The organism is Burkholderia sp. Bp8998 (genome assembly GCF_003854235.1).
Lineage (GTDB): Bacteria > Pseudomonadota > Gammaproteobacteria > Burkholderiales > Burkholderiaceae > Burkholderia.
Genome location: NZ_QTQF01000002.1, coordinates 1 through 57,671, shown reverse-complemented (window position 1 = coordinate 57,671; position 57,671 = coordinate 1). Strand labels below are relative to the sequence as shown.

General features: G+C 63.7%; 42 protein-coding genes and 3 pseudogenes (1 of these 45 running past the window's edge). 20 read left to right on the top strand and 25 right to left on the bottom strand.

The annotated features are described in order from the left end of the window. A protein-coding gene (locus DIE06_RS03150; protein ID WP_124660084.1) for a Crp/Fnr family transcriptional regulator crosses the window boundary here: on the bottom strand, nt 1-759 show its 5' portion. It extends 24 nt beyond the left edge of the window; the window shows 759 of its 783 coding nt (coding positions 1-759); the start codon lies at nt 757-759; its stop codon lies off the left edge, out of view. 916 nt (nt 760-1,675) lie between these two features. Between DIE06_RS03150 and DIE06_RS03145 the strand changes: the two genes are divergently transcribed. From DIE06_RS03145 to DIE06_RS03120, 6 genes are all read left to right on the top strand, one after another. Beyond that, a complete protein-coding gene (locus DIE06_RS03145; protein ID WP_185733335.1) occupies nt 1,676-2,458 on the top strand; it encodes a Crp/Fnr family transcriptional regulator in 783 nt (260 codons plus the stop codon). 168 nt (nt 2,459-2,626) lie between these two features. Further along, on the top strand, nt 2,627-2,878 hold the full coding sequence (locus DIE06_RS03140) for an acyl carrier protein (RefSeq protein WP_014899563.1): 252 nt from the start codon (nt 2,627-2,629) through the stop codon (nt 2,876-2,878). Next, entirely contained in the window at nt 2,875-4,071 is a 1,197-nt protein-coding gene (locus tag DIE06_RS03135; protein ID WP_124660082.1) for an acyl-CoA dehydrogenase family protein, read from the top strand. Before DIE06_RS03140 ends, DIE06_RS03135 begins: the two co-directional genes overlap by 4 nt. After that, nucleotides 4,068-5,039: an amino acid--[acyl-carrier-protein] ligase gene (locus DIE06_RS03130; RefSeq protein WP_124660081.1), complete on the top strand. Its 972-nt coding sequence runs from the start codon at nt 4,068-4,070 to the stop codon at nt 5,037-5,039. The genes DIE06_RS03135 and DIE06_RS03130 overlap by 4 nt, the downstream gene beginning before the upstream one ends. Next, complete coding sequence (locus DIE06_RS03125) at nt 5,036-6,085, top strand: DUF1839 family protein (RefSeq protein WP_124660080.1); 1,050 nt, start codon at nt 5,036-5,038, stop codon at nt 6,083-6,085. The genes DIE06_RS03130 and DIE06_RS03125 overlap by 4 nt, the downstream gene beginning before the upstream one ends. Next, nucleotides 6,082-8,556 (top strand): glycosyl hydrolase 2 galactose-binding domain-containing protein, encoded by a 2,475-nt coding sequence (locus DIE06_RS03120; protein WP_124660079.1) that lies wholly within the window; start codon nt 6,082-6,084, stop codon nt 8,554-8,556. The genes DIE06_RS03125 and DIE06_RS03120 overlap by 4 nt, the downstream gene beginning before the upstream one ends. A gap of 57 nt (nt 8,557-8,613) precedes the next feature. Here the strand turns inward: DIE06_RS03120 and DIE06_RS03115 are convergent, their stop codons facing one another. Together DIE06_RS03115 and DIE06_RS38140 are read right to left on the bottom strand one after the other, a co-directional pair. Continuing rightward, entirely contained in the window at nt 8,614-10,005 is a 1,392-nt protein-coding gene (locus tag DIE06_RS03115; RefSeq protein ID WP_185733334.1) for a sigma-54 dependent transcriptional regulator, read from the bottom strand. Nucleotides 10,006-10,663: 658 nt separating this feature from the next. Then, on the bottom strand, nt 10,664-10,837 hold the full coding sequence (locus tag DIE06_RS38140; RefSeq protein WP_185733333.1) for a hypothetical protein: 174 nt from the start codon (nt 10,835-10,837) through the stop codon (nt 10,664-10,666). Between the two features lie 587 nt (nt 10,838-11,424). Here DIE06_RS38140 and DIE06_RS03110 point away from each other — a divergent pair. Both DIE06_RS03110 and DIE06_RS03105 read left to right on the top strand, forming a co-directional pair. Beyond that, a complete protein-coding gene (locus DIE06_RS03110; RefSeq protein ID WP_124660399.1) occupies nt 11,425-12,009 on the top strand; it encodes a drug:proton antiporter in 585 nt (194 codons plus the stop codon). Beyond that, nucleotides 12,006-13,556: a mannose-1-phosphate guanylyltransferase/mannose-6-phosphate isomerase gene (locus tag DIE06_RS03105; RefSeq protein ID WP_124660078.1), complete on the top strand. Its 1,551-nt coding sequence runs from the start codon at nt 12,006-12,008 to the stop codon at nt 13,554-13,556. Before DIE06_RS03110 ends, DIE06_RS03105 begins: the two co-directional genes overlap by 4 nt. Nucleotides 13,557-13,708: 152 nt before the next feature. Here DIE06_RS03105 and DIE06_RS03100 read toward each other — a convergent pair whose 3' ends face one another. From DIE06_RS03100 to DIE06_RS03045, 12 genes are all read right to left on the bottom strand, one after another. Continuing rightward, nucleotides 13,709-14,989, bottom strand: a complete 1,281-nt coding sequence (locus tag DIE06_RS03100) for a hypothetical protein (protein ID WP_260433518.1) — start codon at nt 14,987-14,989, stop codon at nt 13,709-13,711. 72 nt (nt 14,990-15,061) lie between these two features. Next, nucleotides 15,062-16,894, bottom strand: coding sequence for an alpha/beta fold hydrolase (locus tag DIE06_RS03095; protein WP_124660076.1), 1,833 nt, complete (start codon nt 16,892-16,894; stop codon nt 15,062-15,064). 234 nt (nt 16,895-17,128) lie between these two features. Further along, complete coding sequence (locus DIE06_RS03090; protein WP_124660075.1) at nt 17,129-18,331, bottom strand: glycosyltransferase; 1,203 nt, start codon at nt 18,329-18,331, stop codon at nt 17,129-17,131. A 132-nt stretch (nt 18,332-18,463) separates the two neighbouring features. Further along, nucleotides 18,464-19,708, bottom strand: a complete 1,245-nt coding sequence (locus DIE06_RS03085; RefSeq protein WP_124660074.1) for a glycosyltransferase — start codon at nt 19,706-19,708, stop codon at nt 18,464-18,466. Continuing rightward, nucleotides 19,705-20,943 (bottom strand): hypothetical protein, encoded by a 1,239-nt coding sequence (locus DIE06_RS03080; protein WP_124660073.1) that lies wholly within the window; start codon nt 20,941-20,943, stop codon nt 19,705-19,707. The genes DIE06_RS03085 and DIE06_RS03080 overlap by 4 nt, the downstream gene beginning before the upstream one ends. After that, a complete protein-coding gene (locus DIE06_RS03075) occupies nt 20,940-22,307 on the bottom strand; it encodes a DUF6418 domain-containing protein (RefSeq protein ID WP_260433517.1) in 1,368 nt (455 codons plus the stop codon). Before DIE06_RS03075 ends, DIE06_RS03080 begins: the two co-directional genes overlap by 4 nt. Nucleotides 22,308-22,384: 77 nt before the next feature. Further along, on the bottom strand, nt 22,385-23,566 hold the full coding sequence (locus DIE06_RS03070) for a glycosyltransferase (protein WP_124660071.1): 1,182 nt from the start codon (nt 23,564-23,566) through the stop codon (nt 22,385-22,387). 117 nt (nt 23,567-23,683) lie between these two features. Beyond that, nucleotides 23,684-25,903: a GNVR domain-containing protein gene (locus tag DIE06_RS03065; protein WP_124660398.1), complete on the bottom strand. Its 2,220-nt coding sequence runs from the start codon at nt 25,901-25,903 to the stop codon at nt 23,684-23,686. A 143-nt stretch (nt 25,904-26,046) separates the two neighbouring features. Continuing rightward, nucleotides 26,047-26,622, bottom strand: a complete 576-nt coding sequence (gene gmhB, locus DIE06_RS03060) for a D-glycero-beta-D-manno-heptose 1,7-bisphosphate 7-phosphatase (protein ID WP_124660070.1) — start codon at nt 26,620-26,622, stop codon at nt 26,047-26,049. Continuing rightward, a complete protein-coding gene (locus tag DIE06_RS03055; RefSeq protein ID WP_260433515.1) occupies nt 26,612-27,343 on the bottom strand; it encodes a sugar phosphate nucleotidyltransferase in 732 nt (243 codons plus the stop codon). The genes gmhB and DIE06_RS03055 overlap by 11 nt, the downstream gene beginning before the upstream one ends. Further along, complete coding sequence (locus tag DIE06_RS03050; RefSeq protein WP_124660068.1) at nt 27,340-27,921, bottom strand: SIS domain-containing protein; 582 nt, start codon at nt 27,919-27,921, stop codon at nt 27,340-27,342. The genes DIE06_RS03055 and DIE06_RS03050 overlap by 4 nt, the downstream gene beginning before the upstream one ends. Then, nucleotides 27,918-28,964: a dehydrogenase gene (locus DIE06_RS03045; protein ID WP_124660067.1), complete on the bottom strand. Its 1,047-nt coding sequence runs from the start codon at nt 28,962-28,964 to the stop codon at nt 27,918-27,920. The genes DIE06_RS03050 and DIE06_RS03045 overlap by 4 nt, the downstream gene beginning before the upstream one ends. Nucleotides 28,965-29,878: 914 nt before the next feature. Here DIE06_RS03045 and DIE06_RS03040 point away from each other — a divergent pair. The 3 genes and pseudogenes from DIE06_RS03040 (at nt 29,879) to DIE06_RS03030 (ending at nt 33,590) form a co-directional block, all read left to right on the top strand. Then, nucleotides 29,879-31,066 (top strand): polysaccharide biosynthesis/export family protein, encoded by a 1,188-nt coding sequence (locus DIE06_RS03040; protein ID WP_409364484.1) that lies wholly within the window; start codon nt 29,879-29,881, stop codon nt 31,064-31,066. A 286-nt stretch (nt 31,067-31,352) separates the two neighbouring features. Further along, nucleotides 31,353-31,549, top strand: a pseudogene (locus DIE06_RS38860) (IS5/IS1182 family transposase); the annotation flags it as partial. A 661-nt stretch (nt 31,550-32,210) separates the two neighbouring features. Beyond that, nucleotides 32,211-33,590 carry a hypothetical protein gene (locus DIE06_RS03030; RefSeq protein WP_124660065.1) on the top strand — a complete coding sequence of 460 codons (1,380 nt, stop codon included), beginning with the start codon at nt 32,211-32,213 and terminating at the stop codon, nt 33,588-33,590. A gap of 438 nt (nt 33,591-34,028) precedes the next feature. Here the strand turns inward: DIE06_RS03030 and DIE06_RS03025 are convergent. The 4 genes and pseudogenes from DIE06_RS03025 to DIE06_RS38845 form a co-directional block, all read right to left on the bottom strand. Continuing rightward, nucleotides 34,029-34,542 (bottom strand): annotated as a pseudogene (locus DIE06_RS03025) (transposase); the annotation flags it as partial. A gap of 201 nt (nt 34,543-34,743) precedes the next feature. Continuing rightward, nucleotides 34,744-35,214 (bottom strand): hypothetical protein, encoded by a 471-nt coding sequence (locus DIE06_RS38855; RefSeq protein WP_260433514.1) that lies wholly within the window; start codon nt 35,212-35,214, stop codon nt 34,744-34,746. A gap of 309 nt (nt 35,215-35,523) precedes the next feature. Continuing rightward, nucleotides 35,524-36,855, bottom strand: coding sequence for a hypothetical protein (locus DIE06_RS38850; protein WP_260433513.1), 1,332 nt, complete (start codon nt 36,853-36,855; stop codon nt 35,524-35,526). An 87-nt stretch (nt 36,856-36,942) separates the two neighbouring features. Continuing rightward, entirely contained in the window at nt 36,943-37,863 is a 921-nt protein-coding gene (locus DIE06_RS38845; protein ID WP_260433512.1) for a glycoside hydrolase family 55 protein, read from the bottom strand. Nucleotides 37,864-38,724: 861 nt separating this feature from the next. Here DIE06_RS38845 and DIE06_RS03010 point away from each other — a divergent pair. From DIE06_RS03010 to DIE06_RS39515, 3 genes and pseudogenes are all read left to right on the top strand, one after another. Then, nucleotides 38,725-40,926 carry a glycoside hydrolase family 3 C-terminal domain-containing protein gene (locus DIE06_RS03010; protein ID WP_124660064.1) on the top strand — a complete coding sequence of 734 codons (2,202 nt, stop codon included), beginning with the start codon at nt 38,725-38,727 and terminating at the stop codon, nt 40,924-40,926. A gap of 352 nt (nt 40,927-41,278) precedes the next feature. Next, nucleotides 41,279-41,866, top strand: coding sequence for a YigZ family protein (locus DIE06_RS03005; protein ID WP_124660063.1), 588 nt, complete (start codon nt 41,279-41,281; stop codon nt 41,864-41,866). 146 nt (nt 41,867-42,012) lie between these two features. Beyond that, nucleotides 42,013-42,105 (top strand): annotated as a pseudogene (locus DIE06_RS39515) (H-NS family nucleoid-associated regulatory protein); the annotation flags it as partial. A 54-nt stretch (nt 42,106-42,159) separates the two neighbouring features. Here the strand turns inward: DIE06_RS39515 and ppk2 are convergent. After that, the gene (gene ppk2 / locus DIE06_RS02995; protein ID WP_124660062.1) at nt 42,160-43,110 is read right to left on the bottom strand and encodes a polyphosphate kinase 2; all 951 of its coding nucleotides are present in this window, start codon (nt 43,108-43,110) and stop codon (nt 42,160-42,162) included. A gap of 232 nt (nt 43,111-43,342) precedes the next feature. Continuing rightward, on the bottom strand, nt 43,343-45,064 hold the full coding sequence (ggt, locus tag DIE06_RS02990) for a gamma-glutamyltransferase (protein ID WP_124660061.1): 1,722 nt from the start codon (nt 45,062-45,064) through the stop codon (nt 43,343-43,345). A gap of 402 nt (nt 45,065-45,466) precedes the next feature. Between ggt and DIE06_RS02985 the strand changes: the two genes are divergently transcribed. From DIE06_RS02985 to DIE06_RS02975, 3 genes are all read left to right on the top strand, one after another. Then, nucleotides 45,467-45,991 carry a metal-dependent hydrolase gene (locus DIE06_RS02985; RefSeq protein WP_124660060.1) on the top strand — a complete coding sequence of 175 codons (525 nt, stop codon included), beginning with the start codon at nt 45,467-45,469 and terminating at the stop codon, nt 45,989-45,991. Between the two features lie 125 nt (nt 45,992-46,116). Then, on the top strand, nt 46,117-50,622 hold the full coding sequence (locus tag DIE06_RS02980; RefSeq protein WP_124660059.1) for a DEAD/DEAH box helicase: 4,506 nt from the start codon (nt 46,117-46,119) through the stop codon (nt 50,620-50,622). 130 nt (nt 50,623-50,752) lie between these two features. After that, nucleotides 50,753-52,027 (top strand): APC family permease, encoded by a 1,275-nt coding sequence (locus tag DIE06_RS02975; protein WP_124660058.1) that lies wholly within the window; start codon nt 50,753-50,755, stop codon nt 52,025-52,027. A 96-nt stretch (nt 52,028-52,123) separates the two neighbouring features. Here DIE06_RS02975 and DIE06_RS02970 read toward each other — a convergent pair whose 3' ends face one another. The 3 genes from DIE06_RS02970 to pcaQ form a co-directional block, all read right to left on the bottom strand. Continuing rightward, nucleotides 52,124-52,420, bottom strand: a complete 297-nt coding sequence (locus DIE06_RS02970; protein ID WP_124660057.1) for an XRE family transcriptional regulator — start codon at nt 52,418-52,420, stop codon at nt 52,124-52,126. A 70-nt stretch (nt 52,421-52,490) separates the two neighbouring features. After that, a complete protein-coding gene (locus DIE06_RS02965) occupies nt 52,491-52,850 on the bottom strand; it encodes a type II toxin-antitoxin system RelE/ParE family toxin (RefSeq protein ID WP_124660056.1) in 360 nt (119 codons plus the stop codon). Between the two features lie 120 nt (nt 52,851-52,970). Next, on the bottom strand, nt 52,971-53,957 hold the full coding sequence (gene pcaQ / locus DIE06_RS02960) for a pca operon transcription factor PcaQ (protein ID WP_124660055.1): 987 nt from the start codon (nt 53,955-53,957) through the stop codon (nt 52,971-52,973). A gap of 192 nt (nt 53,958-54,149) precedes the next feature. Here pcaQ and pcaH point away from each other — a divergent pair, with 192 nt between their 5' ends. Continuing rightward, nucleotides 54,150-54,857, top strand: a complete 708-nt coding sequence (gene pcaH, locus DIE06_RS02955) for a protocatechuate 3,4-dioxygenase subunit beta (protein WP_124660054.1) — start codon at nt 54,150-54,152, stop codon at nt 54,855-54,857. A gap of 3 nt (nt 54,858-54,860) precedes the next feature. Next, entirely contained in the window at nt 54,861-55,454 is a 594-nt protein-coding gene (gene pcaG / locus DIE06_RS02950) for a protocatechuate 3,4-dioxygenase subunit alpha (protein ID WP_124660053.1), read from the top strand. Nucleotides 55,455-55,934: 480 nt separating this feature from the next. Here the strand turns inward: pcaG and DIE06_RS02945 are convergent, their stop codons facing one another. After that, on the bottom strand, nt 55,935-56,714 hold the full coding sequence (locus tag DIE06_RS02945) for a helix-turn-helix domain-containing protein (protein ID WP_124660052.1): 780 nt from the start codon (nt 56,712-56,714) through the stop codon (nt 55,935-55,937). Nucleotides 56,715-56,856: 142 nt separating this feature from the next. On the opposite strand from DIE06_RS02945, the gene DIE06_RS02940 reads away from it, so the two are divergent. Then, on the top strand, nt 56,857-57,671 hold an 815-nt coding region (locus DIE06_RS02940; protein WP_148094360.1), incomplete at its 3' end, for a TnsA endonuclease N-terminal domain-containing protein.

The following is a 57,671-nucleotide window of genomic DNA, read 5'->3' as shown; positions in this document are numbered from 1 at the left end:
GCCGAGCATGTCCTGCACGCGCGGCCGCACCGGCAGCGATCGCGCGCCGGCCCGCGTGCCGAGCAGCCGGCGATAGTCCGCACGAATCAGCTCGTGGCACTCGCACGCCTGGCGTTCGAGACCGTCGCGATCGAGCACGGTGATGCGGCCGCGACGCTGACGGATCAGCCCGGCTTCCTGCAGGTTGCCGGCCGCCTCCGTCACGCCTTCACGACGCACGCCGAGCATGTTCGCGATCGTCTGCTGCGTAACGGCCAGTTCATCGCCGTCGATCCGGTCATGCGCGAGCAGCAGCCAGCGGCTCAACTGCTCGCTGACCGAGTGATGCCGGTTGCACAACGCACCGCGCGAAATCTGCGCCATCATCGCCTGGCAGTAGTTCAGCAGCAGCCGATACGTCGCCGGCGAACGTTCGAATTCGGAGCGCATCACGCAGGTCGGCACGCGGTAGGCCATCCCGCCGATACGGACTTCGACGCGGTTCGATACCGCGGTGCCGCCGACGAGCGTCGCCAGGCCGACCACGCCTTCCCGGCCGACCACCGCGACCTCGACCATCGCACCGTCCTCCATCAGGTGCTGCACCGACATCATGGCGGTCGTCGGGAAATGCAGGTGGCGCATCGGCTCCCCGACACGGTCGAGCATGCCGGCCTTGATCCTGACCAGCTCGAGGTGCGGTGCAATGGCACGGATGCTGTCCTCCGGGAGGGCATCGAGGATGGCATTCGCCGAATAGCTCGAATGAAGATGAAGCATGTCTGTATCCCTTTTATTGTCCGCGCCCGCATGCAGCCGCGTCAGCGGAACTCGTTGTCGCGATGCGCGTCCGGACGGCGACGCGGGTTGCGGCCCACAACCCTCGATCCAATCGACCTTCGGCTTCGCGCCGCCGGATCGAATCGGCAGTCCCGTTTCGACACGCCCGTTCCAATAAGCGATTTACGTGCCAATACCCATTTCATCCTTAATATATAAATGACTGGCGATTTAGAACCCCCGAATTGCCGGCCGAAAACTGCGAAAACCGTCTCATTTTCGGACACCCCTTGCCGCCGCGGACACAGCAGGCAATTCAACTGATCAATCACCATCGCGCGCGCAGCGACGCCAGCAGCAGCGCGCGAGCGCTTATCGTTCAAATACTTACGCCTCGTTTTCAATTGTTTCCGTGACATCTCACACGATGCCCGCGCAGCCCACGACACCTGAAATGATTGTTTGAAACTGTCTCAAATATGAATCGACACACTAATTTACGGATTTGTAATCAAACGCACAAATAAAACGCAACCCAATGATTTAATTGGAAAAATATGATTGCAGATCTCGATTGTCAAACAATGTTCAATGCGTTCGAGATATTTTTCTTGCACGACGCACACCGCCGTCCGATTGACTTCCGATCGACGCCGAACTCACGACTTATCCAACAATCGATTGCAGTCGATTAACTCATGAAAACAGCATCTTCAAATCCATATAACGTTTTCATTTGCCACGAATCGTCAAACTTTGTGAAGTGACACGATGCGTAATTTATCGAATTAGATTACGTGCTAGCCTTTTCCCGCCATCGGCATTCGAATTTCGACGAACACAAATCCGCACGCGCGTGCCAAATCCCCGTGGACGGCGCCGCGCGATGTGCGATCGCCCCCTACGAGGATGCGCCGTGACCCACCAGGCCAATGACGCCGTCGCCCACGCGAGCGGCATGATCGAGCTTTCCCACAGCTTCGACGCCAACCGGTTCCTCGCGGCTCTCGACCGCGACGAACGCGCCACGCTGATTGCCAACCTTCAACTCGTTCACCTGAAATCGGGCCAGGTGCTGTGCGAGCCCGGCGAATTGCTCACCGCGGTTTACCTGCCCGTCACGACGGCGATTTCGCTGCAGTACGTGTCGTCCGGCGGCATGACGCTGGAAGTTGCCGAGATCGGCAGCGAGAGCGTCGTCTGCGACGACGTGATCGGCGGCAGCGGCCGGATGCCATGCCGTGCCGTCGCATGCCGCGACGGCTTCGTCTACCGGCTCGACCGGCGCATCTTCGCCGCCGCGTTCGATGCGTCGCCGGTGATTCGCCATCTGGTGTTCGTCTGCGTGCGGCTGCTGATGGCCCAGGTATCGCAGATCACGTTCTGCAGCCGCCATCACGTGCTCAAACATCAGTTATGCAGATGGTTCCTGCTCGCGTACGACCGTTCGCGCAGCATCGAGATCCAGGTCACCCACAGCATGCTCGCGCAGATGCTCGGCGTGCGGCGCGAGACGGTCACGGACGCGGCCGGGGAGATCCAGAAACTCGGCCTGATCCGCCAGTACCGGAGCTCGATCGAGCTTGCCGACCTTGCGGGCCTCGAGAAACTGTCGTGCGGCTGCCGCGCGATCGTGCGCGACGAGATGAAGCGCATCCTGTCGGCCGACTCGAGCGTGACCGCCGCGGCACGCACGTGATGCACACGGCATTTCGGCGCACGCGTGCGATCCAAGTCAGCCGATTGTAGGGTGGCGAACAGAACGCCGTGCGTGCGAATGGTCTACTGATGCCGGACTGCCGGGGGGATGTCAGCGCGCTGTGCGCGTCCGCCCGTGCGGACGACACCACACACGCCGGAGCAGCACGTGAAAAACGCCATCAGAACCATCCTCAAGCACGTCGCCCACCTCGAAGCCGCGATCGATTCGATCGGTGACGGGGACGACCTTTACGAAGCGGGCCTCTCCTCGCTCGACACGATCCAGCTGATGCTCGCGATCGAGAAGCAGTTCAACATCGAAATTCCCGACGAGATGCTGAACCGCAATCTGTTCCGCAGCATCGACGCGCTCGCGGACACGATCGCGACCCTGCAACGCGCCGAGCATTCCGCATGAGCGCGCTGCTTCCCGAACTCGCGGCCGACGACGAATCACGCCGGCTCGACGAGGCCGCGCACGCGGTCGCGCACATCGCCGCCCAGCACGCGGATACGGTCGATCGGGATGCGCGCTGCCCCGTCGAAGCGATCGAGGCCATGCGCGCGCGCCGCCTGCTGAGCGCAATGGTCCCGACCCGGCTCGGCGGTGCCGGCGCTTCGCTGGCCGACATCGCATCGGCATGCTCGATCCTCGGCCAGGCCTGCGCATCGTCGGCGATGGTGTTCGCGATGCACCAGATCCAGGTCGCCTGCATTGTCAACCACGCGGCCGACCAGGGCTGGCACAAGCTGTTCCTGCAGCAGCTCGTCCGCCATCAGTGGCTGCTCGCGTCGGCGACGTCCGAGGACGGCGTCGGCGGCAACCTGCGCGCGAGCCAGTGCGCGCTCGAGACCAACGGCGGCGAATTCCGGCTGCACAAATCCGCGCCGACGATCTCGTACGGCGACTACGCGGACGGCATCCTCGCGACCGCGCGGCGCGACGCCGACGCGCCGGCGTCCGAGCAGGTGCTCGTCACGGTGCTGCGCGACGGCTATACGCTCACACGCCGCGGCGAATGGGACACGCTCGGCATGCGCGGCACATGCAGCAACGGCTTCGTGCTCGACGCGCAGGGCACGACCGAGCAATGCCTGCCCGTGCCGTTCGCGCGGATCGCCGAACATACGATGGTGCCGGTTTCGCACATCCTGTGGGCGGCGGTATGGATCGGCGTGGCCGGCGACGCGTTCCATCGCGCGCACCAGTTCTTCCGCTCGCAGGCGCGCCAGACCGACGGTGCGCCGTCGCCCGCGGCGCGGCGCATCGCCGAATCGCTTGCGCTGATGCAGGCGATGCAGGCCCGCGTCGACAACGTGCTGCGCCTCCATGCCAGCGCATCGCCCCGCTCGTGGTCGGCCGGCATGGCCTGGGCCGCCGAGATCAACACGCTGAAGACCTATGTGTCGTCGACCGCGCTCGAAGTCGCACAGCAGGCGATGATGATCTGCGGGATGGCCGGCTACAAGCACGGCACGCCGTTCAGCATCGGCCGCCACCTTCGCGACCTCCACGCGGCGCCGCTGATGATCAACAACGACCGCATTGCCGCCAATACCTCGAGCCTGCTGCTCGCACTGCGTCCCGCGACGCTGGAGAAACATTCGTGAACGACCGCCTCTCCGTGCCCTCCGCTGCCCCCTCGTCCGACACGCCGCTGGACCGTGCGGGCGTCAATCCGCTGCGCGATGCGCTGATCGATGCGGGCCTGCTCGTGTCGACCGGCATCCAGGGCCTGTTTGGCCGCAGCGAGCAGTTCGAGCGCGTCGTCGAAGCGCTCGACGCCTTCGTCACGCGCCTCGGCGCCGACCAGCAGGCCGAAGTGCTGCGCTTCCCGCCGGCGATGAGCCGAACCGAATTCGAGCGCAGCGAATACATGAAGAGCTTCCCGCAACTCGCGGGCAGCGTGCATGCGTTCCGCGGCGACGAACAGCGGCACCAGCGCGTGCTGCAGTGCCTCGACCGCGGCGAGGACTGGACCGAAAGCCAGAAGCCGACCTACGTCGTGATGACGCCGGCCGCCTGCTATCCGGTCTATCCGGTCGTCGCGCGCGCGGGTGCACTGCCCGGCGACGGCCGCATCGTCGACGTGTTCTCGTATTGCTTCCGTCACGAGCCGTCGCTCGACCCGACCCGCATGCAGCTGTTCCGGATGCGTGAATACATTCGGATCGGCACCCCCGAGCAGATCGTCGCGTTCCGCGCGACGTGGATGGAGCGCGGCACGCGGATGATCGACGCGCTGCGCCTGCCGAACGCGATCGATCTTGCCAACGATCCGTTCTTCGGGCGCGGCGGCAAGATCGTCGCGAACAGCCAGCGCGAGCAGAACCTGAAATTCGAGCTGCTGATTCCGATCGAGTACGACGACCGCCAGACGGCATGCCTGAGCTTCAACTACCACATGGATCACTTCGGGCTGCTGTGGGATATCCGCACCGCGACGGGTGACGTCGCGCACACCGGCTGCGTCGGCTTCGGCCTCGAGCGGCTGACGCTCGCGCTGTTCCGTCATCACGGTTTCGACATCGACGCCTGGCCGGCCGACGTTCGCGACGTGCTATGGGGTGCGCGATGAAATTCGTGTCCCGAGACGGCGAGGACGCGTCGTTCGAGGACGTGCGCCACCGCGCACGCCACTACCGGCCGCATCCGCTGCACAGTCAGGAGATGGTCTGGAAACAGACCAACTGCTACGTCGACATGTGGCTCGAGGTGCTCCGGTGGTGGGGCCTCAACCCGTACGCGGCGCTGCCGTTTACGATCGCGCTCGATTTCGAGGGCGACCAGTTCACGTTCTTCAAGTTTCCGCACGACGAACTGGAGCGGCTGTACGGAATCGTCGTGCAGGAACACTCGATCTACGAGCCGCTCGACCAGCACATCGAGACGCAGGTCGCGCGCGGTCACCTGATGATCGTCGAGGTCGACGCGTGGTTCCTGCCGGACACGCGCGGCAGCAGCTACCGCACGCAGCGTACGAAGACGACGATCGGCATCGACTCGATCGATCGTACGCGCCGCCAGATCGGCTACTTCCACAACAGCGGCTATTACGTGGCCGAGGATTTCGACTACAACGGGCTCGTCGGCGGTAGTTCGCCGCTGCCGCCGTATGTCGAGTGCGCGAAGCGGCGTTTCGCGCCGCTCGACGAGCGCACGCTGTGCGAGGTCTCGCTCGCGTCGCTGCAGCGGCATCTGCGCCGGCTGCCGGTCGTCAATCCGGTCACGGCGTTCCGGCGCCAGTTGCAGATCGATGCGAAATCGCTCGCCGATTCCCCGCTCGAACGCTTCCACGCGTACTCGTTCAATTCGGTACGGCAGCTCGGCGCGAACTTCGAGCTGTTCGGCCACTATGCGCGCTGGCTGCAGGCGAGCGGCTGCGTCGGGCCATTCGCCGAGATTCGAACCGCTTGCGACCGCATCGCGTCCGAGGCGATGGTGCTGGAATTCCGGCTGGCGCGGGCCTGCTCGCGCGGCAAGGAAGAGCGCGGCGACGCGACGCTCGAGGCGATCGAAGCGGCTTACGCCGACCTGATCGACTGTGCGCGCCAGATCACCCCGCCGCTGCAGCACGTGGTGCCCGTTCGCGTCGACGCGGCCCCCGTGCCGTCGATGCGGTGACGCGCGCGCCCGCCGCGCTTGCGTGGTCGATGCTCGCCACGGCCGCGGGTGCCGCGCGCGAGCCGTTTGACCTTCCCGCCGACGGCTGGATCGCCGCCCCCGTCCCCGGCACGGTCGCGCAAGCGCTCACGCTGGCCGGCCGACCCGACGACACGGCACTGCTCGACGAGCGCGACCACTGGTATCGCGTCGAACTGCAAGGGCACGGGCCGCGCGTGCTGCGCTTTCACGGCCTCGCGACGCTCGCCGAGGCATGGCTCGACGACACGCCGATCCTGCGCTCGGACAGCATGTTCGTCGCGCACGACGTGCCCGTGTCGCTCGCCGGCACGCACCGGCTGACCGTCTGCTTCCGCGCCCTCGCGCCGCACCTGCGCGATGCGCGCGCACCGCGCCGTGCACGCTGGCGCACGCGGCTGGCCGAACCGGCGACGTTGCGCACCGTTCGCACGTCGCTGCTCGGGCACATGCCCGGCTGGTTTCCGCGCTGCGTGCCGACCGGTCCGTGGCGGCCCATCGACGTGCTGGACCCTGCCGACGGTCCCGTTCTCGTCCATTGCGACCTGCATGCGCGCATCGACGGCGACACCGGCTGGCTCGATGCGGAACTCGCGTTCGCCGGGCCGCTGCCCGATGCGTTCACGGCCCGGCTGTCGTGCGGCGAACACCAGGCGACGCTCGAACGCAGCGGCGCCGAACGGCTGTACGCGACCGTCGCCGTGCCGAACGTGCGCCGCTGGTGGCCGCACACGCATGGCGAACCGGTGCTTTACGACGTCGCATTGCACGTCGGCGCCGAACGGCGGCCGCTCGGCGCGACGGGTTTTCGCACGATCGAACCGGACGCGGGCGACGACGGCAAGGGGTTCGGGCTGCGCGTAAACGGCGTGCGCGTGTTCGCGCGCGGCGCATGCTGGAGCAGCGCCGCACCGCTCGCGCTGCACGCGGACGACGCGACCTATGGCCGCTTGCTCGGACACGCGCGCGACGCCGGCTTCAACATGATTCGCGTCGGCGGCACGATGACCTACGAGGCCGACGCATTCCATGCGTGGTGCGACCGGCTCGGACTGCTGGTCTGGCAGGAGTTCATGTTCGCGAACTTCGACTACGCGCTCGACGATCGCGCGTTCGCGGACGCCGTTGATCGCGAGGCCGAACAGTTCATGACGCGCCACCGCGCGTCACCGTCGCTCGCGGTGCTGTGCGGCGGCAGCGAGATCGCGCAGCAGGCCGCGATGTCGGGGCTCGGGCCGAGGCAGCGCTTCCTCGAGCTGACCGCCGAGCGCCTCGCCGGCCATGCGGCGGCCCGGCGGCCCGACGCGCTGTACGTCCCCGACTCGCCCGACGGCGGCGTGCTGCCGTTCATGCCGCGCGAGCGCGTGTCGCACTATTACGGTGTCGGCGCGTACCTTCGCCCGCTCGACGACGCGCGCCGCGCCGACGTGCGCTTCGCGAGCGAATGCCTCGCGTTCGCGAACGTGCCGTGCGATGCGATGCTCGCGAGCCTCGGCTGGCCGGGCGTTCATGAGCCGCGGTGGAAAGCGGCCGTGCCGCGCGACCCCGGCACCTCGTGGGATTTCGACGATATTCGCGATCACTATCTGCAGACGCTGTACGACGTGGCGCCCGACCGCCTGCGGCGCGAGGATCCGTCGCGCTACTTCGAGCTGTCGCGCGCGGTGATCGCGGACCTGATGCGGGATACGTTCTCCGAATGGCGGCGCACCGGCTCGCGCTGCGCGGGCGCGCTCGTCTGGCAGTTCCAGGACGTGATGGCGGGCGCCGGATGGGGCTTGCTCGATGCGACGCATCGGCCGAAATCGGCGTGGTATGCGCTGCGCCAGGTACTTCAACCGGTGCAGGTCCTGCTCGTCGACGAAGGGTTGAACGGTCTCGACGTGCACGTGATCAACGAGCGGCCGTCACCATTGTCGGCGGCGGTCGACGTGGTCGCGCTGCGCGATGGCCGCACGCCGGTCGCGCGGGCCGCCGGGCCGGTCCGGATCGCCGCGCACGACACGGTGCGGCTCGATTCGGCCGAATTGCTCGGCCGTTTCTTCGACTGGACCTACGCGTATCGCTTCGGCCCATGCGAGCACGATACCGTCGTCGCGACACTGCGCGCAGATGACGGCACGCTGCTGTCGCAGGCGTTCTACTTCCCGTCCCGCACGCATCCGGCCGTGTTCGCGCGCCGCGAACCCGGCATCGAGGCCTGCGTGTCGCGCACCGGCGACACGTGGCACGTCGACATCGACACGCGCCACGTCGCGCGTCACGTGCAGATCGACGCACCGGGCTTCGTGCCACGCGACGACTGGTTCGATCTCTCGCCCGGCACCCCGGCGCGCGTCGCGCTCGTGCCGCTGGAAAACGCCAACGACCTTCCTGTCGCCGGCGCGCCGCCGACCGTTGAAATCCGCGCGGTCAACGCCGCGCGAACCGTGCGTGCGGCGTTGAGCGGCTGACACGACCGGGACCGGGACCGGGACCGCGAACGCGCTCGCGCGGCCGCGCCGCGCATGTCAGTCCGACGATCCCGTGCCGCGCGGCCGCTCGATTCCGTACGCTTCCATCCAGCGATAGAGCGTTGCCCGCGACACGCCGAGTTCGCGCGCGGAAGCGGCGACGCGTCCGCGCGTGCGCAACAGTGCGGTTTCGATCGCTTCACGCTCGATCGACTTGCGGATGTCCGCCACGGACGGCGACGCCGCGTCGAGACAGTATTCGAGCTCGAGGTCCTGCGCGGTGATCAGGCGCCCTTCCGTCATCACGACCGCGCGCCGCACGCGGTTGATCAGTTCGCGGACATTGCCCGGCCAGTCGTGCTTGTAGAGCGCGGTGATCGCATCCGTCGAGAAACCCCGCACGCGATGGCGCGCGTCGCCGCGAAAGCGTTCGAGCATGTGATGCGCGAGCAGCTCGATGTCCTTGCCGCGCGCGCGCAGCGGCGGCTGGTCGATGCGCATCACGCAAAGACGGTGGAACAGGTCCGCGCGGAAACGCCCTTCTTCCATCGCTTCGCGCAGGTCGACGTGCGTCGCGGAGACGATCCGCACGTCGACCGGCACCGGATCGCTGCCGCCGAGGCGATGAATCGCGCGTTCCTGCAGGAAGCGCAACAGGCTTGCCTGGCTCTCGTGCGGCAGGTCGCCGATTTCGTCGAGCAGCAGCGTGCCGCCGTTCGCGGCTTCGACGTAGCCGGTCTTGCGCGCGTTCGCACCGGTAAATGCACCGCGCTCGTAGCCGAACAGTTCCGATTGCAGCAGATGGGGCGGGATTGCTCCGCAGTTGACCGCGACGAACGGACCGTTGCGCCGTTCCGAATGACGATGGATCGCAACGGCCGTCAGCTCCTTGCCGGTTCCCGTCTCGCCGAACACGAACACCGGCGCGTCGGTGCGCGCGAAGCGCCGCACCGTATCGAACAGCCGCAGCATCGCGCTGCAGGTGCCGACGATGCCATGCTCCTCCGATTCGAGGCGTTCCCGATCGCGCGCGAACAGGCATTCCATCCCGTATGCATGGCCGACCGTATCGGCGATCCGCTGATGCGACGCCGGCAACGTGATGTAGTCGAAGCAATAGTCGCGCAACAGCGCGCGCACGTTCGGCGAGGCGGTCTGACCGGTCTCGACGAGCGCGACCCACACCACATCGCGCATCGACGCGCAGGTCGACGCGATGCTGCCGATCGCGTCGGCATGGCCACCGCTCAGGTCGAGGATGCCGCAGGTGATTTCGCCGGAGGTGTCGCGCAGCTCGTTTGCATGCGCGACGGTCGTCACTTTCCAGTCGCGTCGCGCGAGCTCCTTGCGAAGCATGACGGACGGCGACTGGGTCCAGTAAATCAGAGGACGCTGCCCGGTAGTCCTCCCCCCGCCGGCGCTCTTATCGCGCGCTATTGGCATATTCATAACGAACCATCACTTTCTCCACTCCGCGACCCGTTCGCGTGCGCTGCGGGCGGCGGCACATGGCCGCCTGTCCGCGCTGCGTTTCTGCAGCTTTCGCGAAGATCGAAACTGCACACGGCGAGAGCCCCCGGAGGTCGAGCCGGATGTCATCCGGCCTCGTTGTCATCGAACTCGAATGGAACGCGCGGCCGCGGGAGCCGCGGCGTTCCAGCTTTGATGCGACCCGCCGTCAGGCGTAGCGCATCGGCAAACGGGAATTCCGTCCGCATTTGCGTCGCGTCGTACACGACAGCCGCGCCCGATGCTGAACAGGATGGCCGCCAACCCGCTTTCGGCATGGTTGCCTCATTTCATCCGCTCCTGAATTTACACCCCGTATCGAGATGGCCTTGTTACCAAAAGATAAACATCGATTCAACCGATTACGTGCCGCCCCGCCGGCGCGGCGCGCGTTTAGCGCCTCAGATTTGATTATCTACAACCATTCCCGCCAATCAGTGGCAAATACCACTTTTCTGCAAGGTCGGCACCTTCCATTGCCCGCGATTCTCGCCTGAATCGCACAAAAATCCGGGCAGCGTGTTTCGTCCGTCGGTAATCGCGTGTCCCGGGCGACACCAGCATGACACATCGGACGCAGGCGAAACGGACGCGTTCGTTACAACGTCGTAACGAAGCTGACGGCCATATCGACCCGGGCAGCGCGTCGCCCCGTCATGCCGCTCCTCCCCCGCTGATCGCGGATTCCGCGAAGCGGCAGCGCATCGCCGATCGCCGCAGAACCGACCGTATCGCCCGCTTCCTCCCGCAATGCAGCATGGCCGCCATGCATGACGTGTCCGCACGGTCGCTCCCGGCTCGCCAACGCAACAGGCACTGTGCCGGTGCAGTCACGCATGCGGTTCGACCGAATCGGGCAGCGCGCCGTAGCAAGTATGCGCGTGTTGGCCGGCGCGTCGGAACGACCGCGTCCGAATGAAGGATGCGTGCGCCGCGAGGAAATCGACGAAGCGGCAGACCTTGGCCTGCGAGCGGCAATCGATCGCGTGCACCCGGTACCGCGATGCACGACCTGCCCGCCGTGAACGATCGCAATCTTCAAGTACGGCCCCGGGTCTTCAATCGCGTTCGATGCGAACGGACCCGCTGCGCGTTTCGCAGCGGGCCGTCACGACGGATCAATTATGGGAAAGCCACCACACAGCCACTGTGTGCTACCGCACATTGCCCCTGCCCGCGGCACGCGGCCCGTTTCGCGCTGCCGCCACCGGCCGCGCGAAACAGGAGTAACGGGAGTGTGAGTAGGCTTTCGAACAGACCGGCGCGCCCCGCATCCGCATCATGGGCATCGTCGATCAGCACCGAACGAACGTGTTCATGCGGTTCGGTATGCTGAAGGCTTCACGCGAGGACCGCATCATGGAATGGCATTGTTGTGAATTCGAACACCTGAGCGCCGTCGATCTCTATGCAATCCTGCGCTCGCGCAACGCGGTGCTGGTGGTCGAGGGCGCGCACACGCATCTCGACATCGACGGCAAGGATGCGCATGCGCTGCACGTATTCGCGTGCATGTATAAAGGCGACACGACGGAAGTCGTCGCCTATGCGCGCGTGCTGCCCGGCGACGACGTCGATCCGGACGTCATGATAGACAAGGTGCTGACGAGCGAGGCATGTCGCGACGACCGCACCCTCGAGCAGCTGATGCAGCGTGCGCTCACGGCCGCGCAGGCCGCATGGCCCGACGCAGCGGTGCGCACGCACGTGCCCGCACAACGTCAGGATTTCTACAAGCGTTTCGGATTCCGCAAGGCCTACGGCCCGTATCTCGAACAAGGCGCGCCGTTCGTCGGTCTCGTCCGGCCGGCGGACCGCGCCGCCGGCGCGCTGCGCCAGTTGCTGTCCCGGACCATCTCGGCACCGCGGTCGCGAAACGAGGACGCGCGCATCGACGGCCGCGCACACAACCGGCTGCCAGCCGACACCGGAGCCAATCGATGAGCGCCACCCTTCGCCCGGTTCCCGAACCCGAGCTGCCCTGCATCCTGCCCGTCATTCTCGCCGGCGGTTCCGGCACGCGGCTCTGGCCGCTGTCGCGCGAGCAGTATCCGAAGCAGCTGATCGAGCTGACCTCGAACGAATCGCCGCTGTCGGCGACCGCGCACCGCCTGAACGGCATCGCGAACGCGGCGCTCGGCGACACGCTGCTGCTGGTATGCGGCGAGCAGCATCGGATCATGAGCGCCGCGCAGGTGCTCGGGCGCGCGGCGCCCGCCCGCATCCTGCTCGAACCGGCCGCGCGCAATACGGCGCCTGCTCTGACACTCGCGGCGCTCGACGCCAGCGTGCTCGCGGACGACCCCATCCTCGCGGTCATGCCGGCCGATCACGTGATCGGCGACATCGCTGCGTTCCAGGAAGCGATCGGACGCGCGGCGCGCTACGCGCAGGAAGGCACGATCGTCACGCTCGGCGTGCTGCCGCGCCGCGCGGAAACCGGCTACGGCTATATCCAGGTCGGCGAACCGCGCATGGGCCGGCTCGGCGGCCAGGGCGGCTATGCGATCGGGCGCTTCGTCGAGAAACCGAATGCCGCGCTCGCCGAGCGCTACCTGCATTCGGGCGATTACTGGTGGAACAGCGGCATTTTCGTCACGCGCGCCTCGATCTGGCTCAAGGCGATCCGCGCGCTCGCGCCTGACATCCATGCAGCCTGCGACGCGGCGTGGCGCGCGGGCACCGCCGAGGATCCGTTCTTCCGGATCGACGCGGCAGCCTTCGACGCCTGTCCATCCGACTCGATCGACTACGCGGTCATGGAACGCCTCGCGGAGAGCCCCGAACTTGGCATCGAAGGCATCGTGGTGCCGCTGTCGGCAGGCTGGTCGGATGTCGGCACCTGGGATGCGATCTGGGAAATCATGCCGAAGGACGAACAGGGCAACGTCGCGCGCGGCCCGATCGTGTTCGAGGACACGCACGACAGTCTCGTGCGCTCGGAGGGCCGGCTGATTGCGTGCGTCGGGATGAAGGACGTCGTCGTGATCGAGACGCCCGATGCGGTGCTGGTCGCGAACAAGCACGACGTGCAGCGCGTGAAGAACATCGTCGAGCGCCTGAAGACCGAGCGCCGCCCGCAGGCGAGCGAGCACCGCAAGGTGCAGCGGCCGTGGGGACACTACGATTCGATCGATCTCGGCGAGCGGTTCCAGGTAAAGCGGATCGTCGTCGAACCCGGCAAGCGGCTGTCGCTGCAGATGCACTATCACCGCGCCGAGCACTGGATCGTCGTGCGCGGCACCGCGAAGGTCACGCGCGGGGACGAGACGTTTTTGCTCAGCGAAAACGAATCGACCTACATCGCCGTCGGCGAGGTCCACCGACTCGAGAATCCCGGCCGGATTCCGCTCGAGATCATCGAGGTGCAGTCGGGCGACTATCTCGGCGAAGACGATATTGTGCGGTTCGACGATCAGTATGGTCGATCGACAGTCGACATGTCCGCCGCGGAACCAAACGCCCGGATGCCGGTTCAGGACGTACGATAACCCTGCATTCGTTCGCGCGAACGCCGCGGGATCCGCAACCGTACGGCAGCTCGCCAAACGTGGTCGGCATCAACACCGTGAATCCCGCGGTCCAGATATGAACACCGTCGTGACCGCAGTCGACTGGGCGGTATGGCAGTCACGGTGCGTCATCAAACGACGATGGCGGCCGACACGACATTCTGAATGAACGGCTTGCCCACTGCCTTGATGAAATAGGTAGCGCCCTGGGTGTCCGGAAGCGGTACGCTCGTCGCATCAGCCGGATAGCGTCCGACCAACCTGAACGACGCCGGGCCCATTTGCCGGTATAACTCGAGGTGGTCGACGGTTTCCGGATGTGTGATCCGTACGGTCAGCCTCCCTCCGGCTTGCTGCGATTCCATCGTGGTGCAACTGGCAATGCCGGTTTCCAGCGCGGTGCCTTCCTCATAGTCATTCCAGGTGATCAGTTGAAGGAACGGAAGCTGGTGCTGCACGCTATACCGGTCGTTGATGCTTTTGAACGTGTCGAGCCAGGTCTGGCCGCACGATTGTGCAAGATAGCTTGGCGAAGCAGCGCTCCACGGCGCCTTGGAATCGTCGAATCCGCTCCAGACGCCACCCACCGCGATCATTGCGGGCCGCTTATTCGTGGCGAAATCGTAGAAGCGCTCGCGATGGATCGGGTCACGACGGCTTCCGATGCTTTGCAACCATATCCTGGATGACGGCTGAACCCATACGAACGCGCCCTTGCTATAGGGAAGATCGAACCCTTGCGCGTGCGTATGGATCCAGTAGATATCGGGGTAAGCGGCATGAATCCGGACCCAGTCCGCCTTTCCGACGGCGTCAACCCCGAACTCGGACACGACGGGGTGACCCTCGTAACGCAAGTACTGATTCGACGTAAAGTATTCCCGCGAGATGTATTCTAGGTTATACAGAATGGTTTCAGTCAGATCGCATCCGCGGCACGCATTGAACTTGAAGGTACCGCTATCGATCATGATCGAGAACGTCATGCCAGGAAATTTCGTCAGCGCAGGCATGGATGCCTGCCAAGCCTTGTCCACGAAATGCCCCTTGCCGTACCAATCGACAATCACGCCGTCGACACCCCGCGACTGCATGTCCGCGAACGTTCGCAGGGCCTGCTGCGGATCGTCGGATCGATAGCCGACGTTCACTCCACGCGCATCGGGCCCCCACCACGGTAAGTAGTGGGCCAGTACTTTGGTCGTGCTGCCGGGATACAGCAGCGTATGGACGTCGACCTTCGACACGGAAGCCGTGCCGGCGAGCAGCCCATTGGATGAACCTTTGAAATCACGGCTGCCGGAAGTGTTTGCGGGCGCGAACGCCATCACCCTGTCATCGCAGTAGCCGTGACCGACCTGCAAGGTCAGTGCGCCGAACACGACAAACAGGAATCGTCGAAGTGCCCGCATAGGTTCCTTATTCCGGTTGAAAATGGATGGAAAGCAAATCATCAATCTGGCGTAGACGACCGCACGTACGGGTCAAGTCGGCACACCCGACTGCCGACATCCTGCCGGCAATTCGATCCCGGCCATCTTGCCGACAGCCGTCTGTCGCGAGTCGAGACTCTTGGTAAACTCCGCGGACAAAGCAACGACCTTGTCGACCGCGTGCAGACCGAAAAGACTGTGATCGATCCCTTCAAGCACGACCGTGCGCGCTGATGAAAATCGCGACAACCGCTTTCCGTACCGGCCAAAATGCATCGTCATCAAATCCAGGCTGCTGTCGTATGCACCGCATAAAAACAGCGTACTCACCCCTTTTCGCTGCAAGGTGCGCAGGATGCCCCGCGGATCGGCCTGCATCGCATCCACGCCGGAAGATCCACCCATCCGGCGCAACCATGCTGCGCTCCGGGTTCCCAGAGGCGTCACCGCACGCTTCAGGACAAGACGAACGAAAGGCAATATCCTTCGCTCGCCGCGCAGGACCTGCTTCCATTTGGAGCGATCGAAAAACGAAGAACGATAACCCGCCATCGAATTGGGTTGACGTCGGCTCAGCCCTTCTATCGAAACGCCGTCGGGCATATGGAAACTCTGCAGATTGACCGATACGACGCCCGACAGCGCCCGCCCAAGCAGAGCGGCGCGTAATGCGCTGTATGCCCCGGAGCAGATTCCGAACGACACGACGTTTCGATATCCCATCTCTTTCAGCCAGCCGGCGGCGGTCGCGGTGTCCTCGACGACAGCAGTCGAATAAACCGGCTGAAGCGCCATTTTCGCCGCGGTCGCGCCAGATACGGAACTGTCGCCGATGCCACGCCCGTCGAACCTTAGCGAGGCAATGCCGCGACGCGCCATTTCCCGGGCGATGCGCACCGAAAGCCGGCTATCGCCAACATGTGCGCTGGCGGACGTATTCGTGATCAAGAGAACTGAACCGAGGTCGCTCATTGCTTGCGGCGTGCACAGGATGCCAAACAGGCCCGTGGCGCCAATCCTGACCGGTTGCTCGCACGCGTCCGCCATCCGCAGCATCAGATTCGAATCCCAACCCACAGTCGGCCCGATTCGCGGCGACGGCTCGCGCCGGACCTCGCCGGCCGCGATCCAGTCGACCACGACCGATAAAACCCGCGTCGGAACCTTCGAGAAAACCGACTCCTGCATGAATGCCGCGTAACCGTCGAAAGGCCTGAGCTCGACTTCGCCGCCCAGCGCCTCGAGTCCTTGGCGCAACGGCTCGCTATTGGCCGGGATCGCATCGAAAATAAGCGTGCGCGTCGTCTTGGCAAATGTGCCCTTCTTCAATGCATCGGCGACGTCGAATGCCTTCAACTGCTCGCTGAACGCAGGACTGTAGACCTGCCCCAGCACATTGAACAAGACGTCCTGCTGCTGAGCCGCGCGCAAAGGCGCCGGCAACTTGTCGAGCCAGATATTGCGCATGATCGACAGTTCCCGCATGTAGCCGCGGCCGCTCACTACAGGAGCCAGCAACACGAGCTCGTCGACCTGGCTCTGACCAGCCGCGAGCAGCATGAATGCCGTCCCGAGCCTCAGGCCACACAAAGTGACATGGGTAACGCCCGTTTCTTCCTTGAGCACGCCGATCGCCGCGCACACATCGGCCACGGCGGTCTCGAACTGATCGCTCGCGCCATCAGCCCCTTCCGAATCCCCAGTCCCGCGATAATCGAAGCGCAGCACCGGAATGCCGCGGGCTGACAGGTCGTCCGCCAGGCTGCGCATGCCGGCGTGGCTCCAGACGGATTCGTGACCGAATGCATTGCACAGAACGACACCCCGCACTCCGTCCCCCGAATGCAGCCAGCCAAAACGCCCACCAAATACGATTGGTCTCATTCTCTCTTGGACATCTATAAAAAAGATATTGCATCCTTCGGCCGAACGACGAAGTCGCACGGCCGAAGGATGCAAATCGCTCACGGATCAAGATCCGCCCCCATTCCTGCTTTCAGGTCTGACCGGAATCGATCGGAAGTCGAAACTTCTCCCCAGTCCTTGTCATGACCTCAACACCCTCCACTTTTCAAGTTGGCACCTTGCTTGAGTCCGGCGCGGCAGCCCTGTCGCGCATCACGACATACTGTGCGGCGCGATCAGCTCGCGCCAGCGTCGATTGAACATCGACACGCTGAAATGATGCTCGCAATAGTCGGCGAATCGTGTCGCCGCTTCCACGACATGATCCAGATCCGCAGCGGGCTCGGTCACGAATCGCTCCAGTCGCGACTCGTTCATTGCGAGCGCGTCGTCCTGGAACCCGAGGCCCTCGTAGGCCGCTTCGTTACCTACCGGAACGCAGCCATACGAGATTGCCTCCAGAACTTTCGACTTGATGCCACCCCGGAGAAAGGCAGGACATAGCGCAATGGAACATCCGGTATAGACGTCGGCCTGAGTTTCCGCGAATCCCGCGAATACGACGTTGGGAACGGGATCGTACCGCTCGACCATGCGCCCGAAAATCACCAGCGGGACGGGCGGTGCCAGGCGCGCCCACAGTTTCACCAGATATTCGATGGCCAGCCGATTTTGCAATTGCCTATCCGAGCCAATAAAGACGAATCGAAGCGGTATCGCCGGATGGCGCACCGGCATCCGTGAACTCATCGGCGGGGCGATGACGTGCGTCTTCTCCGCTTCGCCTTCGTCAAGGGACGCCCTCAACGCACCAGCGTCTTCCGTGGAAACGAGCGTGACGGCATTCGATGCCCGGATCGCGTCTCCTTCCTGCCGCCTCAGCGCAAACTCCTCATAGCGGAGAAATGCGTTTCGAAAAATCCTGGCGTTGGCAAACCTGACGAACGGGCCCGGAATCGACTTCGCCAAGTACCCTGCCGACAACGGAAAGTCCTGCTCGCGCAGAATGCTGGCCCGGCGCGACATGAGATCGTCGAAGTCCGTGACGATTCGGCATTCGGGCAGGCTTCGCCGAACCAGAATCGCATAGTCGATCAGGCGAATGCCGTCGAAATAGATCACGTCCGGCCTGAATTCAGCGATAGCGCTCATCAACGCCGCCCCTGTTCGCCGGCGTGAAAATATCGCAACCTGCAGCGCACACGGCACACCACGCAACACGCCCCATCCCAGGCGGACGCCCACGCCGAACTTCGCGAGCAGATCGCCATCCTCGAAGATCGAACGGATCTTGAATTCGGCGACCTCCATCTCCTCGCCGATCGCGTCCCGGATGAAGCGCAGCGTACGCTCGCGCCCATTGGATACTTCGCGCGGAATGTCCCGCGTCATCACCATCAATACGCGCCGTTTCACGCCACCTCCCCGACGGTCTGGCCGCTACATACGGTTTCCGGCACGCGCAGGCCGCAGGTCCCGCACTCTCGATGGCATCCGCGGCGGCCAGTATCGTCGCCGCCGGCAACCCGCATCGACAAACAAATGAATTCATGCATCCCGGGGGGGCCCCTTACGTCGTGACATGCTGTCGTGTCTGTCATGGTTGGCGATCGTCGACAGCAGAACGCGCTCGAATTGCCGAACCTGCCGGGCCTGCGTGAATTCAGCCAGCCGGCCATGACATCGGCGCGCAATATCCAGATACCACGCTTCATCGCTCGCGAGTCGAGCGATTAGGGCGCCAAGCGCCTTGCAATCGCCGCGCGGAACGATCAGTTCGGGCAACGCGTCGAACACTTCCGCCAGGCCGCCTGACGCAAAGGCAATCGACGGCTTGAAGAACGCCCACGGTTCGATCGCGACCACGCCGAAAGGCTCATCCCACATCGAGGTCACCACCACGAGGTCGATATCCTGGTAGAAAGCTGCGGCGCTGATAAAACCGTGATGCACGAAGGTCAGGCCGGGATGCTCGCGGATCAGCTCCGGCAACATCCCGTCGTGGTCCCTACCGGCAATATGGATTTCAATGGCCGGAACCACCTTCGCCGCCTCGGCGACACTCGCGAAAAACTCGCGGATACCTTTGGTCTCGTCCACTCTCCCGATGAACCCCACACGAAAAGACGTGTGCGCTTTCGTCGGTTCCACGCCTTCCGTGCTGATCGACGGGGTCGAATTGTGGATAACCGTCTGCTCGGCGGCTGAAAAGAAATCCTGTTCGCGATGGCGCGCCATCACGAATCCACTCACGGCGACGGCATGATCCACCAACCGCGACAACCGGGCCTTCGGGGCCGAGATCCGGCGACACCCGTTGCATGCGCCGTTGCACGCGTTTCCGTTCCTGAAGCGGGTCGACGCCGGACAGACGAGCCAGTAGTCGTGCATCACGTGGACCACCGGTACGCGCAGCACCCGGGCCGCGAGCCATACGGCTGGCCCCATGCCCTTAATGTTGTTGGTACAAAGGACGTCGACGCCGAGCGACTTCAGTTGACGCCAGACCAGAAGAAACATGAACGGATTAAGCGTGTCCACCACGCCAAACAAGGCCTTCTTTACCCAGCTCCGCTTCGCCGGCGCAAACTGGTTGTAGAGGTTCAGGTTCGGCATGATGTGCACATCCAGATCGTCGACGACCGTCCGCGTTCCGACGCGCGTATCCGACAACGTCAGGATGGACACCTGATGCCCTCGATCGCGCAACGTCACGGCGAGGTCGTGAACGACGACTTCGGCGCCACCCACCACATTCGGTGGAAAGCGATTTGCACAGAGACAGATCTTCACGGTCGCTCCTTGCTATAGATCAGGTGTCCAAGCAAGCCGCACCAGAAGACGACAAGCGATACGGCAATGCCCGTCGACGGCGCATACATGACGAGCGACCTGGGCACGACGAACGGTGCCGCGCCAATGGCCGCCACGATCAGTACCTGCTTGATCATGACGAGCCGGTAACGGTGTGCCGCCAGGAGCCACGTGCTCAGGCCCGCATCCACGAAGGTGGCAATCGAACATCCGGTCGCGTAGATCATGATCGGCACGCCGGATGCGAAAGCGGGCCCGTATATCATCAGAAAGACCTTGTGGCCGATGAAAAAGCTGCCGATCCAGGCGACGCAGCCCACCAGCCCCAGATACACGCCGAGCTTCACCGCCTTCGCGCGCACATGCGACTCGCTACGCGCCGAAAAAACCATGCTCGGCGCCAATGCCAATGCCAGCGTCATTCCCACCGAATTCCACTGCTCCACCAGCGCTGCAGCAGCCGCATAAATGCCGAGATCCGCTTTGGATACCAGCACGCCGAGCAACAGGCGGTCCATCCTCAACACCAGGACGCTGGCGGCAATGGCAGGCCATATCTTCAACCCTCGAATGACGAGCGTTTTCGTCACCACCGCGCTACCGTGAACGGACTTCGGAGAGTGCAAGGCAAGCGAGCGATAGCGACTGAATGGCGCGGCGGCGGCGACACAAGCCTCCAGCGGCCACGCGAACGCGGCGACGATCGCGCCCATCGAGGCATGGGCGGCCAAGTACAGCCACAGCACCCGAACACAGCTGGCATAGGCCCTCGCTCGCGTGATGACCCATGGTCTGGACTCGGCGTAAGCCATCAGGGAACCCAGTGCGATCGGCTCGACGATCAGCGCGAAGGCCGCGATCAAGGTCAACTCGGACACGCTTGACGGGCGCATGACGATCATCACGATGCTCATGAAAACCACCATGACGGCAAGCGTCAACGTGAGCCGCAAGCGAAAAGCGCGATAAACGACCATGTGCCGGAGCCTCGGGTGTTTTCCGAGGATCGGCTGGATCACCTGCGCGCCGAAGATCAGCGCGACGCTGCCGATCACGTAGGCGAGCGACAACGCGAACTGCAATTCGCCGAACAGTCGTGCACCGTAGAGGTTCGCAAACAGATGATTGCTCGCGACAGCCGCGAGTGCGCCGATGATCTTTTCGCACACCACGCCGGCAAACGATGAAAACAGGAGCCTGACGAAAGCGTTCACGATACCCCCGCCTGCGTCGCTTCAGGACGCGAATGCCTCGCGTCAACGCAGTACCACCAGATCCCCGCGATCAGCATATAGAAAAGCGTTCGTGCGCCGAACATCGTCCAGTACTCGCCTTGCTGCGTGGCGTATGTTGCGTACGCGAAGATCTTCGCGCTCAGCCAGAGCATCACGACGCCGCCGCGCATCGCGATCTGGATCAGTATCGCGCTCAGCGCCCCGTAGACGGCGCCCGTTACCGCAACGAAGAGCGCGCCGCCCGCATAGCCGAACCAATAGACCGGCACCGCCATATTTCCCATCGTGAACGTGACGTCGTCAAAGACATAGGCCTTCAGAATTTCCGGCGTGCCATACGACAGCATCAGGTCGCGCAAACCGCTCACCGGCGCATCGCGGAAGAAATTCGGTTCCGTCAGGGAACCCAGGGATCGCACGAAGCGCTCGAACGCGCCAAGCCCTCCCAGCGCCGGCGCACTGAACATATGGGCATCGCCATCCACCACATACCAGACCTGCCCCTGCTCCAGGAAACGGGAAACAATCGTTTCGGATACATCCAGCCCCTGTCCCTTGTATGCATAGAAGACGGAGACACTTCCCATCAGGAGCGCAATTCCCGCACCGATTCCCAGATAGCGAAGCACAGGCCTGCCGTTCATCGCGTGAATCGCGATGAACGGAATCAGCATGGTCAAGCAGACATGCAATACCGACATGAACTGCTCGCCGTGCAGCGCCTCGAGCCCCAGGTCCGCCACGATCATGAAAATTGACACCCACCGTACAGTCCGGTTCGAACTCGTGCAAAAAGTACCGAGCAGCACGGCGACGAATGTCTGGTTGTTCAGGAACAGGTTGAACAACGTGCCGTTCGACGCATCGTTTCGCAATGCATAGCGATTCACTCCATTCAAAAGCGCGAAACCTCCGCTCAATCCGGCCAGCACCCCCGTGCCGAGAATCGCGGCGGCCAGTCCGATGCCGAGTGCAATACTGGAGGGGCGGCTCGTCATGCATGCCTTGATCGGCACACACGAGACGCGCTCGCTCGCGATGCGCTCGAACGCGAAAAACGCGCAGGCGACGAAAACCAGATAGAACGAAAACAGGCGGCTGAACGCACCGTTTGCCACACCGAATATGTCCGTTTCCCGAAGAAACCCACCGGATTCGATTCCGACTCCGGCAATGAATGCGGTCAATCCAATTGCAAACACGTAAAGCATCGTCACGGTGAACACCGGGCGGGCCCGGATCAGCACGATCAGTCCTGCCATCGCGACCAACAACGTGCAGACGGCACTCGGCTGCGGCACACCGAGCGCCGGCAACATCGCATTGATCACCAGTACGAGCATGAAGAGCGTCCACACCGCAAGGCCGATTGTCGCGTCAACCCTTGCGCCGCCTCGTATCGTTTGCATCGCGACTTCTTTCACCCTTCGGCCCGATAGGTGTCCGGCCGGCCATGCACTGCTCGATCCAGCGCCTGACACAGTATCGAGCCGACTCCCTGAGACGAAAAACGCCGTGCATTCATCCGGCCATCACGCACCAGGTCCATCCGCAGTGAAGCATCGCAGGCGACTCGTTCGATCTGACGCGCCCATTCGACGACATCCGTCGCATCCGCGACAGCCACAAACGATTCGCCCATCGTGTAGCGATACACCGGCAAATCCGACGCGATGATCGGCACGCCGACGATCTGTGCCTCGATCACCGTTCGGCCGAAACCTTCGTGCAGTGTCGGCGATACATACAGGTCAGCGGCCTGATAGAAATAGCCGAGATCCTCGTCGTTGACGTTCTCGACGAAATGAGCGTCAACTCCTGCTTGACGAGCGATGTCCTCGCACTCCTGACGATTATCATGATTCTGTGCACGCCCCACTCGAAGCACGATCACGTCCTTGCGCCCGAGTAACGCCAGCGCCCGGAATAACGTCACGTTATTCTTCCGGGTTTCATCCGAACCCACGTTCAGCAGTACCAGTGCTTCACCGGTTCGTATGCCGAAGCGCGTCAGAAGCAGCGATCGCGCCTGCTCACGAATGCGGGCATCGACAGGTGCATAGCGATCGTCGAATGCATTGGGTACGACATGAATCCGTTCCGCGCGAACATGAATGTCCTTGACGGCTTCCTGCGCCGTGGCATCAGACGGCGTAATCACCACATCCGCCCGGGCAATCAACGCCTCGGTCAGTCGGACATACGCGCTCTTCAGCGTCTCGACGAAGCCGCGCACCCGTCCCGGATGTTGCACGTGGTGCAAAACGACACCGACACGCCCGCCGGCCCACCGGATCAGCGGAATCATGAAGGCCAGGTCCTCCTGGTACAGCACGACGAAACTGCCCGATCGTGCAGCGGCAACCGCTCTCAGCGGATAGGCGACGAACTGTGTCCAGTAACGCCGGATCGAGCGCGGCTCGGCCGGGATATCGATCGCTTCGACGTCAAAGCCTGCATTGCGTGGAATCAGGTCGATACACATGAGGCTATAGCGCATGACGCCATTCCAGCTCGCCGGCCGAGGCCCGAGAAACCACACGATCCGTGCTGCTCGCATCTCGTCGTGCAGTACGCTTTTTCCTACCATCGAATCACTCATGCGATGCGCTCCGCGCCCGATAATCTCAAATCGCTCATTCGAACCGCAGTCGCTCTCGATCGCGACTCGCCGCAACGCATTGCGCACCGGTTCGACGCCGAAAGGCTCCGCACGGCGTCACGCGTAATGCCCGCGGAGATGCGTGTCGGCGCGGCGCACAACTCGACTCAGCGTCGAAGGCTCGAAGCCATTGAACACCAGCCCGTCCACGCGTGCGCCGACCTTGCCCAAGCCTTCGACCGCCTCCGCCATACTGGCAACGCTGACCGAACCCTGCCGCGCTACCAGCAGTGTCATATCGGCAAACCTCGACCATGCAGCGACATCCGCCACGGGAAGCGCGGACGGCGCATCCACGACGATCATGTCGTACTTGTCTCGCAACGAGGCGACCGCCCTGTCGAAATCCGCGGCCGCGAACCGGTTCACCGACGCACCGGCCTTTCCGGCGGACAGCGCATGAAGGTTGTCGGTCACGTGGGTAATCGCACTCTCGGGTTGAAGCGTATTTTTCAATACGTCCACCAATCCCTTCGTCGCGGTCACGGGCAGGTAGCGACGAAGCCCCGGCGACCGCACGTTGGCGTCCACGATCAGGGTCTTGAGGCCTTTCTGCGAGAACAGGTAGGCAAGATTGGCGGCAATCATCGATTTGCCCTGGTCGGGCACCGCGGAAGAAACCAGAACGAGCTTCGACTCGCGTCGGTCCGCGCGCAACTTGTATTGCAACGCCAAGGTCAGGCTTTCCAGCGCATCGGCCAGCGGCGCATCGGCCTGATCCTTCGTCACGAGCGCAGCCTTCTTTTTCGTCCCAGTCTGAAGCGGGTGCGGTGAATTCGGCAGCACCCCCAGAACCGGAATGCCGAACGTCGACTCCAGGCGATTCGGATCGCGAACGCGACCGGCCAGCAACGCAAGGCCCTGCGTCACCGAAAAGCTCAACATCAAGCCGATCACGGCGCCCATCACGATGACAAGCAGGCGCTTCGGCCGGATCGACTTGTCGCTGACCACCGCCTTGTCGACAATCGACGCATTGCCGACCGTGCCTGCTTCCGCGATCTGAAGCTGCTGTGTATTGTTCAGCAATCCGACATACAGCTGGTTATTGACTTCGACATCGCGCGACAGCCGCAAATACGTCTGTTGCTGGGACGGCAGGCGCGCGGCCTTGTCCTTCAACACCGTTGCCTGCTGATCCAGTTCCTTCATCTTGTTGGAAGCAGCGACGACCTGAGGTTGTCCTGCCATATATTTCGACAACAGGTCCTGATATTGGAGCTTCGCCTCGAGCCGCGACTTGTCGACGAACGCCAGTTGATCCACTAGCAGTTTGATGTCGCCCTGCGCATCAATCGAGCCCTGCTGGTTGCGAAATGCGTTCAGCGCCTGCTCAGCCTGTTGCAGCCTCGCCTTGACGACCGGCAGTTGCGTGTTGAGGAACGAGAGACTGCGCTCGGCATCGTCGGCACGACGTCGCGCGTTGAAGTTCAGGTAGCTCTCCGCGATCGCATTGATCATGCGAGCGGCAAACACCGGATCAGCATCCTCGAAATTCATCTGCATGATGCCTGACTGGCGTTTCGTTTCGGTCACGCTTAGTTTCTTCAGGATCGCATCTAGGCAAGCGTCCTTGGAAATGCTCCGCACGCGAAATTGCGCGCCGGGCCTCGCGACAATCCGCGACACGTCGACCCGATAGCCATTCGCCATGCTCGGTTTACCGACCGCACCGCTCAACACCTCGCTGCCGCTGCCGTCCTTCAACCGGAACCGGTTTCCATCGAGATAATCGAGCTCCAGCGCCTTTCCAGTCTGCGCATAGGGAACATCGAACGCATTGAATTCGAGGCGCTCACCTCCCCAGGCCCACGACGACAGGCCGAACGGAGCGGCGGCGAGACCATTCGCGTCTTTCGGCATGAACGAACCGATCAGGCCGCCGACGAGCGGGAAGCGGTTCTCCACCGAAACATTGGCCTGCGCGGCCGTCGCGTCGATGGCTTCGGTGACGACCGAACGCGAGCGAACGATGTCGATTTCGCCCGTCACCGCCGAATTCTGAATATCCAGCGCCTTGGAAATCGCCGAAAGCGAGCCCAGCGCACTCGCCTTGTTTTCCTCGACCTGGATCAACGTGTCCGCGGAGTACACCGGTGCCGCCGCGATCGCATACACGATCGCCATCAGCAAGCACATGGCGAAAATGCCCAGAAAAATGCGCCCGTGTTCGAATACGTTCTCAAGTATGTCGACCGGCGATAATCCGAGTGCCCCGAGAGCAGCCTGTGCCTCCCTGTCGCGGTGCACGCTTGGTGAAGGTCTTTCCATCTTCATGCCAAACTCCAGAATTGACGATCCGACGGAATTCGTCACTTTCCGCACGTTGTTGTTCACGTTCATTTCATTGAAAATCCGGCCGAAAACCCTTCAGGCCGGATCGGGATCCCACCTCGTCGGAACGATGAGGGCGTCGAACGCTACACCCGCCCGGCGCGGCCCCCGCTCGCTTCCAACGCCGCCTCGACGTCAGATAGGCAAAAAATCGTCCCGGCTTCCGCCTCATGCGCCGCGTGATCCACCCGGTGGGCTCCGACGAACAGGAAGCGTCGTCCCACCCCCGCACGCTCAGCAGCTTCGAGGTCCGAAGGCTTGTCGCCTACCATGATCGATTCCGCCATGCTCAGATCGAGATCGCGCCGCGCTTCATGCAGCATGCCCGGCTGCGGCTTCCGGCACTCGCACGCCTGTTTGTAGGCGCCCACGCCAGCTGCCGGATGATGCGGACAGAAATAGACTCGATCGATCCTTGCGCCGCGCGCCTCGAACGCACCGCGCATCCAGTCCATGAATGCGACGAACTGCGCTTCGGAAAAATAGCCTCGTCCGATGCCGGCCTGATTCGTGACGATTACAACCTGATACCCGGTCGCATTGGCAAGCCGGACCAGATCGAAGATCCCCGCGACGAAAACGCAGTCCTGCTTCTGATGGACATACCCGTAGTCAACGTTGATCACGCCGTCACGATCGAGAAACAGTGCTTTACGCTTCACTGACTCCGGCCTCCAGCATCAGAGGAATGACGGCTTGCGCCCGCGCGTAGTCCGCGGGAACGCCGATATCGATAAACTCAGTGACCTCGGGGAAGACACGGATATCGAGCTCGGCAACCCGTTCGCTCAGAAATGCCTGCTCGAAGGAAAACTTCTCCGGGAAGTCGAAACCAAGCAATTTCTGCACATTGACGACATACGTGCCGGCATTGATATAGCCGTGTCCGTGACGCTTCTCCCTGAATGCCGACAGCCGCCGGGACTTCATATCAAAATCGAGCGTGCCGTAGCGCGATGCGTCGTGCATCGGCGTCGCCGCAAGAACGAGATCCGGGCATGTCTCGCGATAGAACGCCGCCAACTTCCGCAGATCCAGATTCGACAGCGTATCTCCGTTCATCACGATCATGTCGGCCGCGCCGTGAGCCCTGATCGCATGAACGATCGCCCCGCCGGTACCGAGCGGCTCGTCTTCCTCGATGACGGAAATCGCCATGCCGAAGTCGCGAGTCCGAAGCAGATCCTTGATCCGGCCACTGCCATAGCCAAGCGACAGCACCACCTCCGTCACACCTTGCTGCAAGAGGCCTTTCAGCATCCAGCACAGAAACGGCTCGCCATCGATCGGCGCGAGCGCCTTCGGCACCTCATCGCCCAATACCGGACGCAGCCGCGTGCCGAGGCCGCCCGCCAGGATGAGGCACGGCAACATCGCGCTCATGCGAAGATCTGCTCTTCGACAATGCCGCAAATGATGTGACCGCACACCAGATGCCCTTCCTGAATCTTCGGCGTCGAAGCGGACGGAATCTCGATGCAGATGTCGGCACGCTGCCGCATCTCCGCGGCGCCCGATCCGTTGCCGGTGAATCCGACCGAAAACATGCCTGCCGCCTTCGCGGCTTCCAGCGCCCGCAGGATGTTGGGTGAACGCCCAGAGGTCGAATAAGCCCAGAAGATGTCGCCCGGGCGCCCCGTTGCCTGAATCTGACGCTCGAACAGCTTCTCGTATCCGTAGTCGTTGCCGATCGCGGTCATCACTGAGCTATCCACGGTCAATGCGAAGGCCGCGAGCCCCGGGCGATCGAAATTGAAACGACTGACAAATTCACCGGCGATATGTTGAGCATCCGCGGCGCTGCCGCCGTTGCCCGCGAGCAGGACCTTGTTGCCCGCCCGTAACACTGTCGTCACGTGCTCCGCGACACGCTCGATCCGCGCGACTTGCTCCTGATCGGACAGCAGACCGCTCAAGACGGACAGCGTCTGCTCGATTTCGTTTTTCACGCTGATTGTCATTGGTTCTTTCTCCACGATTGCGCACCGATGTCCGTAAACGTGCAGTTAAGGACCTGACCATTGACCCCTTTGTACGCATCCAGCGCCCGCATCACCGACGATCGCTCGACAGGATCGACAAAGAACATCATGAAGCCACCGCCTCCGGCGCCAGACACCTTGCCCGCCTTGGCACCCGCTCGCACCGCAGCCTTGTACAAATCGTCGATCATCGGATTCGAGATATTCTTCGCCATGCGCTTCTTCGATTCCCACGCATCGCGCATCGATGCGGCAAACACGTCGAAATCCGCTCGCAATACCGCTTCCTTCATACGGACGGCTTCTTCCTTGACCTCATGCAGCGCGGCGACCGAATCGACGACGCCTTCCACGACATTTGTACTCTGTTCCTTGATGATGTTGGCAGACTCGCGCGATACACCGGTGTAATACAGCACCAGCGACGCCTCCATCTCGGCCTTAATTTCCTGCTTGATCCGCAACGGATTGACGATCACCCGGTCACCGTAAAACTCCATGAAGTTCAATCCGCCGAACGTCGCTGCATACTGATCCTGCTTGCCGCCGGCAAGGCCGAGATCGACCCGCTCGATGTCGTGCGCGATATGTGCGATGTCGTATTCGCCGAGTGGCAACGACAACAGTTCGCAGAAGGCTCTTACCAGCGCAACGACAATCGTTGACGAAGATCCGAGCCCGGACCCCGGCGGCGCTTCAGAACACGTCGTGATCGTGACGGCCAACGGATGCCCGCCATTGAAATCCCTGACGATCCGGTTATAGACGCCAACATGCAAGCCGAGACCGCACTGGACCTCGAGTACCGGCGACACCGGACCGACCCAGCGCGTATCCGTATCGGCCGCCACCAGCTCAATCTTCGCGTCATCTCGCGGCGCGATCGACGCGTAAGCGAATTTTTCGATCGTCACGTTGAGCGCGAGGCCACCGAACCGGTCCGAATAAGGTGGCACATCCGTTCCGCCGCCACCCAAACCCAATCGCAAAGGAGCCCTCGAACGGGCAATGAAGCGTGTCATGAAATCTCTCGCAGAGAATGAGTCGGCGCCAACACGAGATGGCGACAGGTCCGCATCCGGCACATATCGAGCCAACTGCTCGACTCGTCATGTCGATCACCCCTACCGGACCGCAAACACATGGCCACGCAACGACAGTCTTTCCGCCGGAAATACGTGACCATGTTCGATGGGAGGACTATGCGACAGATGCACAACACTCTGCGTGCGATGGCTTACATTAAAACGTCCTGACGAAATCGCAGCGGCGAACCTGCGTTACGCTTCACTCGCTTGACGTACAAAGCGGCTCTGACCAATCGGTGCCAGAACATCCCGAACCCGGCGATCCGGCACCCGCTGGCCAAGGCGGTGCGTTACCCAAACAGGACGCATTGCATTTGTGCGACCACTCCCGGACCAACACATCAGCGAGGTCTCGCCGTCATTCGCAGTTTTAACAATTCTTTTCAGATACGGACTCGCCACCGAAGCACGAACGCATGGCCGCGCATTCAACCTCGGGTAAGGTGCGTCAGGAAGACGTGCAAGGTGAGGCGGACTTACGATGTGCCGCAGCCAGCGGGGTGCGCCATGACGATCGACTACCGTCGATATCTAACGTCATCCGCCCATGGCAAACGAAAGGAACCGGGGCACGGCTCGCCGCACGGCGGGCAGTGCGACATCACTCATCGATGCCGGATTCGCGCGACACGGACATGTGTCACGCACTTCGCGCGCTTCGATGCCCCGGATGCAGTAGCGCCGCCGACCGATGCACCGACAGGCGTGTCAGCACTGAAACAGACACCCGTCACCGCTCGGCACGCTCTCCCCTGCGAGGATCGAGCAAGCGTCGGACGACGGGAGTGTAGTTCGAGCGCTCCAGGTTCAATTCGAGCGCTCCCGGTTCAACAATGCTGGATAACGACATGAACAACGATCACCGTTTCGGCATGCTGATGCCGAACATGACCCAACCTGCCAGGCTCATCAAGCACCGAGCATGCACGGCACTCTCGCTGGCGATCGCCGCCATGCTTTCCGCTTGCGCCGTCGTGCCCGGCCAGCACATGGGGTCGACAACGTTGCCGGTCACGACCGCCGACAATGGCGAAGTGACCAGCGACATGCAAATCCCGGTCAGGCAGATCGACCTGTCGCAGATAGACCGGATCCGGGCCGCACAGGAAAGCACTGCTGGCATGACAATTCCGCCGAACCTGTTCGCGAAGCCGGACATCTATAAGCTCGGCGCCGGCGATGTGCTGCAGATCACGGTATGGGATCACCCGGAATTCGCAGCGGCCGCAGGCCAGCCAGTGTCGACCACGAAGACTGCGGACGCGGCGCCTGGTTTTGTCGTCGACAGCAGCGGCAACGTGCAATTCCCGTACGTACCCCGACCGATTCACGCGGCCGGGAAAACCGTCGCGCAGATTCAGTATGAGGTCAAAGCCGAACTCAGCAAGGTATTCGTCAAACCACAGGTGACGGTTCGCGTGGCGTCGTTCCGCGCGACGCAGGTCTATATCGACGGCGAAGTGCGCAGTCCGGGCGCGCAAACCATCAACGACATTCCAATGACGCTGATCGAAGCCGTCAGCCGCGCCGGCGGATTTGCACCGACCGCGGATCAGAGTCGCGTCACGATCACTCGCAATGGCACGATCTATCCGGTGAATGTCGCGCAAATGATGAGGAAGGGCAAGAACCCGGCGAACATCATGCTGAAGCCGGGCGACATGCTGCATGTCGGCGCACGCGACGACAACCCCATATACGTGATGGGTGAAGTGGTCAAGCCGCAAGCCGTTGCGCCGCTTCGCGACGGTTCGCTCACGCTGAGCGAAGCGCTCACGCAGGCGGGCCAGCTCAACCAGCAGACCTCGAATGCCAAGCAGGTTTTCGTGCTGCGCAAGGCGGCCGACAGTGCGCCAGTCATCTATCACCTCGACATGCAGTCCCCGGTTTCCATGCTGCTCGCGAACCAGTTTCCGCTCGCGTCGAAGGACATCGTCTATGTCGACAACACCGGACTCGTCCGGGCCAGCCGCGTATTGAACCTGCTGCTGCCGGCGATCAGCGCGGGTTTGACCGGAGCGCTCGTCGCGAAGTAATGCGCCATGTCGACTCGCGCCCCGGCCATTGTGAGCCAACGCGCGAGTCGCAAGGACGGCACGCCTGAGACAGGTATCCGCGAATTCATACGGAATAGTGACACTCGTCGCCTCATCTTGGCAGCGCCGGACCCAGCGCTTTTTCATTTTCTTGCACGAGAAGAGAGTGAAAGGAATTGATCGCATGCAGCCATCTCGAAACAGGAACTGCATTCCCGACGAACAGGGTGCGATATAACCAAGTTTTGACCATATCCATAACGATTAAGACTCCGAATGATATGGGCGAACATTGCTTAGTCGCTGTGTCGAGCCGATAACAGCCAGGCGCCGTACCGGACACGGCATCGGCCGCAGCAAATATCGCCAGGGCGTTGAACGCACACATGCCGGCTGCATCACTTCCGCCGCCGTATTCGTTTCGATCGACCGGCTGACATGCACGGCGCGGGCCTCAAATCCCACTACTGCCTGAGCTGCTGAAATACCCTTCGTCACACCGCACAGCAGTCCTTATTAAACCAAGGTTAAGCGTTCCGTTGTTTGCATGAGGCCACCGGCCGATTGTCCGTTCATCAGTACCAGCCCGATCGATCGCCCCTCGTTCAGCGTGCTCGATCCTCACAATCCCCCTTCGGGATCGGACACCAATTTCACGCTCGATCGACGGTTTCAGTCTGCATACCGCGGATTCTTCCGGCGGACTTAAGTCTTAGGCCGCTCCCGAGGTTTAAGTCCGATTTACACCTCTTCCCGATCGACTAGTATTTCGACATAGAAACAATACGTTCCTGATAGAAATTCCCGCCACTGATAGCGGCGACATCACGAGAATGCGCTACCTCGCGGATTCCGGGGATTAATTTCCCCCCCAAAAAAAATAAAGCAAAAATATCTGATGCGGCGAGCCGATCCCGCCTTGGTCGCGAAAGACCTCCATCCGACACGACGCACAAATATCGGCAATATCTTTCATGTCAAGCGATTTTTCTTGACCCTGAATTGCCGATATCCGGAGAATGACCTTTCACCGAATATTCAATTTCACGGAACAAAATAATTCCGGCCTTCATTGAATAATCGAGTCGAAGATGGCATTTCCCGGGAGGCGCTTGAATATGGCAAATCTATCGAGGGGATCATCATGCCTGCAGTTTCCAGACTTATTGCCATTCGTATCGCGATTTCAATTATCCTTACCCTTCCCATTTGGAATGGCGCGGAATGCCAGGTAACTCTGGCCATGTTGAATACTCCGAACACCTCGGCAAGCCACACCTTTACGGGATTGAATAACGGCACGATATCGGGAGCATACAATATATCCAAAGTCGATGTTCACACACTCCTGTATCCAGGAGCCACCACCAAGGTACTTGCTCACTACCTTCCATGGTGGAGTGCATCACCTCGCAGCGGCATCAGTGTCGGGTATCAGTCCGACGACCCGGTTTATATCAACAAGCTTTTCAATGACCTTGCTTCCAGAGGCGTCGACGGCTTGATTGTCGACTGGTATGGTCAAACGGATTTTACCAACAGGGCGTGGCTGGCATCGATGCCGGAACTGCAGAAATTTGTGAAAATGAATTTTAGCATCATGATCGACTCCGGATCGTTCAGATTCAATCGCTGTGCGGGGTGCGACGTGAATGCCACGATTCTTTACAACCTCGACTACTTAGAAGAAGTATACATTCCTTATCGGCAGTATTTAAGATACAACGGTCACCCTGTCGTGTTCGAATTTGGAATAACGAGCCTCCCCGGGGTCAATTGGGAGACCATCCAGGCAGCACACCCCGAGATTTACTGGATTCACCTGGATAATGCGATTTCCACCTCCGGATTTGATATTTTGAATAGCAAGGGATCGTTTCTGTGGATCGATCCTCCTCCGTATCCGGTTGTTGAGACGTACGCGAGCATGGCTCAGCCCAATTATTTCTATAGCAATGCACTCACCAAATCCAATCAGATATCGGTTGGCGCCACCTTCAAGGGATTCAACAGCAGTCTTGCCGCCTGGGATATCGGGGTGCCTCAATATATCCCTCAGACATGCGGCGCCACTTGGCTCAAGACCTTTGCGACGATCAACAAGTATTACAGCACCGCCGTGCAGCTTCCGTTCTTGCAGCTGGTCACATGGGACGACTATGAAGAAGGAACCGAACTCGAAACAGGGATCGAAAACTGCGTCACCTTGTCGGCGAGCGTGGATTACACGAATCATGTTCTAAAAGTGAATTTGACGCATACGAATACGGTCGACCATCTCGAACTCTACGAACAAAACAAGGACGGCACGCTGGCCCTGACGAATACCTTTCCTGCGACCATGATGAATATCCCTATCTCCGGCTTTTCCGGAACGTTTTATTTGAGGGCAGTGGGAAAGCCATTCATGAAGAACGTGATTTCTCAAGCGATCGTCGTCGATTCAAAATCCGTCGCAAGGCGTCAAAGCCTGGCCCGATACGGCACGGCGAGCGGTGCCAGGATAGCCTCTCAAAACAAGTAAGGCTTGTCGCACGGAACGGTGTGACGAAACACATCAGCGCAACAGTATATGGTCCGCCCCATGCCCGCAGGTCGCCGATGCGAAAGTACCGGGCCTGTCAAAGCGACGGGCGGATGCGCTGATATCGGTCAAATCCCCCGTTTGTTCGGATGCGGGATTTCGGCAAGCACATCGAGCCTGCGCGCCGGTTCGCGCACGGCTGGAGGGTCGGCCAATTGCAAGCGACGCCGTAGTCGACACCACATGGTGTCGAATGACTGGACCGCATCGAAGTTAGGCGTATGCCACCGCCGAGCGAGCGTCGCTTTGTGGCCGAGGCTGTGTCAAAACGCCCGGACCAGCCAGTAGAGCAACGGTGCGAACGCGTTTACGTGGAGCCGGGTTGCGGGCGGCTGACCTGATCGTGCTACGCCAGTTAGGGAGCGTCAACGCGTGAGATCACGCACCCGCCACCCTCATCGCATGCATCGTCTTGGCAATCCCCAGAATCCTGACGACGCGCTTGAAGGTGCATGCGAGCACGTGCAAGCTCATTTCGGTCGCGACGCTGCCAAGCCCGCGAGTCTGGAAGTGCGTCGAACCCATCCCGTGCTTGAGTGTGCCGAACACATGTTCGACGGCACGGCATCGTATCGTCATGGCGTCGGGTGGGCGATCCATGCATCGCCTCAAGCACTGCTTCGTGCTTCTACCGCCGGATTCGTCGGTAATCAGCCGGCGTACACTGGCTCTTGATCGGGCATCGCGGACAGGCACTGCTCCAGTACGTACGCAGGGTCATCAGGTTGCTGCATTCAACCGGACTGAATCGGTAGATTGCCCGTTGACCCGCAGGGCACTGGTACTGGTCATCTTCGGCGATGTAGACGAAGTCAGTCCGGTCGAATCGCCCATCAGCCTTGGCACCGGATGTCAGCGATTTGGGTACCAATGCGGCAATGCCATGACACGTTGCCCTTCTGCGGCGAATCCGTCGTTTCGCTATTGAAACCCGCAGTCAATACCATGAAGCACTGCCCACCGACGCCCCGCGCCGAACTGAATGATCGAAGTGCAACTCGAGTGTCCGAAAACCACTATCGGCTTCGTGATCGGGGAGGGGGAAGCGCGAGGCTTGAATAGTAGACACCGGCAGGCAGATCTCCTCGACCGGCTAGATCATCAGGTAATTCAGCCAGGCCGTCAGGGCCGGGCCGTCGTCACTGCCGGACATCACATTGGCGCCTATCGGGCTCGCCCCATGCGTGACCTGCTTTGCGCTGACAAATGCCGCGATCGTCGTGGACACGATCAAAGTTGCGACGCCATTCGCGTTGGTGGGCGCGATGTCGATGCGCATGCCCACATCCGCCTCGGTGAATGCCGCCGATGCCGACGAAAAGGCGGTGGGTCCCGATGTCGTTACGCCGTCGTTGACGATCCGCGTGTTTCCTTTTGCGCCGAAATACTTTGCGCTGACTGGTAAATTGGCGGGAAGCGCCTCCGGAAATTCCATCCAGACCTGCGTGGTGCCCGCCGCAGCACTGACTGCCGCGCCGCCGTTGCTTGAAGCCAGAACGGTGGTACGCGACAGCGTGTTTCCCGTTGGCCGTGTACGTGCCGATTCCGATTTCCCAGTTTCCACTCGGCCCCCCGTGCTGCTCACGGTTTGCGGTAGTAGAACGGGGCAAGTTTGCACGTACGGATGAAAAAGTCCGGAATCCCGTCATTGCGCCAGCCAGCGATAGCACTCCTGTACGAGTGGAAGTGGTCGTTTCCTTCACGCGGTCCTGAAGTTGAAATGCCATATCGATCCTCGACGTGTGCCAGCAGGAACGCAAAAGAATGAACAAGCGCCGGATGCGCGGCATCGGTAACGGTCGTCGGTTCGCTCGTCTCCGACGACTTCGCGCTGCATGACCTGCCCTCCGGCGCATTGAACTCCGGATAAGCGCTATTGCCCCAGTCTCGGAATCATCGTGACCGTTGGGGCAACGCTATAGGTGACCGTCATCGCATCGCCTGGCCTGAGATCGATGAGGCCATTGGTCAATCCGGTGGCATAGGCTGCCTGTCCGTTTCGCGACACGGTGACCGACGACACGGTACCGCCGGCGACGGACATGCTGACACCGCTCAGATTGCTGTTCGCGAACGTCCATGGCGAAGGACCGACCGTCTGCGCGGCCGGGGTCAGCTGGACACCGAAACCGACAAACCCGTTTTGAGCGATGTTGCCCTCGCCCCACGCCGTATAACTCCACGAACTCGACGAAATCAGCGTGTCGATCGCTCGGGGATAATTGACCGGCTGAGCCATGTAATTGCCGCGCACCTTGAGCGATGCGCCAGCCGCAAGCGCCCCGATCGTGATGAAACGGGCGAAGCCGTTGCAGCATCCGATGTTTTCTCCGATGTTGTCATTGATCTCCGTGACATTCGTGCAAGAACCGTCCACGTAGATCCCATCCTTCGAGATACCGGATAGCTGGTTCTTCGAAACGATGCAATCGCGAGTGTTATACAACGCGATTCCGGCCGACGCGCTCAATCCCCCGGTCCCCGTGAACGTGATGGACGCGCCGCTTGCAATTCCGGTACCGGCAACGTTGTTCGACAGCGTGACCGTCGGACCGTTTCCGTTACCGGAAACCGCGGTCACATACGTGCCGATCGGGATATTCGTTCCGGATACCCCCTGACCGACCGCACAGCCGCGCGCCGACGGATAAGGCGTAAACGTCAGCGTGTTGGTCCCCGCCGCCGACGCAGCCGAGGTTGCGAGCGTTTGCGACGTCATGCAGACCATCGGCGTGAAAACGATGGCAGCACCGCTGGCGACGGTGCCCGTCACGCCCTTGCTGAGCGTCACGGATTTCGCAATCACACCGGTCACGACGGTCCCTGCCGCGATGTTGGGACCGCTGGCACTCTGCCCAATCGACACGCCCGTCGTTTCGTCGCCCGGCGATCCGAATCCGTAGATATCGTTGTAGGTCACACCTGTCGTCGAGCCAAACGTCAGCGTGGTAGCGCCACTTGCAGCGGAGGCCGTCGTGGCGATCGTCGCCCCGAACAGGCCAACGCCCGAAAAGATCACGGTCCCGCCGCTGGGAACGGTCGCGCTCTGGTCCGGCGTGACCGTCGATGTACCTGCCGATACGAGCGTGCCGATCTGCACGCTCGTCGAGCCGTTGAAATACCACGCAGTCATGCCGATGGCAACACCCGGGTTATTGGCGAAGCTCAACGTCGTCGACGCGGAAGTCGCACTGATCGTCGTCAATGGAAACCCGTTCTTGTTGTTCGGATCCCATGCATTGACTATGGTGTTTTGCGAAATATTGATGTGAATGTTGTTCCCGGAAGGCTGCTACAATCCAATCGGCGTTCCAGCAGAATTCTTGATCGTATTATCGACGATATTGATATGGGAATTGTTGAATCCGCTTGTCGCCCCGACGGCCAACGCCGAATAACCGAGCGATCCGTTTGGAGAATTCTCGATTATGGCAATGTTCGATGTGACTCCGCAGGTATCCAGAATATTATTGGCCACCGTAACATTGTCGTTTCCGTAACTTTGATAAACGCTCGTCAGCTCCGATGTCACGTAAATTCCGGCTCCCATGGGATTGTAGATCTGATTACCTGTTACCGGGACCTCCTGCGCACCCACAATGGCAATGCCACGGGCGTACTTGGTTCCAACGACTCTATTGTTCGAGATCGTCACCCGGCGAGGACGAACGCCCTCGTTGTAATAACCAACCACGGCGAATGCGTCATCGCCGCCATTAATTACCTCATTATTCGTGATGGTAATATCTGAACTTGCCTTGGTGACGTGAATACCATCGTGCCAGACATTGAGCAGTGTATTTCCAAAAACCTTGCCATTCACGCAACTACGCATCATCACGGCCTGCGCAGCCGTGTTGTTGAACTTGCACCCCGAAATCTCGAACTGGCTGCAGTCCAGCAGGACGACCGCGCCGGCATTCTCATCGGGATAGTTATTCGTCGAATTCGGCGAAAAAAATTGCAGCCCCTGGATCTTGAAATTACCGACATTAGTCCAGTAAATTACTGCATTCTGGCCTTGCGATGTCGTGCACTGCAGAATCGAATCCCATCCGGCGCCGATGATCGACGCCGTCGCGGTCAACGTATTGCTGTACAGATAAGTGCCGGACGGAAAATACAACGGTATTCCGGCACTGAGCGCAGTCTGGAGCGCGACCGTATCGTCGGTCACGCCGTCGCCCTTCACGCCAAACCGCCTGACGCTCATCGGCAGGTCGACCAGCTCCTGCAGAAGCGGTCACGCGGTCAGGCCCGTTGCCGTGCCGACGAGGTATGTAGCCGGAAGTTCTGCTGTCATTCAAATGCTCCGTGCCATCGCAATTCAATCGCGATGCAAAAGTTAAAAAGCGGACGGATGATCGGACGCTGCGTCTTCCGAATCTCCGGGGTACAACCGCAGGAGCGCGTGCGGCTGGCAGGCAGGATGCCGCCGCAAATCCGCCCCGCCAGATTCGATATCCTTTTATTTTTTTGCATGAAAAGAGAGCGGGCACGATTTTTCGCACCCGCTCATTGCAGAATAAGAACGGTTTCCCCGACGAACTGTGCGTTTGGTAACCGAAACAGGGAGCGATGCGGCACGCGAATCGGCAGGACACGATCCGGTCGAACGACTTGCCCGTTCGATGCGAACGCAACGAATCCCCCGCACGATGCCGCCGTCGCCGGCATCGATCTCTCCCCTCGAAACACCTGATCGCGGGTACTTCTTACTCTGCTGCACACACGCAATCGGGAACGATGACCGCCTTTTCCCCACGCCACGCAATCGCGTCGAAAAAAGATCGTACGAATCGGTAGAAACACCGATGCTGTAGTCAAACTACATTCGTACGATTGATCGCTGCAGAGAATCGCTACATCCGATTCGACAGTGTCAGACGGTCCGCGTCGCCGTCCGTGTTGCTCGATCGGGCCCAACCGGCCGTAACGATTCCCCGCCCGGCCTGGCATGCCGACGCGCAATCACCCTGCATCGCCAGCCGAATGCGTCCGCGTGCGAATCCACCGGACGTACGCAGCTCCAGACATCATCCGAACGACCGGCAATTCGATCATGGAGAACAACATGCGAGACACATTCTGGCCAGCCGCCGTGCTGGCGGCGGCCCTCTGCACCAGCGCCCATGCGGGCAACACCGATTTCAACACACCGGGCGACGCCGCCGACGCGTTCGCATCGTCCGCCGCGCAGCGGCGCGCCGACCTCCTCGTGCGCAAGATGACGCTCGACGAGAAGCTTCAGTTCATTCATTCGCAATACGAAATGTCGAAGGTGCCGGCTGGTGGTGCCGGCTACATCCAGGGCGTGCCGCGGCTCGGCATTCCCGATCTCAACATGGTCGACTCGGCGACCGGCTCCGGCAGCACGTCACTCGCGAGCACAACCTTCCCCGCCACGATCGCCGTCGCGGCGAGCTGGGATCGCCGACTGTCGTACGACTATGGCAAGCAGGTCGCGATCCAGTTGCGCGCGCAAGGGTTCGGCATGGGTCTCGGCGGCGGCACCAACCTCGCGCGCGAGCCGCGCGGCGGCCGGCTGTTCGAATATCTCGGCGAGGATCCGCTGCTCGCCGGCGACCTGCTCGCGGAGCGCACGCTCGCCACGCAGCGGCAGAAGGTCATCGCGACCATCAAGCACTATGCCGGCAACGAGCAGGAGCATGGCCGGATGGGCGGCAACACGCAGATCGACGAACGCACGCTGCGCGAGCTGTACCTGCTGCCGTTCGAGATCGCCGCGAAGCGCGGGCAGCCCGGCAGCGTGATGTGCAGCTACAACCGCCTGAACGGCGCGTACGCGTGCGAGAACAACCATCTGCTGAACGACGTGTTGAAGAACGAATGGGGCTTCCAGGGCCAGGTGCAATCCGACTGGGGCGCGACGCACAGCACCGCCGCCGCGATCAACGCCGGACTCGACGAGGAAGAGGACGTCGGGCCGTCCGTCTACCTGACGCCGGCCGCCGTCAAGCAGGCCATCGCGAACCGCTCGGTGTCGACCGCGCGCCTCGACGACATGGTGCGCCGCAAGCTGGCCGTGATGATCCGTGTCGGCGTGATGGACGATCCGGCCAAGGGCGGCGGCACGATCGATTTCGCGGCCGCGAACCGGTTCGCGCAGGACGCCGCCGAGCAGTCGATCGTACTTCTGAAGAACGACGGCAACCAGTTGCCGCTGGCGGCGTCGGCGCTGTCGCGCATCGCCGTGATCGGCGGCCACGCCGATGCGGCCGTGCTGTCGGGCGGCGGATCAGGCAACACGCGCGATCCGGTCACCGGTTCGTTCGCGGGCTGCGGCGGCCTGACGTTCGGGTCGTCGACCGGCTGCAGCTGGTGGCGCAATCCGTGGCTCAAGGTCGACGTGCCGATCGTCGCGGCGATCCGCGCGCTCGCGCCGGCCGCACAGGTCACGTTCGCGGGCAACGGCGACCAGCAGTCGCCGTTCCGCGCGTACACGCAGCAGGAAATCGACCAGGCCGCGGCGCTCGCGGGCCGCTCGGACGTCGCGATCGTCGTGGTCGCGCAGCCGGCCGGCGAGGATTTCGGCGATCTGCCAAGCCTGAGCCTCGCGAATCCGTCGAACCAGGACGCGCTCGTCGAAGCCGTCGCGCGGGCGAATCCGCACACGATCGTCGTCGTCCAGAGCGGCAACCCGGTGCTGATGCCGTGGAAGGACAGCGTGTCGGCGATCGTCGAGGCGTGGTATCCGGGCGAAGGCGGCGGCAAGGCCATCGCGAACGTGCTGTTCGGCGCGGTCAATCCGTCCGGCAAGCTGCCCGTCACGTTCCCGGCGCGCGACCAGGACACGCCGACGTGGGGGCAAAACGGCGCGTTCGACAACGATCCCGTCTACGCGGAGAAGCTGAACATGGGCTATCGCTGGTATGACGCGCGCAACATCAAGCCTATGTTCGAATTCGGCTACGGGCTGTCGTACACGCACTTCGCGTATTCGGGGCTGTCGGTGCAGCGGCAACGGGACGGCTCGCTGAGCGTCGCGTTTACCGTGCGCAATGACGGCCGCGTCGCCGGCGCGGAAACGCCGCAGGTCTATCTCGGCGTGCCGTACAAGGACGAACCGCCGAAGCGGCTGGTCGGCTGGGAAAAGATCCGGCTGAACCCGGGCGAGGCACGGCACGTGCGCGTGACCGTGTCGGCGCGGATGCAGAGCGTGTGGGATACGTCGCGCAACGGCTGGAAGTTCGTGCCGGGCGGGACGGTGTATGTCGGCGCGTCGTCGCGCGATATCCGGCTGCAGGGTAGCTGAGCAGACAGCCGGCGATGCCTGGCGCCGGGGAGCACCGCCCGGCGCCAGGCGGCACGGCGGTGTTTCGCGACGAATGCACCGGACGGCGCGAGCCGCCGTGCCGAATCGCCATGCCTCATTCGCGTTGCCGACCACGCGCCCGCAGCCCCTCGCTCGACAGCCATTCGCCGTGCGTTTTCACGCGCCGGGGCGGCCCCGTCGAATCCTTCGACACGCGTCACGGTAAAATTCCGCTCGTCCCGCTCAGGCGCCGTGCCGGACATGCCCCCGGCACGCATTCCCGACGATCGACCACGCGCGGCACAGGAGCCCCTATCTCCTTGATTTTCATATATTCATCGTTTCCCGGAACATGACTTACTCACTCGCCACCGCCTACACCCGGGAACTCGAGATCCGCAAGAGCCGCTTCATCGCGTTCGCGATCCCGGTCGAAGACCGCGACGCCGCGATGCAGGCGCTGCAACGCCTGCGCGACGAGCACCCGACGGCTACCCACGTGTGCTGGGCGCTGCTCGCCGGCGGCCAGTCCGGCATGTCCGACGACGGCGAGCCGTCGGGCACCGCCGGCCGGCCCATCCTCGAAGTGCTCCGTCATCACGATCTCGACGGCGTGCTCGGCGCGGTCGTCCGCTACTACGGCGGCGTGAAGCTCGGCGCGGGCGGCCTGGTGCGTGCCTATACGGACGCGATCGCCTCGGCGCTTCTCGACGCCGAGCGCGTCGAACGCATTCGCCACACGCGGTTCGCGATCGAAATCGGCTACCCGGACGAGGCGCGCGTGCGCCGCTGGATCGAGCAGGCGGGTTACGAACTGGTGGACAGTGCGTACGCGATGACGGTGAAGCTCGTGATCAAGCTGCCGGAAACGGCCGAGGCGGCGGCGAAAGCCGAGCTGTTCGACCTGACGCAGGGGCGTTCGGGGTTCCCCGACCTGTGACGCGCGGGCGACCGCCCACCCGCACGCCGTAGCGGCTTCACACAGATTCCCGCGAAAATTCAGATAAGTCCGATAGCAAAACGGCGCGCCTAAACATACTCTCCCCGCATCCCCGGCAATGCGTTCCGCCGACGTTTGGCCGGGCCGATCCGGCGACGGGCGCCACCTGGAGCGGACGCGGTCGTGCGCCCGCCTGGATCGCCGGCCGCGACCGCGCCGCGTTCCTGATCCGGGAGTGACGCGCGCCGCGTTGCACGGCGCGCCCGTCGGCTGGTCCGTTCGGCCCGAACCGCTCAATAAACATCGGGCACGATCATGTCGTCCGGCACCGGACGGCGAATGTAATCCTCGTGATGCTCGCGTTGCGGCAGATCGATCGTCGGACGCGGCACCTCGTGATACGGCACCTGCTGGAGCAGGTGGTGGATGCAGTTCAGGCGCGCGCGCTTCTTGTCGACCGCCTGCACGACCCACCACGGCGCCTCGGGGATATGCGTGCGCAGCAGCATCTCTTCCTTCGCGGCCGTATAGGCCTCCCAGCGGCGGCGGCTCTCGAGGTCCATCGGGCTCAGCTTCCACTGCTTCAGCGGATCCTCGATCCGGCTCTGGAAGCGCAGCTCCTGCTCATGGTCGGTGATCGAGAACCAGTACTTGACGATCTGGATCCCGCTGCGCGCGAGCATTTTCTCGAACTCGGGCACCGAGCGGAAAAACTCCTCGTATTCGTCGTCCGTGCAGAAATTCATCACGCGCTCGACGCCCGCGCGGTTGTACCAGCTGCGATCGAACAGCACGATCTCGCCGCCGGCCGGCAGATGCGTGACATAGCGCTGGAAATACCACTGCGTGCGCTCGCGGTTGCTCGGCGCCGGCAGCGCCGCCACGCGACACACGCGCGGATTCAGACGCTGCGTGATGCGCTTGATCGCGCCGCCCTTGCCTGCCGCGTCGCGCCCCTCGAAAATCACGACGAGCCGATGCCCCGTGCTCACGACCCAGTCCTGCAGCTTCACAAGCTCGCCCTGCAGCCTGAACAGCTCGCGGAAATACTGCTTGCGCGCCTCGCGGCGCTCCGGCGAGAACAGCAGATCCTCGTCGCTGTCGAAGCGGCGGTCGTCGAGCTCCATTTCGAGTTCTTCGTCGTACGCGTCGACGAGGTCTTCCTCGAAACGGCGCTGGCGCGACTCGAGCGATGCCGTATCGGTGAAGTTGTCGGTCTCGGTGCGGGTATCGTTATCGCCCATGGGGCCTCCTTCCTTCCACATTGACGCAGCCAAACGCCTCCATTATCCCAGTGTCTCGCGTCAAATTGATGAAAAAGGGGCCGATCCGCCCCTCAGAGGCCGAATCCGGGCAGCACGCTCGCCAGCACCGGCTTCGCGGAACTGTCGAAGGGCTTGGACGCCGGCAGACCGTGCCCGGCATCGCACTCCGCCGGCGCGACCGCCGCAGCGGTCACGCATCCGGCCTGCCCCGTCACCGAATGATCCGCGTCACCCCGCGCCCGCGCGGATCGGCCATCGCCTCCGGCGTGTTGCCATCGATCTTGATCACCTGGATGTCGCCGCTGAAGTCCTGCCCCGTCAGCGTGTAGCCGCGCGCCTCGAGCTGCTTCGCGAGTTCGCCTTCGATCGGGTGGTACGGCTCCCAGAAGATCGTGTTCGGCGGCAGCAGCTGATGGTGGAAGCGCATCGCGCCGACGGCCTCCTTCAACGGCATCCTGAAGTCGTAGATGTTGTTGATCACCTGGAAGATCGACGTGAAGATCCGCGAGCCGCCCGGCGTGCCGATCACGAGCGACACCTTGCCGTCCTTCGTCATGATCGTCGGCGACATCGACGACAGCGGACGCTTCTTCGGCTCGATCGCGTTCGCATCGCTGCCGACCACGCCGAACATGTTCGCGACGCCCGGCTTCGCGGAGAAGTCGTCCATCTCGTCGTTCAGCACGATCCCGGTGCCGTCGGCGATCACGCCCGAACCGAAATAGCCATTGATCGTGTACGTGTTCGACACCGCGTTGCCCCACTTGTCGACGACCGAGAAGTGCGTCGTTTCGGCCTTCTCCGGCATCGACGTGCCGAGGCCCGGCTGCACGCTCTTCGTGTCGGCGATCTGCGTCGGGCTCACTTCGGCCGCGCGCTTCGCGATATACGCGTCGTCGGTCAGCTGCGCGACCGGCACCCTGTAGAAGTCAGGGTCGCCGAGATACTGCGCGCGATCGGCGAACACGCGCTTCTCGATTTCCGCGACCAGGTGGATGTATTGCGGCGAGTTGAGCTTCACGCCCTCGAAGTCCTGCTTGAGATCGGCCTTCATCTTCAGCAGCTGCACGAGGCCGATGCCGCCGGAACTGGGCGGCGGCGCGGTGATCACGTCATAGCCGTTCCACTTCGCCTGCACCGGCTGGCGCCACACCGCGCGATATTGCGCGAGATCCTCGGTCGTGATCAGCCCGTTGCCGTCGCCGGTCTTCATCGACGCGGCGATCAGCCGAGCCGTCTTGCCCTTGTAGAAGCCGTTCGCACCGTCGTTCGCGATGCGCGTGAGCACGTCGGCGAGATCAGGCTGCTTGAAGTTCGTACCGGCCTTCATCGTGGAAAAATATTTGTCGAAGTTGGTCTTGCCGCCGAACTCCTTCGACGCGTCGACGCCACGCTGCGCAAGCTGTTCGTCGACGACGAAGCCGTCGCGCGCATAGTGGATCGCCGGCGCGAGCACCTGCTTCCACTTCAGCTTGCCGAAGCGCTTCTGCGCCTCCCACATGCCCGCGACCGTGCCGGGCACGCCGGCCGCGCGCGGCCCGTACAGGCTCATGCCCTTGACCACGTTGCCGTCCTTGTCGAGATACATGTCCTTCGTCGCGGCGAGCGGCGCGCGCTCGCGGTAGTCGATGAAATACGGCTTGCCGTCCTTGTAGATCGTCATGAAGCCGCCGCCGCCGATGTTGCCGGCTTCCGGATACGTGACGGCAAGCGTGAACGCGATCGCGACGGCCGCGTCGATCGCATTGCCGCCTTCCTTGAAGATCCGCTCCGCGGCGTCCGCGCTGTACTTGTCGGCCACCGCGACCGCCGAGCTCGTCAGGACCGCCGGCTGCGGCCCCTTCGCATAGGCCGGCGCGTTCGGCAGGAAGCCGATGCCGGCCACCGTCGCGAGCACGGCGGCGGATGATTTGAAGCGATTCAGCGTCGTCATTGCATGTCCCCCATGTGGTTCTGCGGCGGGCTGAAAACAGCCCCCTGATCCGCTTATAGCCGCTGGCGCACGGTCGGCCACATGCCGGTTTCGTAGAAAAGGGGGAGGCGCGCGCGAAAAACTCGCCGCACACTACGCATCGCCGCGAATCGTGTGCGTCCGGTCACACGGCGGAGCAAAGGTGAACAGGCGGATCGGTCGAAATTGCATGCGGCGGGGCGGTGCAAGCCACGCGTGCCGTGATTTTCCGATTGCGCGTTGCGCGTCGACCCCGCCGCACGCAAAAAATCTGCGATCGAACCGCCCGCTGCGCGGGCCGATCTGCGAAGATAGCGCCCCGCTTTCGCGCCCGATCGTTCGCGCTCGTTCGCTGCCGCTTCACGCTTCCTCGTCTCGTTTCCTATGGCATCACACAATGCGCATCACGCGTCCGGTTTCGCAGCCGGCGTCGCCGCCGCCGTCCTCGTCGCGCAAACCGGCGCGACCGGCCCCTGGCACATGGGCCTGCTCGCCGCGTTCGCGGCTGGCGTCGCGGGCGGCACCGCGCCCGACTGGCTCGAAGTCGCCTGGTGGACCCGCAAGCGCCGCCTGTGGATCACGCACCGCACCGTCACGCACTGGGGCATCGGCTGGATCGCGCTGCTCGCGCTCGGATGGCACGGGCTCACGCATCATCCGCATCCGCTGTGGGCCGCGCCGCTGTTCGGCTTCGCGTGCGGCGGCGTGATGCACCTGCTCGCCGACTGGCCTAATCCGCTCGGCGTGCCCTGGATCTGGCGGCGCCACTCGCTGAACCTGTGGAACAGCGGACATTGCGACCTGATCGTCGTGGCTGCCGCATGGGGCGGCACGCTGTGGCTCGCGCAGTCGCTGTGGACGCGCGCACCGTTCCTTGAACACTGGCTCGGCTGGCTGCATCGCGTGTAGTCGCTTTGGGTCGCGTGCACCGCGCGCTTCCCCGCCCGCGGTGCCCGGCACGCACCCGCGACGTCTGGCACACTGACGATTGGCGCGCGCCCGCCCATGCGCTCGCACCCCATTTCAACGCTCCGATGGACGTCACCGCCACCCGCCCCGCTCACGCGCTCGACGTGTTCCACCCGGCCGTCGCCGCGTGGTTCCGCCGCACGTTTGCCGCGCCGACCGGCGCGCAGGCACTCGCGTGGCCGCACATCAAGGCCGGCCGGTCGACGCTCGTCGCCGCGCCGACCGGCTCCGGCAAGACGCTCACGGCGTTCCTGTGCGCGCTCGACGACCTCGTGCGCGACGCGCTCGCGCACGACGGCGCACTGCCCGACGCGACGCTGGTCGTCTACGTGTCGCCGCTGAAGGCGCTGTCGAACGACATCCACGTCAACCTCGACGCGCCGCTCGCCGGCATCGCCGAATCGCTCGCGCAACTCGGGCTGCCGGTGCCGGCGATCCGCACCGCCGTGCGCACCGGCGACACCACGCAGGCCGAACGCGCGGCGCTGCGCAAGCGCGCGCCGCACATCCTCGTGACGACGCCCGAGTCGCTGTACGTGCTGCTGTCATCCACTTCGGGGCGGCAGATGCTGTCGAACGTGCGTTCGGTGATCGTCGACGAGATCCACGCACTTGCGTCGTCCAAGCGCGGCAGCCACCTCGCGCTGTCGCTCGAACGCCTCGACGCGCTGGCGGGCCGCGCGTTGCCGCGCATCGGGTTGTCGGCCACGCAGAAACCGATCGACGCGGTCGCGCGCTTCCTCGTCGGCGGCCCGGCCGATGCACCGCGCGACTGCACGATCGTCGACACCGGTCACACGCGCGAACGCGACCTCGCGCTCGAACTGCCGAACGTGCCGCTCGAGCCGGTGATGGCGACCGACGTGTGGGAACAGGTGTACGACCGGATCGCCGCGCTCGCGGCCGCGCATCGCACGACGCTCGTGTTCGTGAATACGCGGCGCACCGCGGAACGCATGGCGCGCCATCTCGCCGACCGTCTCGGCAAGGACGCGATCGCCGCGCACCACGGCAGTCTCGCGAAGGAACATCGGTTCGACGCCGAACAACGACTCAAGCGCGGCGAGCTGAAGTTGCTCGTCGCGACCGCGTCGCTCGAGCTCGGCATCGACATCGGCGACGTCGATCTCGTGTGCCAGGTCGGCTCGCCACGCGGCATCGCGCCGTTCCTGCAGCGCGTCGGCCGCTCGGGGCACCATGTCGGCGGCGTGCCGAAGGGCCGCCTGTTTCCGCTGTCGCGCGACGAGCTGGTCGAATGCGCGGCGCTGCTCGATTGCGTGCAACGCGGCGAGCTCGATGCGTTGCGGATTCCCGAGGCACCGCTCGACGTGCTCGCGCAGCAGATCGTCGCCGAAGTCGCCTGTGCGGAATGGCGGGAGGACGCGCTGTACGCGAGCTTCACGCGCGCGGCGCCGTACGCACGCCTGTCGCGCGAACGCTTCGACGACGTGATGAAGATGCTCGCCGAAGGCTTCACGAGCCGCCGCGGCGTGCGCGGCGCGTATCTGCATCGCGACGTGGTCGGCGGCACGGTGCGCGGGCGCCGCAACGCGATGATGACCGCGACGACGTCGGGCGGCACGATTCCCGATATGGCCGACTACGCGGTGCTGCTCGAACCGCAGGGCATCCAGGTCGGCACCGTCAACGAGGATTTCGCGATCGAGAGCCTCGCCGGCGACGTGTTCCAGCTCGGCAACCAGTCGTACCGGATCATTCGTGTCGAAACGGGCCGCGTGCGTGTCGAGGATGCGCAGGGCCAGTCGCCGAGCATCCCGTTTTGGCTCGGCGAGGGCCTCGGGCGCAGCGACGAGCTGTCGGCAGCGGTCGGCCGGCTGCGCGCGCGGCTCGACGGGCTGTTCGCGGAGGGCGATCGGCACACCGTGGCCGCAGCACGCAAGCGCGCGAGCGACGACGCGGCGGGCAAGACGGGCACGCGCGGCAAAACCGGCAAGGCGGCCGCCGGCGCCGACGTGTTGGCCGATTCTCGCGGCGACACAGGCGGCACCGCGCCGGGCGTGGCCGAAAGCCGTCTCGCACCGGCGCTGCGCTGGCTCGTGGACGATCTCCGCCTGTCACCCGACGCGGCCCGCCAAATTGCCGACTATCTCGCACGCACACGTGCAGCGCTCGGCGCGTTGCCCACGCAGGACACGCTCGTGATGGAACGCTTCTTCGACGAATCGGGCGGCACGCAACTGGTGATCCATTCGCCGTTCGGCAGCCGCATCAACCGCGCGTGGGGGCTGGCGCTGCGCAAGCGCTTCTGCCGCAGTTTCAACTTCGAGCTGCAGGCCGCCGCGACCGACGACGCGATCATTCTGTCGCTGTCGCTCGCGCACAGTTTCGCGCTCGATGAAGTGTGGCGCTACCTGCGTTCGGCCAGTGCGGAACACGTACTGGTCCAGGCGCTGCTCGACGCGCCGATGTTCGGCGTGCGCTGGCGCTGGAACGCGACGACCGCGCTCGCGCTGCCGCGCTTCACCGGCGGCCGACGCACCGCGCCGCAGTTGCAGCGGATGAAGAGCGACGACCTGCTCGCGACCGTGTTCCCCGACCAGGTCGCGTGCCTGGAGAACATCGTCGGCGAACGCGAGATTCCGCATCATCCGCTCGTCGCCCAGACGCTCGACGATTGCCTGCACGACGCGATGGATACCGACGGCTGGCTCGCGCTGCTGCGGCGGATCGAAAGCGGCTCGATCGAGCTGATCGCGCGCGACCTGCCCGCGCCGTCGCCGCTCGCCGCCGAGATCCTCAACGCGAAACCCTATGCGTTTCTCGACGACGCACCGCTCGAGGAGCGCCGCACGCAGGCCGTGCAGTCGCGCCGCTGGAGCGACCCAGAATCGGCCGACGATCTCGGCGCGCTCGACGCCGACGCCATCGACGCGGTGCGCGACGAAGCGTGGCCGCTCGTGCGCGACGCCGACGAAATGCACGATGCCCTGCTCACGCTGGCCTGCGTCGCCGACGGCGAAGCCCATGCGCACGAAGGCTGGCCCGAGCGGCTCGCGGAACTGGCCGAACGCCGCCGCGCGACGAAATTCGTCACGCCCGACGGCGCCGAGCTGTGGGTGCCGGTCGAACGTCTGACCTGCATGCGCGCGCTGCATCCCGACGCGCGCGTCATACCCGCGCTGAAGGTGCCCGCCGCCTGCGCGCAGCCATGGGAAGCCGATGCCGCGCTCGTCGACGTGATCCGCGCGCGGCTCACCGGCTTCGGGCCGCTGACGCTCGACGCCGTCGCGCAGCCGCTCGGCCTGCCGTCTGCGGCGATCGCGACCGCGCTCGCGGCACTGGAGCGCGAAGGCTATGTGATGCACGGCCGCTTCACGCCGGGTGCGACGACCGACGAATGGTGCGAACGCCACCTGCTCGCGCGCATTCATCGCTATACGGTCAAGCGGCTGCGCCGCGAGATCGAACCGGTCGAGCGCGCCGATTTCATGCGCTTCCTGTGCCACTGGCAGCACCTGACGCCCGACACGCGCGGCGCCGGCCGCGATGCGCTCGCGGCCGTCGTCGAGCAACTCGAAGGCTACGAAGCCGCGGCAAGCGCATGGGAAGACGCGCTGCTGCCCGCGCGCCTGACCGACTACACGGCCGGCGGCCTCGACGAGCTGTGCCGCTCGGGCAAGCTCGTGTGGACCCGCATCGGCGTACCGGCCCGCACGGCCGGCACGCCGGTGAAGACGACGCCGATCGTGCTGCTGCCGCGCCGCCACCTCGGCGCATGGCAGGCGCTGCGGGACCCGGACGCGCAACCTGCACTGTCCGCACGCGCGACACAGGTACGCGACGCACTCGCCGCGCACGGCGCGATGTTCTTCGACGCGCTGCTCGACGAGCTGCACATGCTGCCTGTCGAACTCGAGCAGGCGCTCGGCGAACTCGTGTCGGCCGGCCTCGTGAATGCGGACAGCTTCGCCGGACTGCGCGCGCTCCTCAAGCCTGCGGTCAAACGGAGCGCGACGTATGCGCCGCGCACGCGGCGCGGCGGTGCACTGATCGGCGGAATGGACGACGCCGGCCGCTGGGCGCTCGTGCAACGCGTTTCGGCACCGGACGATGCGCCCACGCCCGCACCGAAGCGCGGTGCGCCCGCGACCGATCCCGATGCGCTCGAACACATCGCCTGGACGCTGCTGCGCCGCTATGGCGTGGTGTTCTGGCGGCTGCTCGAACGCGAAGCCGACTGGCTGCCGAGCTGGCGCGAACTCGTGCGCGTGCTGCAACGTCTCGAAGCGCGCGGCGAGATTCGCGGCGGACGTTTCGTCGCGGGGCTCGCGGGCGAGCAGTTCGCGCTGCCGGAAGCGATCCCGGTCCTGCGCGAACTGCGTCGCCAACCAGGCGACGGCCAGTATGTGTGCGTGACGGGCGCCGATCCGCTGAACCTGGCCGGCACGCTGTTGCCTGGCGACAAGGTGCCCGCACTGGCCGGCAATCGCGTGCTGTTCCGCGACGGCGTGCCGGTCGCGTCGCTGGTGTCGGGCACGTTCCACTACGCATCCGATTTGCCGCCCGCCGCACGCGAGGAGGCGCGGCTGCGCCTCGCACGCCGCTACTGACATCGGCTGACATGCGACACGTCGCGGACTACTGAACGCCGCGCCGCATCGCCGCGCCCGTTCGGGTAGCATCGAGCGATTCACTGCGCGACCGACCGCGCCCAGAACAAGCCTTCCGGAGACTGCTTTCATGTCCTCGCATGCCGATTCGCCCGCCGTTCATCACGCGGGCTCGCTGACGATTTTCCAGGGCGCCGCGCTGTATATCGGCGCGGTGCTCGGCACCGGCGTCATCGCGTTGCCCGCGCTCGCCGCCGAGGTCGCGGGCCCCGCGTCGCTGCTCGCGTGGGCCGCGCTCGTCGTGCTGTCGGGGCCGCTTGCGGCCACCTTCGCCGCACTCGGCGCGCGCTATCCGGACGCGGGCGGCGTATCGACCTACGCGCGACGCGCATTCGGGCCGAAGGCTGCGGCAATCGTCGGCTGGTGTTTCTATTTCGCGGTGCCGACCGGTGCGCCGGCCGCAGCGATGTTCGGCGGCGCGTACGTCGCGGCCGTCACGGGCGGTGGGCATACGACGGTCGTCGTCACGGCTGCCGCACTGATCGCGACGGTGTCGGCCGCGAATGCGTTCGGCGTCACGGTGTCGGGCCGCATGCAGCTCGTTCTGTCCGCGCTGCTCGTCACGCTGCTGCTGGCCGCCGTGCTCGCGTCCGCGCCGCATGCGAGCACGGCCAACCTTCATCCGTTCGCGCCGCACGGCTGGCTCGCGGTCGGCCAGGCTGCCGCACTGCTCGTGTGGAGCTTCGCGGGATGGGAAGCCATCACGCACCTCGCGGCCGAATTCCGCCGGCCCGCGCACGACATGCCGCGCTCGGCCGGCATCGCGGTCGTGGTCGTCGGCTTTCTGTATCTGTCGGTCGCGGCCGCGAGCGTGATGGTGCTCGGGCCGTCGGCCGGCGCGTCGGGTGCGCCGCTTGCGGAACTGATCGCGGGCGGCATCGGCGGTCATGCGCAAGTGCTGGCGGCCGCGGCCGCGCTGCTGCTCACGCTCGGCACGATGAATGCGTATTTCGCGGGCGCGGCCAAGCTCGGCGCGGCACTCGGGCGCGACGGCGCACTGCCCGCGTGGCTCGCGCAAGGCAGCCAGGTCGGCGGCGTGCCGCGCCGCAGTCTCGGCGTGATCGCGGTGCTGGCGGCCGTCGCGCTGGCCGCGACGACGCTCTCGGATGTCGGGCCGAAGCCGCTCGTGCTCGTCACGTCCGGGTGCTTCGTGATGGTGTACGGACTCGGCGCGGCGGCCGCGCTGAAACTGCTGCCGCGCGGCGGCATCGCGTATCGCTGCGCGTGGATTTCGCTGGTCGCCGTCGCCGGGCTGTTCCTGACGACCGGATGGTATTTCCTGTGCCCGCTGCTGCTCGCGGGCGGTGCGCTGCTTTATCTGCGGATGGCCGGGCAACGCACGTGATCGCGTGCCGGCGCCCGTGTGCGGACGCGCATGCGTCCGCTCGCCGTGATGCGTCGGCCCGCCGCGAACCGGCCGCGCACCGTTTCGTCCGGCGCGTCAGGCCGGCACCAGCGCGAAGCTGAGCCGCTTGCCGAGTGCGGTGGCCGCGCTCGCGAGCGTCGCGAGCGTGAGGCTCGTATCGGTTTCGTCGAGCAGCCGGTTGAGCGCGGCGCGGCTGGTCTTCATCCGCGCGGCCATCGCGGTTTTCGTGATGTGCTGCGCCTTCATTTCCTGCCCGATCTGCCACGCGATCACGCGCTTGATCGCGGTGGCGGTGGCCGCTTCGAGCGGGCCTTCCTCCTCGAGGAAGGTGTCGAAGTCGCTGCCGATATGCGGATTGTTCGTGGTCGTCATGGGTACTCCAGTGCATGGCGTGGCCGGCCGGCACGGCGGCGAACCGCATGTGCCGGCGCAACCGGGAAATTCAGATGGCGCGCGTCAGCGCTTTCAGCCGCGCGACGGTCACGTCGAGATCGTCGGACGGGGTGGCCTGCGACTGCTTGAAGAACGCGTGCAGCAGCACCGTCATGTCGCCGACGACCGTAAACAGCACGCGCGCGCTTCGCAGCGGCAACATCACGCGGATTTCCCACAGATCCGGCGACATCTTCCGGACCAGCGGCATGCCGAGCGGCCAGCCGAGTTGAACGGTCTTGATCTCTTCGCCGACCACCCTGCGCTCGATCTGCCCGAGCGCCTTGAGCCATTCGCGCACCGGCTCGTTGCCACGCGCGGTGCGGAAGAACCGCACGCCGAGCGTGATCTGAATCTGCTGTCTCGCCATCGTCGTGTCATCGAGCGCATCAAAAACGGTACGATATGCCAAGCACGACGAGGCCCGCTACTGACCGAACGGCTAACGAATGACGGTGAAGGATCCGCAGCCCAGGCCCTGCCCGGCGTCTCAACGCTCGCGGCGAGCCGGCTTGCGTGCGCCGCGGGGTGCGCGACGGGTGTGCGCATCGCCGAACCGTGCCTGCGCGATGTCGCGCACGGCGTCGATCAGCGTCCGGGCGACGGGAGACGGTTGTGCATCGGTGCGCAGCACGAGCCCGACCGGCTCGTCGGTGCCCGCGGACGGCAGCGGCAGCCGCGCGAGCGCACCGGCCGACAGGTCGTATTCGGCCGCATAGAGCGGCACGAACCAGACCGCGTCATTCTCGAGCGCGAGCGCACGCGCGACCGACACCGACAGCACCTCGATGAACGAATCCAGCGGCGGCGCGCCGCACGCGCCGAGCAGTTGCTCGGCCGACTGGCGGATCAGCGTGCCGAACGGCGGCAGCACAACCGGATAGCGCGCGAGCTCGGTAGCCGGCGCGACGCTCGCCAGCAGCGGATGGCCGGCGCGCACGACCGCGACGAGCGGTTCGTTGTACAGTTGCTCGAACGCGAGCCCGATCATCCGCTCCGGCTCCGACAGCCGCCCGATCGCGCATTCGATCGCCCCCGCCTTCAGGCGCTCCAGCAGTTCGGCATTCGCGGCCGTCGCGATCCGCACCACGATGCGTGGCCAGCGTGCGGTCAGCGCCTTCATCAGCGCGGGCGCGAGCGATGCCGCAACCGTCGGCAGCATGCCGATTTCGAGCGTCGCCGCGGCCGCGCCGCCTTCGCGTGCGAGCAGCCCGACGCCCTGCCGCAGCGCCAGCACGCACGCATTCGCATGCGGGATGAACAGTTGCGCTTCGCGGGTCGGCTGCGCGCCGTGCCGCCCCCGTTCGAACAACTTCACGCCGAGGATCGATTCCAGTTCGGCGATCGTCTTCGACACGGCCGGCTGCGTGATCGACAGGCTTTCGGCCGCCTTCTGCACGCCGCCCAACTGCGCGACCGCGAGAAAACACTGCAGGTGCCGGAATTTGACGCGGCCGTCGGCGATACGGTTATTCATAACGGGTGGTTATGCGAGTGGCGATGAAATACCATTTTGCATAACTTTCCGGAAAGGCCCAAGCATTCGCCGCGACGCCGCCGAACATAACGAACGGTTATGCGATCTACGAAAAAAGGTCATTTTGCATAACTTTCCGGATTGGCTAAAGTCTTGCCATCCACTTCGCGAAATACCTACAGGAGACGCCCGATGGATTCCCCCACGATCCTCACGCCGCGCGACTGGCCGTCGCATCCCGCGTATGTCCACCCCGAGTACCGTTCGTCGGTGAAGCGCGGCCCGACCCGCCCGATGATCCCGTTGAAGGAAAAGCTGCGCGACCAGTACGCGCCCGTCTACGGCGCCGAGGATCTCGGCGCGCTCGACCACGACCTGACGAAGAACGCCGTGAAGAACGGCGAGCCGCTCGGCGAGCGCATCGTCGTCGCCGGCCGCGTGCTCGACGAAGGCGGCAAGCCCGTGCGCAACACGCTCGTCGAGGTATGGCAGGCGAACGCGGCCGGCCGCTACGTGCACAAGGTCGATCAGCACGACGCGCCGCTCGACCCGAACTTCCTCGGCGCAGGTCGCTGCATGACCGACGACGAAGGCCGCTACCGCTTCCTGACGATCAAGCCCGGCGCCTATCCGTGGGGCAACCATCCGAACGCGTGGCGCCCGAACCACATCCACTTCTCGCTGTTCGGCGACTACTTCGGCTCGCGCCTCGTCACGCAGATGTACTTCCCCGGCGATCCGCTGCTCGCGTACGACCCGATCTTCCAGGGCACGCCGGAAGCGGCGCGCGACCGCCTGATCTCGCGCTTCTCGATGGACATCACCGAAGAAGGCTATGCGCTCGGCTACGAATTCGACATCGTGCTGCGCGGCCGCGACGCTACCCCGATGGAGCGCTGAACCATGACGACGCTGAAGCAAACCCCTTCGCAGACGGTCGGCCCGTACTTCGCGTACGGCCTGTGCCCGCAGCAATACAACTACGACCTGAAGAGCCTGTTCACGCCGACGATCGCCGCCGCGCACGCCGAAGGCGAGCATGTGCTGCTGGTCGGGCAGGTGTTCGACGGCGACGGTAACGTCGTGGGCGACGCGGTGCTCGAATTCACGCAGGTGGACAGCGCGGGCCGCTACCCCGCGTCGCGCGACGACATCGCGAAATCCGGCTTCACGGGCTTCGCGCGGGTCGGCACGGGCACCGATCCGCAGCAGCGCTTCGTCGTCGAGACGGTGAAGCCGGGCCGCCTCGCCGACGACGAAGCACCGCACATCAACGTGACCGTGATGATGCGCGGGATCCTGACCCACGCGTTCACCCGCGTGTATTTCGACGACGAAGCCGCGGCGAACGCGGCCGATCCGGTGCTGAACCTGGTGCCGGCCGAACGCCGCGCGACGCTCGTCGCGAAGCGCGATGCGCAGCCGGGCCGGCCCGTCGTGTACCGCTTCGACATCCGCATGCAGGGGCCGGACGAAACCGTGTTCTTCGACGTGTGACGCGCGAGCCGGCGCTGGCCGGCTGCATGCACCGAACCGCCGTGTGGCGCGATACCAACAGGCATCGCGTCGCGCGGCGGTTTTCGTTTTCGGGCTCCCAACATTCGATGCCGTGCCGCAGCACGTCCGGTCTGTATCGCCAACACCCTCGGTTGACAGCTTGCGCCCCCGGTCTCGAACGCGCGATTGAAACGCATGCTGCGACAGCACATGAATCGTTCGGGCCGCACGATATCGTCTGCGCGTTATGCGGCGTATGCTTTGCTATCCGCTTCTCACCGATGGAATTGAATCGACACAAGCAACAATTTCACGATTCGATACGTGAACGCTGCCCCGCCGGCTGGTCGCGCATTTTTTTCTGACCGAGTGCCTTTAAGCGCGTCTGGCCGAAACCTGGCAGACGCGTTTTTTTCGTCCTTTCGTCCTTTCGTCCGCGGCCGGCTCACGGCGCCGCACGCGCCGCCGCGTCCGCTCCGGCTAGCGGCGAACCTCCAGATACCGGCTCGGCGTTTCGCCGAGGATGCGGCGAAACGCCGACGTAAAGGCGCTCGCGCTCGCATATCCGAGATCGAACGCGACACGCGTCACCGGCTGCCCGGCGCTCAGGCGGGTAATCGCCGCCAGCATGCAGACCTGCTGACGCCACGCGGCGAAACTCACGCCGGTCTGCGCGCGGAACAGCCGCGTAAACGTGCGCCGGCTCACGCCCGCGTCGGTCGCCACCTGGTCGAGATCGGCCGCGATCGACGGCGACGCGAACAGATGCCGGCAGATCTTCGCGAGGCGCGCGTCGGCCGGCAGCGGTGCGTGCAGCGACAGCCGCGGCATCGTCGCGATTTCCGCGACCAGCAGCGCCATCAGCTTGCCCGCCCGGCCGTCGACGTCGTACATCGCCGGCAGGTCGATCGCATCGTCGATCAGTTGCCGCAAGAGCGGCGACACGCCATACACGCCGCACTGGTCCGGCAACCCCGCGGCCGCGGCCGTGTCTTCCGACACGAACGTGTTGAGCATCGTGACCGGCCCGGTCATCGTCATTTCGTGCCGCACGCCGGCCGGCACCCAGCACGCGCGCTGCGGCGGCACCAGCCAGCGGCCGTGCGGCGTCGACACGCTGATCGTGCCGCGCGACGCGAACGCGAACTGCCCGCGCCGGTGTGCGTGCTCCGGAAACGTCGTGCCCGGCGCGTAGTCGTTGGCGGTCACCACGACGCTACGGGGAATGTCTTCGTAGGGATCCAGCAGCGTATTTCTCAAGGCCCGAATTCCATCATGAATGACCCGATATCGAAGGCGGGTCACCTTCGATCGGTCTACGATCCGCTCCACGCTTGCGCGACCGGACGGCCGCAAGACCCGACGGCCGAATCGGCCGGATAGCGACTTCACCGGAGCGGAAATGCCCAATACGTTTCATCGCGTGGGGGACGGCCCCCATCGCATCGGCGGCATCCGGTCGGCTTTGCCCGACAATTATCGTGGAAATTTTCGACAAAAAAGCCAGCCTTCAATCATCATGGATTGGAACACTGACCCGGCGGTGTATCCGCCTTACCTGCGCTCGCGGGTGCGCCGCGGCTTGGGGATAGGTGTGGGGGCCGGTTATCGGCCCTGGCGTCAGATCCGACGATCGGGTATCAGAGGGACTGCATCCTACGTCCGCGGGGTAAGAATTGATCGGATTTTCCAGTTGCTCAGCGAGAAGGAAACCACCTACTTTTATCTGAAGGAACGACAGCCTGAAGTCGTCGATATTCGTGAACACTGGCCGATCCTCGACCTTGATCGAACCTTGCAGCTTTCGCGGGCATGCGGCATCAATCATCCGATGCATGACGACATGCCAGAGCCTTTCACCCTTGATTTCCTCATCACGGAACAGACCGAGACAGGTCTCACCTATCGTGCATCCTGCCTGTCGCCGGTGTCCGAGTCAGCCGGGGAGCGAACCGAACGCTTGTTGCAAGTGCAGTACCGGTGGTGCCACGAAAACGGTATCGGATGGTTCCGGGTCGACACCAGTCAGTTCAATCGCGTGATCCTGCATAACCTACGCTATATCCGATCGTGGTTCCGCCATCAGTACTGCGTCGATGAGACAAGTGCCAACGCGTACGCAGCGATCCACACCACACTCGGTGGTCTCAAGAATCAAGTGCAACGTTTAGCCAATCCGGCGGCAGCCAATTCCATCGCCATAGCCTCTTCAGGGGT

Coding starts and splice junctions, on each gene's coding strand:
- DIE06_RS03135 (WP_124660082.1), top strand. CDS start 2,875: ATGAGCGCGCTGCTTCCCGAACTCGCGGCCGACGACGAATCACGCCGG.
- DIE06_RS03125 (WP_124660080.1), top strand. CDS start 5,036: ATGAAATTCGTGTCCCGAGACGGCGAGGACGCGTCGTTCGAGGACGTG.
- DIE06_RS03115 (WP_185733334.1), bottom strand. CDS start 10,005: ATGAATATGCCAATAGCGCGCGATAAGAGCGCCGGCGGGGGGAGGACT.
- DIE06_RS38140 (WP_185733333.1), bottom strand. CDS start 10,837: ATGCATGGCGGCCATGCTGCATTGCGGGAGGAAGCGGGCGATACGGTC.
- DIE06_RS03110 (WP_124660399.1), top strand. CDS start 11,425: ATGGAATGGCATTGTTGTGAATTCGAACACCTGAGCGCCGTCGATCTC.
- DIE06_RS03105 (WP_124660078.1), top strand. CDS start 12,006: ATGAGCGCCACCCTTCGCCCGGTTCCCGAACCCGAGCTGCCCTGCATC.
- DIE06_RS03100 (WP_260433518.1), bottom strand. CDS start 14,989: ATGCGGGCACTTCGACGATTCCTGTTTGTCGTGTTCGGCGCACTGACC.
- DIE06_RS03095 (WP_124660076.1), bottom strand. CDS start 16,894: ATGAGACCAATCGTATTTGGTGGGCGTTTTGGCTGGCTGCATTCGGGG.
- DIE06_RS03075 (WP_260433517.1), bottom strand. CDS start 22,307: ATGCTCGTACTGGTGATCAATGCGATGTTGCCGGCGCTCGGTGTGCCG.
- DIE06_RS03070 (WP_124660071.1), bottom strand. CDS start 23,566: ATGAGTGATTCGATGGTAGGAAAAAGCGTACTGCACGACGAGATGCGA.
- DIE06_RS03065 (WP_124660398.1), bottom strand. CDS start 25,903: ATGAAGATGGAAAGACCTTCACCAAGCGTGCACCGCGACAGGGAGGCA.
- DIE06_RS03055 (WP_260433515.1), bottom strand. CDS start 27,343: ATGAGCGCGATGTTGCCGTGCCTCATCCTGGCGGGCGGCCTCGGCACG.
- DIE06_RS03050 (WP_124660068.1), bottom strand. CDS start 27,921: ATGACAATCAGCGTGAAAAACGAAATCGAGCAGACGCTGTCCGTCTTG.
- DIE06_RS03045 (WP_124660067.1), bottom strand. CDS start 28,964: ATGACACGCTTCATTGCCCGTTCGAGGGCTCCTTTGCGATTGGGTTTG.
- DIE06_RS03040 (WP_409364484.1), top strand. CDS start 29,879: ATGAACAACGATCACCGTTTCGGCATGCTGATGCCGAACATGACCCAA.
- DIE06_RS03030 (WP_124660065.1), top strand. CDS start 32,211: ATGCCTGCAGTTTCCAGACTTATTGCCATTCGTATCGCGATTTCAATT.
- DIE06_RS38845 (WP_260433512.1), bottom strand. CDS start 37,863: ATGAGCGTCAGGCGGTTTGGCGTGAAGGGCGACGGCGTGACCGACGAT.
- DIE06_RS03010 (WP_124660064.1), top strand. CDS start 38,725: ATGCGAGACACATTCTGGCCAGCCGCCGTGCTGGCGGCGGCCCTCTGC.
- DIE06_RS03005 (WP_124660063.1), top strand. CDS start 41,279: ATGACTTACTCACTCGCCACCGCCTACACCCGGGAACTCGAGATCCGC.
- ppk2 (WP_124660062.1), bottom strand. CDS start 43,110: ATGGGCGATAACGATACCCGCACCGAGACCGACAACTTCACCGATACG.
- ggt (WP_124660061.1), bottom strand. CDS start 45,064: ATGACGACGCTGAATCGCTTCAAATCATCCGCCGCCGTGCTCGCGACG.
- DIE06_RS02985 (WP_124660060.1), top strand. CDS start 45,467: ATGGCATCACACAATGCGCATCACGCGTCCGGTTTCGCAGCCGGCGTC.
- DIE06_RS02980 (WP_124660059.1), top strand. CDS start 46,117: ATGGACGTCACCGCCACCCGCCCCGCTCACGCGCTCGACGTGTTCCAC.
- DIE06_RS02975 (WP_124660058.1), top strand. CDS start 50,753: ATGTCCTCGCATGCCGATTCGCCCGCCGTTCATCACGCGGGCTCGCTG.
- DIE06_RS02970 (WP_124660057.1), bottom strand. CDS start 52,420: ATGACGACCACGAACAATCCGCATATCGGCAGCGACTTCGACACCTTC.
- DIE06_RS02965 (WP_124660056.1), bottom strand. CDS start 52,850: ATGGCGAGACAGCAGATTCAGATCACGCTCGGCGTGCGGTTCTTCCGC.
- pcaQ (WP_124660055.1), bottom strand. CDS start 53,957: ATGAATAACCGTATCGCCGACGGCCGCGTCAAATTCCGGCACCTGCAG.
- pcaH (WP_124660054.1), top strand. CDS start 54,150: ATGGATTCCCCCACGATCCTCACGCCGCGCGACTGGCCGTCGCATCCC.
- pcaG (WP_124660053.1), top strand. CDS start 54,861: ATGACGACGCTGAAGCAAACCCCTTCGCAGACGGTCGGCCCGTACTTC.